The following is a 54505-nucleotide window of genomic DNA, read 5'->3' on the forward strand; positions in this document are numbered from 1 at the left end:
TGAGCCTGCTCGGCGCCGGCTACACGCGAACTGTTGAGGTCATGGCCGCCCTTCTTGAGCCCTTGAGCACCGCAGAAGCAGCCGATATTTGGTCGGCCACAGCGGTCCGCGTCTATTCTCGATAACATTTCCACAAACATCCGATGTTTTAGTGTAAAAAGTTCCAATTTGTGTCCCACATAACATATAGTGATGTTGGTTTAGTGGCGTCGGTAATGAAGTTCTGAGTCAAAGAACGCTGACGTGGCGGTATTTATATGCAATTCACTTGATTTTTGTGTGGGGCAATCGATCCCATCAAGAGGTCTGATGTCGGATCCTAGTAACGAGGCTTGAGAGGGCAGTATGAGCAACCATCTTCTTCGCATGAGCGGGGTGAACAAGAGTTTCCCTGGTGTCAAGGCATTGTCAGAGATGCAGTTGGATCTGGGCTACAACGAGGTTCTGGCCCTGGTCGGCGAGAACGGTGCAGGCAAGTCCACACTCATGAAGTTGCTCTCCGGAATCTATGTTCCAGACTCGGGCAAGTTTGAAATTGACGGCGAAGAAGTCGTCATTGCGGGCACCAAACATGCGCAGGAACTAGGCATCAGCATCATCCATCAGGAATTCAACCTGATGCAGGACCTCACGGTGGCCCAAAACATTTACATTGGTCGTGAGCCGCGGGTGGCTGGTCTCTTCCTGAGCGAACGCCGCTTGAACCGCAAGGCCCAATTCCTGTTCGATAAAATCAACATTGACCTGGACCCGAAGGCTCGCGTTGGGGATCTGACAGTTGCCAAGCAACAAATGGTGGAAATCGCCAAGGCCCTCTCCTACAAGTCACGCATTCTGATCATGGATGAGCCCACTGCAGCCTTGAACGACGCCGAAGTGGCCACCTTGCATGAGCTGATCCGAAACTTCACCAACGAAAAAACCGGTGTCATCTACATCTCCCACCGAATGGATGAGCTCAAGGCCATCTCCAACCGCATCAGCGTCATCCGCGACGGCGAGTACATCGATACGGTCGATACCGCTGAAACCACTATGGCCGAGGTCATCAACTTGATGGTCGGCCGTGAAATTTCTGGCAACCAGCGTCCGGAAGCAATCTCCCACGCCAACGACGTCGTCTTGAAGGTGACGGGCCTTTGCACCAAGGACCTTCTGGAAAATGTCAGCTTTGAGCTGCACAAGGGTGAAATCCTGGGCTTCGCCGGACTCATGGGCGCAGGCCGGACCGAAGTGGCCCGCGCCCTTGTGGGTGCCGACAGAATCAGTTCAGGAACCATTGAGCTCAACGGCAACCCGGTGACCATTGGGAACCCGGCCGTCGCCGCCAACCTGGGCCTTGGCTACCTCTCTGAAGACCGCAAACATCTTGGATTGATGCTTGAACGCGACGTCAAGGACAACATTGCGCTGAGCTCGCTGAAGATGTTCTCCCGCATGGGCGTGCTGGACAATCGCGCCATGAAAGCCACGGCCACCGAATATATTGACAAGCTGCGCATCAAGACGCCCTCCAGCGCTCAAGCCGCCAAGAATCTCTCCGGTGGCAACCAGCAAAAAATCGCCATTGCCAAATGGCTTGTGAAGGACTGCGACATCCTCATCTTCGATGAGCCCACACGAGGTATTGACGTCGGCGCCAAGGAGGAGATCTACGCACTCCTGAACGATCTGGCGGCACAAGGAAAGTCCATCATCATGATCTCCTCGGAACTGCCCGAAGTCCTGCGGCTTTCCCACCGGATCGCCGTGATGTGCGAGGGGCGGCTCACTGGCTTCCTTTCCAATGCCGAAGCCAACCAGGTGAACATCATGGCCTTGGCCACGCAAAATGTTGAAGATGCCACCGCCAGCAACCCTGCCAGCGCGCAGCGCTAAACCAAGACAAGAAAGTAAAGGCTAAGACATGACCTTGGTAAAGGAAACTGCGCAAGCTAGCAAGATTGCCAGTGACAAGAAATCAGAAATGGCAACCCGGATACGGGCCAGCTTCCAGCAGTTACTGGCATTTGCCAGTTTGTTGGCGCTGGTGGTGTTCTTCTCCGTGGCCAGCGAGAACTTCTATCAAGCAGGAAACCTCTCCAACATCCTGCTCTCCACAGTGGTTACGGGTCTATTGGCACTCGGTACCACGTTTGTCATCATCACCGGTGGCATCGACCTCTCCATCGGCACGGGCATGACGCTCTGCTCGGTCATGACGGCGTGGTTCATGACTCAGCTGGGGTTTCCCATGATCCTGGGTGTGCTGGCAGGTGTGGCCTTCGGCGCCCTCATCGGCAGCGTCAACGGGTTCTTTGTCGCGGTACTAAAAATCCCGTCCTTCATTGCCACCCTGGCCATGATGATGGTGGCCGCAGGATTGGCCTTGGTCATCTCCGGCACCAAGCCCATCTATACCAATGAGGTCGCGGGCTTCCAGAAGATCTTTGCCCTGGGCAAGTCGATCCCAGGCCTAGTCATCCCCAATGCCGTGTTCATCTTGTTCGCGGCCGCCATCATTGCCGGCCTGATCCTGTCAAAGACAGTCCTTGGCCGCTACACGTACTCAATTGGCAGCAACGAGCAGGCCACGGCACTCTCCGGTGTGAACGTGACCAAGTGGACCGTGCTGATCTACACCCTGGCGGGATCCTTCACGGGCCTGGCCGGCGTCATCGCCACTGCGCGTTTGAACTCAGCCCAGCCCGCAGGTGGCATGGGCTTGGAACTCCAGGCGATCGCCGCCGTCGTGATTGGTGGAACATCCCTCCAAGGCGGCAAGGGTTCAATCATTGGCACAGTGATCGGTGCGCTGATCATGTCCGTGCTCACTAACGGTCTGACGCTGATGTCTATCCCGCAGGAATGGCAGCAAGTGGCCGTGGGAGTGGTCATCATCCTCGCCGTTTACCTGGACATGATGCGCCGCAAAAAGACCGCCAAATAGACTTTTCCCGCTTTCCCAGCAATGCAAAATCGATTCATCCATAAAGTTCTCACAAAGGAGTAAGAAAATCATGCAAAGAAGAAAATTTCTCTCGCTTGCCTCTATCGCGGCATTGTCCCTGAGCGTTGCCGCGTGCGACACCCAGGCAGCGACACCCGGTGCCGGCAGCAGTGACGGCAAGAAACCCTACATCGCGATCGTTTCAAAGGGCTTCCAGCACCAGTTCTGGCAGTCCGTGAAGCAGGGTGCAGAGAACGCGGCCAAGGAATTCAACGTCGATATATCCTTCGAGGGCCCGGATAAGGAAACCAACGTTTCCCAGCAGATGGATCAGCTGAACAACGCCATGGCCAAGAATCCCCAGGCCCTGGCCCTCGCGGCCCTTGACTCGAAGGCCGCCGAAGGTGTGCTGCAGGACGCCAAGAGCAAGAACATCCCTGTTATTGCCTTTGACTCCGGTGTCGACTCCGATATCCCGTTGGCAACCGCCTCCACGGACAACAAGGCTGCCGCCGCGGAAGCTGCAAAGCATATGGCCGAGCTGCTGGGCAAGAAGGGTGACATCGCCATCATCGGCCACTCCCAGACGGCCACATCAGGTACCGACCGTCGCGACGGCTTCGTTGACTACTTGAAGACCAACGCCCCGGACATCAAAATCGTTGACATCCAGTACGCCGATGGCGACCAGGCCAAGTCCACCGACGCTGCCAAGGCCATCATGACCGCCTACCCGAACCTGGCCGGCATGTACGGCACCAACGAAGGTGCCGCAATCGGCGTCGTCAACGCTGTCAAGGAAGCCGGCAAGTCCGGCAAGCTGGTAATCGTTGGCTTCGACTCCGGCAAGGCCCAGATGGACGCCATCAAGGACGGGCTGATGGCAGGCGCTGTCACCCAGAACCCCGTTGGCATTGGCTACGAGACCGTGAAGGCAGCCGTTGCCGCCATCAAGGGCGAAAAGGTTGAGAAGGTCATCGACACCGGCTTCTACTGGTATGACAAGACCAACATTGCCGATCCCAAGATCGCGGCGAACCTCTACGAGTAGATCCTTCGCACCAGGCCCGCAGAAAACGGCGAAAATTCACGGTTTTGACGTGTTATTCACCGTTTCCTGCGGGCCAATTCGTTTTAACGTCCGACGGCGGGCCCTCTGGTTCTGGCGAAGGCCCGCCTGTTAGGAAAGCCTAGAGGGCTTGGCGCAGCCAGTGCTCGACGCCGCTGATGTGGACTGTCAGGAGGGCCTTGGCCAATTCGGCGTCACCGCGTGCCAAGGCGTCGACAATGCCGATGTGCTCGGTCAAGGTGCGGTCAACGGCGGCGTCTTGGGTGATGCCACGCCAAACGCGTGCGCGAACAGTGTTGCTGTTCAATCCGTCCAGGACGCTGGTCAGGTAGGAATTGTTCGCAGCGGTGGCGATCAGGCTATGGAAGAGGAGGTCGTGTTCGACGAGGGCTTCCACGCCGGTGTCAGCGCTGATGCCCGCAACGCTGGCCCGTAGCGCAGCGATTTGCTCGGCAGTAATCCGCCCGGCGGCCATAGCCGCTGCAGCGGGTTCTAGTATCCGGCGAACCTCAAAGATTTCAAGGATCGACTTGTCCTGGTGCAGATCCACAATGAAGGTCAAGGCCTCGGCGAGCAGTTTGGGTTCCAGGCTGGTGACGTACGTGCCGTCCCCGCGGCGGACATCCAGAACACGAATGATTTCCAGGGCCTTGACGGCTTCACGCAGCGAACTGCGGGACAACCCCAGTTTTTCGCTGAGTTCCTTCTCCGGCGGGAGCCGGTCGCCGGCTGCGAGCTCGCCGGAGATGATCATGTCCTTGATCTTGGTGATTGCTTCGTCGGTAACGGCCATGAAGCAATTCTATTGGTCGGATGTTTGTTTTCGCCGCAAACCCGCTCCGCCAGGGGCGGCGCAAAGCACACAAAAAAGCACCCCTGAATCAATCAGGGGTGCTTTTTCTCTGCGGAGACGGGGAGATTTGAACTCCCGGTGGAGTTGTGCCCCACACTTCATTAGCAGTGAAGCCCATTCGGCCGCTCTGGCACGTCTCCAGCACTGGCTAAGGTAGAAGCCCCTAACCAGCATCCCAAACTTTACCCAGTAGAACCGGCCAAAGCAAAACGAGGGCAAGGGGTCGGCCAAATTGGCGCCGAGATGACCGCGGCGTCAGAGCCCGCCGGTGAGTGCACGCCACAGGAATTCGTGCGATGCCGTGTGCAGCCGGGCCGCCTGGGCGTTATTGCCAGCGCCGGCATGGCCGCCCTCCAACGCCTCGTGGAACCACACTGGAATTCCCAGGGACTCCATCCGGGCAGCCATCTTCCGGGCCTGCACGGGCCCCACCCGGTCATCGGAGGTGGCGGTCCAAATGAACGTTGCCGGATACTGAACACCGGCCCGCAGCAGGTGGTACGGCGAGAACGTCTTGATGAACTCCCAATCTGCGGGCACGTCCGGGTCGCCGTATTCGGCAATCCACGACGCCCCGGCGGAGAGTTTGGTGTACCGGCGCATATCCAGCAAAGGCACCCCGCAGGAGATAGCCCCAAACAACTCCGGGTAGTGGGTGAGCATGTTGCCCACCAGCAGCCCACCATTGCTGCCGCCGGCGCACCCGAGCCTGGAGGGTGAGGCCACTCCACGGGCGGTCAGGTCGGCGGCCACGGCGGCAAAGTCCTGGTAGGCGCGGTGACGGTTTTCGCGCAGCGCTGCAGTGTGCCAGTCTGGCCCGTACTCGCCGCCGCCGCGGATGTTCGCGACAACATAGACGCCGCCGCGGGTCACCGAATCGACCACCTCGCGCCTTTCCAACCAGGTCCTGCCCACGGTTCCGCTGTAGGCGGGTGTTCGGGAGACCTCAAATCCGCCGTAGCCGCTGAGCAGGGTGGGGTTGCCGCCGTCGAGCACCAGATCCTTGGGGCCCACCTGGAAGTAGGGCACCCGGGTGCCATCTAGGGAGGTAGCGAAGTGTTGCTCAACCGCATAGTCGCCCTCGTTGAAGAACGACGGCGCCTCCCGAACCAACTCCGCAGGCGCACCGCCGTCGGAAGTCAGGGTGCCCCGGTAGAGTGTGGCCGGGGTAAGGAATCCAGTGGCGAGGAGCCAATAGTCGTTGCCGGTTTCAAGGTCCTGGTCGTCCACGGCATAGGCGTCCACGGAGTGAAGTGGCGGGCAGGCATCGAGCCCGGTGGCGGCCCAGCCCTGCTCCGGGTCCAGCACCAGAATGGTGGAGGAAACGTCCTCGAGCAGATTCAGAAGCAGGAAGTCCTTGGTCCAGCTCCACGACTGTAGGGACTGGGTGTGACTCGGCGCGAAGACGGTACGCAGCTCCCGGCTGCCGGCAAGAAAGGCGTCCAGCTCGATCACCAGCAAGGTGCCCGCGCCGTGCGTCGCGCCGGCCACTGTCCACTCTGTACGGGGGCGCAGGAGCAGCCATTGGCGGTGCAGGGAAACATTCATGTCATCGGGGACGTCAATGTGCACCCATTCCGTGCCAACGCGCAGGTAGCTGCGGCTGTTGAAGAAATCCAGCACGTCATACGCCACGTCCCGCTCGAAGCCGGGCGTGCTGCTGTGGGACACGCCGCCGCTGAGATGATCCAACGGCACCGAAAACAGTGGCTCCTTGGCGGCAAGGTCGCTAAAGGATTCGCCACGGCGCAACACGCGCGCCGCAGCCGGGTAGGAGGACGCCGTCATGGATCCCTCCCCGGTGTCCGTCCCGACGTACAGGGTGTCGGCGTCGAGCCAGCTCAGACGGGTCTTCGCCGTCGGAAGTTCAAAGCCGGCCTCCACAAAGTCCAGGGAGTCCAGATCGAATTCCCGGTAGGCCACGGCGTCGCCGCCGTCGGGGGAGAACGCCACCATGGCATGCCTGTACTGCTCTCCCGGGGCCGGGCGCAAGAAAGTGGCACCCGCCCACAGCCAGTCGACGCCTCCACTGGCGCACAGGGCATCAACGTCAAGCAAAACCTGCCAGGCGGGTGCGCCGGAAACATAACTTTCCCACGTGGTGCGCCGCCAGATGCCGCGGGGATTGGCCTCATCACGCCAAAAGTTGTAATACCAATCCCCGCGCTTGGACACCATGGGAATCCGGTCCTTGGAATCGAGCACCTCAAGCACCGACGCCTCAAGCGCCGAGTAGGCCGGGTTCACCAAGGCGGCATCGGTGCGGGCATTGCGCTCGCGGACCCACGCCATGGCGGCGTCGCCGTGAATGTCCTCCAGCCACAGGTTTTCATCGGCGGGCTGCTCGGCAAGGGTGGGGGCGGTATCTGTCATAGCCCCATCCTAGGCATCGCACCGGGCAGGGGAATCGCGCCCGCCGGGCCCGCGGCGTTCTTACGGTCCAGGCTGGCGGGGCGCTCGGTTAAGCTGAGGGGGTGGAATCAACGGGCAGCCAGAGCGTAGTCATTGTGGGGGCGGGGCCCCGTGGGACTTCCGTCATGGAACGCCTCTTGGCCCAATATGCCAGCCTGCCAGCCGCAGGAACCCGGCGTGCGCTGAACATCCACCTGGTGGATCCTTTCCCGCCGGGTCCGGGCCATGTGTGGCGCACTGACCAGTCCCGGCTGTTTCTGATGAACACGCAGGCGTTCTTTCCAACACTGGTTCCCGACCAAGGCGTCACGGCCCAGCCGCTAGCCGGGTGCAGCTTCAACGAATGGCGCCATACCCAACGCACGGATCCCGACGCGACGCTTAGTGTGGGGGACCGGACGGAACTTGCCGCGCTCGCAGCCACCGACTTTCCCAGCCGAGCCCTCTACGGGCGCTACCTGAGCTGGTGCTTTGCCCAGCTCACCAGCAACCTGCCCGACGGCGTCACTGTCACCCACCACGCCACCGTTGCCCAACGTGTGGCGAGGGACTACGGCAACGGCGGGTTCGACGTCGTCCTGCAAAACGGTGATCGGCTCCACACGGACAGCGTGGTGCTGGCGTTGGGCCATGTGGATGCCAAATTGAGCCCGGCTCAACGAGAGCTGCGCGATGAAGCCCGCACCCTTGGCCTGTCCTATTTCCCGCCCGCGGTGCCCAATGACGTTGACTGGGACCAGCTGCCCGCAGGCGTTACCATCCTGGTGCGGGGCATGGGGCTGAACTTTTTTGATGTTCTGGGGCAGTTGACGGAAGGTCGTGGCGGGCGTTTCGAGCGGACCGGACATGGTGCCGGTCAAGCGCTGGCGTACCTGCCATCCGGCACGGAACCGGTCATTGTGGGGGCCTCGCGCCGCGGCACCCCGTACCGGGCCAAGGCCGAGCTGGCCAGCTACTACCCGTCCAGCGTGGAGCTGCGGTTCCTCAACGAGGACGCAGTGACGGCCATGGGCGCCACAGCAGGTTTTGACCACGACATTTGGCCGTTGCTGCACAGGGACACGCTCTGGGCGTACTACTCCACCTTGGCGCGCAGCCGGGCTGATGCGGTTCCCGCGGGGTTTCTGGGCGAGCTGGATGAGTTGCTGCATTCCGGGCTCGACGGCGACGGGCTCGACTGGTCTGAGCGTCTCGCCTCGCTGGTGGGCGCCCACATTGCGCCCGGTGACCGGCTGGACCTGCCGGGGTTGGCCAAGCCGTTGTCCCGTTCGCCCATCCGGTCCGGGCAGACCCACCGTTTTTCCTCGCAAGCCCACCTTGACGCGGCAGTCTTGGAGTATTTGAGCGATGACGCTGCGGGTTCCTTCCGTGGTGAAGCGGATCCGGTCAAGATGGCCATTGGGGCGTTGAATGCCGGCCGGGCCGTCATCAAGTCCCTTGTGGCGGACAGCGGGATCACGCAGGAGTCGTGGCTGGGCGAGTTGCGCGGCTGGTTTGAATCGTTCGTGGAGGGGCTGGCCAGCGGCCCGCCAGCGCTGCGCATGGAGCAGCTGGCCGCCTTGGTGCGGGCAGGTGTGGTGCACTTTGCCGGGCCGGACCCCATCTTCCGGATCGCCCACGGGGTGTTTTCGGTGAGCTCCCCGTGGGTGGACGCCCAGCCGTGGGAATCCCGCCACCTGGTGGAGGCACTGGCACCGGCCAACAGGGTGGCGGGCAGTGACTCCGTGCTCCTGAACAACCTGCTGGCCGACGGCCTGGCCAGGCCTCGTGTCATGCTCGCAGCCGACGGCGAAGCGGTGGTGACCAGCGGCATGGACGTTTCCACATCCCCCTACCAGCCCGTGGATGGTGCCGGGGCTCGGGTTCCGGGCCTGTACGTTCTGGGCCTGCAACTCTCCTCTGCACAGTGGGGCACAGCCATCGCCGCTCAGGCAAACGCCGAGTACCGCAGCGGCTACCGCACCGTCCTTGACGCTGACGCGATAGCCGCAGCCATCCTGGGCAGCTAACCGGGCCACAAAAAAGGGAAGCAGCCTCGTGATGAGACTGCTTCCCTTGTCAGCGCGGAAGGTGCGAGATTCGAACTCGCGGTACGGGGTTACCGCACACTGGTTTTCAAGACCAGCTCCATCGGCCGCTCGGACAACCTTCCTTACACTAGTAGTGTTTCATAAGCAGGGCGGTGCCACCAAAGTGAGCGGTTCCGGTGAGAGAAGATTTGCGCCCGTCGAGGCGTTGAAAATGTATGTGGAGAGTGTCATGAAGGCAATTGTTGCCCCGCAAGCGGGCGGCCCGGAGGTTTTGACCCTGGCCGACGTTCCAGCACCCGTTCCGGGAGCAGGCGAGGTGCTCATTGATGTGGTTGCCGCCGGAATCAACCGGGCTGACGTCCAGCAGCGCCGCGGTTTTTACCCGCCACCGCCGGGCGCGTCAGAGATTTTGGGCTTGGAAGTTTCAGGACGTATTGCCGGGTTCGGCCCAGGGGTGACCAAGCCGTTCACGGTGGGCCAGAAGGTGGTGGCACTGCTGACAGGTGGCGGATACGCCCAGCAGGTGGCCGTTCCCGCGGGCCAGGTCCTGCCCCTGCCTGACGGAATTGATATTGTTACCGCCGCGTCATTGCCCGAGGTCACTGCCACGGTCTACTCCAACTTGTTCATGACCGCGTTGTTGCAACCTGGTGAAACGGTACTCATCCATGGTGGGACCGGCGGCATCGGCGTCATGGCGGTGCAGATGGCCAAAGCCGCCGGCGCCTTCGTCATTGCCACGGCCGGCAGTGACGAAAAAGTAGCCACGCTGACCAGCTACCTGGGCGCGGACGTTGCCATTAACTACCGCACGCAGGACTTTGTGAAAGTTGTCCAAGATCACACCGAGGGGCGGGGTGCGAACGTGATCCTCGACGTCGTCGGTGCCAAGTACCTCCAGCAAAACGTGGCTGCGCTTGCCATGTACGGACGCTTGGTGGTTATTGGCTTGCAGGGCGGGGCCACTGCGGAGCTGAACCTTGGCACCCTGCTGGCCAAGCGGGCCGCGGTCATCGGCACCACCTTGCGTGGGCGTCCGGTGGTGGAAAAATCCGCGATCATGGACGGTGTCCGCGACCATGTCTGGCCGCTGCTGGCCAACGGCACTCTTAAAACGGTGGTGGACAAGACATTCCCGTTGTCCCAGGCTCCGGCCGCCCACGCGTACTTCGACTCCGGGGCACATATGGGCAAGGTTCTGCTGACGCTCTAAGGCGGATACAAGAAACCCGGCGCGGGAATGGGGGCACGTGAGAGACTGGCCCTATGACTGAGAAGGCGCACACCCCGGCCAACGGTTTGGCTGCTGAGGGGAAGTTAATGGACGACGTCGAACCCACCCTTGGGGGCGAAGCACTAGGTGCGCCGGGCGCCGGTGCGGAGGACGGTCCGCCCAAGGCTCCTACCAGTGTGGCCGACATGGTTGACCAGCCGGCCAAGGTGATGCGCATTGGCACCATGGTTAAACAGCTCCTTGACGAGGTCAAGAGCGCGCCTCTTGACGATGCCGCCAGAGCTCGCCTTGCAGAAATTCATGAGCGCTCCATCGCCGAACTAGAAGACGGGCTGGCTCCGGAGCTCGTGGAGGAACTCCACCGGCTGAGCCTGCCCTTCACCGAGAGCAGCACGCCCTCCGACGCCGAACTTCGTATTGCCCAGGCCCAGTTGGTGGGCTGGCTCGAGGGCCTCTTCCACGGTATCCAGACGGCGCTAGCGGCCCAGGCCATGGCGAACCAGCAGCTTGCTGCCAGGCTTGCCATGCACCAGCTCCCGCCCGGCACGATGATTGCACCTGGCGTGGTGGTGGGTGAAAATGGGGAGCCGCGCAGGGCCTCCTTTGGGGAGCCGGGAGTGCCCGGGGGCGGCCACGCGCAGGGCCAGCCCGAATCCGGTAGCCCCGGCCAGTACCTCTGAGCCGGAATCTCAACGATGCTCAAGGGACTTTTTGGCGCCAACCGCCAGGGGCGACGCGACGACGCCGAAATTGGCAAGGGTGTGTGGCGTCGCGCCCACGACCGCTTTCGGCGCGGCCTGGACAGGTTCCACCAGATGCTCGAAGGCGTTGAGGAGGACACCCTGGCATCAGGAACAAGGACACAAGCTGCCGAGAACTATGCACGGCTGGTGCCCATTGCCAACGGTTTGGCCGAGCTGTTGCCGGAAGTTCGCAGGATTGCCGCCGCGGCACAGTCGCTGGCGCCCAGTGACGGCATGGAAATCCCTTTCGGAACTGGCGGCTACCTCAATGACATCCACCGGGAACTATCGCGGGCCGGGAATGCTTTGGCCACCGCGGCCGAGTCCGTGGCCATGGTGCGCCTTGGCGCGGGGGATCTGGCCGCCGTCGAACGCAGGGCCGCAACAGTCCACGAACACGTCGGCCGGGCCGGGGAACTTTTACGCAGGGATCGCCTCGACGGGTAGTAGGGCTTCACGGGTGCCCGTCTCGAAAAGTGAGTGCTACCTCACCTTGCATTGGCAGTTAGGGCACCCTTGGCTGTAATATGATTACGAACAATAAATGTTCGCTAATTATTTCTTTGCCGAAAGGCCCCCCGTTGAAGACTTGGTTCAATAAGTCCGCGCTCAGCAAGACCGCCATCACAGCGCTTGCCGGCATTTCCATATTCACCCTGGCTGCGTGCAGCGGCGGCACCACGCCGGCCGCCTCCGACGGCGCCTCCGGATCCGCCGCGGATGCCATCACCGTCTACAACGCCCAGCATGAGACGCTCACCCAGGCCTGGGTTGACGCGTTCACCAAGGAGACCGGCATTAAGGTCACCCTGCGCAACGGTGACGATTCCGAACTTAGCAACCAGATTGTCCAAGAAGGCGCAAAGTCGCCTGCCGACGTTTTCCTTACCGAGAACTCGCCCGCAATGACGCAGGTTGAAAACGCTGGCCTGTTCGCCACCACCAGCGCCAAGGTTCAGGAGCAGGTTCCGGCGGAATACCGCCCCTCCACCAACAAGTGGGCCGGCATCGCCGCCCGCAGCACCGTCTTTGCTTACAACAAGACCAAGCTGACCGAAGCACAGTTGCCCAAGTCCATCATGGACTTGGCCGATCCGGCCTGGAAGGGCCGCTGGGCGGCTTCCCCCTCCGGCGCCGACTTCCAAGCCATCGTCTCGGCCATGCTTGAGCTCAAGGGCGAGGATGCGACCCTGTCCTGGTTGAAATCCATGAAGGAGAACTCCAAGGCTTACAAAGGCAACAGCACGGCCATGAAGGCTGTCAATGCCGGCGAGGTTGATGGCGCCATCATCTACCACTACTACTGGTTCGGTGACCAGGCCAAGACGGGCGAGAACTCCAACAACGTGGCCCTGCACTACTTCAAGAATCAGGATCCGGGCGCATTTGTCTCCATCTCCGGTGGCGGCGTGCTGGCTTCGAGCAAGCACCAGGAAAACGCGCAAAAGTTCCTGGAGTTCATCACTGGCAAGGCCGGGCAGACTGTCCTGCAAACGGGCACGTCTTTTGAATACCCGGTTGCCTCGGACGTTGCCGCCAACGCGAAGCTGACCCCGCTCTCGGAGTTGCAGGCTCCGAAGATTGACCCGGCCAAGCTGAATTCGGCCAAGGTCACCGATCTGATGACGCAGGCCGGTCTACTCTAGTACTGATGTCACAAGCAAAAAGTACGACGACGGTTCAGCCGTCGCGAGCACGATTCTCACGTATTGCTAGGGGCCGGGGCACACGCTCCGGCCCCTGGGCCGTCGTCGTCCTTTGTATCCTGATCGCCATTTTTTCCCTGCTGCCGCTGGGCTATGTGGCCGTCATGACCGCCGACGCCGGGTGGGACACCATTGTGAAGTTGGTGTTCCGTCCGCGCGTGGGCGAATTGTTGTTTAACACCCTGGCGCTGGTGGTAATCACCGTCCCCATCTGTGTGGTGCTGGGCATTGCCGGGGCCTGGTTGGTGGAGCGAACCCGGCTGCGCGGGCACAAGGTGTGGGCTGTGCTGCTCGCGGCGCCCCTGGCCATTCCAGCCTTTGTGAACAGCTACGCGTGGGTTAGCGCCATCCCGTCTCTGGGAGGGGTGTTTGGCGGGGTTCTGATCTCGGTGTTGTCGTACTTCCCGTTGGTGTACATTCCCGTGGCGGCCGTGCTGAGCCGCATGGATCCGGCTCTTGAGCAGTCGGGATCCTCGCTGGGGTTGGGGCCGTGGCGGGTGTTCTTCCGGGTGGTGCTGCCGCAGCTGCGGCTGGCTGCCGCCGGCGGTGCACTGCTGGTTTCGCTGCACTTGCTGGCCGAATACGGCGCGTTTGCCATGATCCAATTCGACACCTTCACCACCGCCATCTATGACCAGTTCCGCTCCACCTTCAACGGTGCCGCGGCGAACATGCTGGCCAGCGTGCTGGTCCTGCTGTGCCTGCTCCTGTTGCTGGGCGAGTCCAAGACCCGCGGCAGCGCCCGGTACGCCCGGGTGGGGGCCGGGGCGCAATCAAACCCCACCCGTCTTGCGCTGGGCGGTTTCCAGGCCCCGGCGCAGCTTGGCCTGGCGGCGTTGACCGTGCTGGCCCTGGGTGTCCCGCTGTTCCACGTGGGGCGCTGGCTGGTGGCCGGCGGCGCCGAGGTGTGGACTCGCGACGCCCTGATTAGTTCCCTCCTGCAGACGCTCGGCTACGGTTTGGCGGGCGCCCTGGTCACCACCATCTTGGCGTTCCCGCTGGCCTATTTGGTCATCCGGCACCCGGGCCCGGTGGGCAAAATCCTCGAGGGAGCCAACTACATTTCCAGTTCCATGCCGGGCATTGTGGTCGCCCTGGCGCTGGTGACCATCACCATCCATTACGTGCCCGGGGTCTACCAAACCGCCGTCGTCCTAGTGGCCGCTTACGCACTGCTGTTCATGCCGCGCGCGTTGGTGAACCTGCGGGCGGGACTGGCCCAGGCACCCAAGGAACTCGATGATGCAGCCCAAGCGTTGGGCAAACCCCCGCTCGTCGCATTCCTGAAGGTCACACTGCGGCTCACGGCACCTGCGGCGGCCGGCGGGGCGGCGCTCGTGTTTTTGGGCATCGTGAACGAGCTGACAGCAACACTGCTGCTGGCACCCAACGGCACCCAAACCCTGGCCACCGAGTTCTGGGCACTCAGCAGCGAGATCGACTACACCGGGGCAGCACCGTATGCGTTGTTGATGATCCTGCTCTCGGCACCCATGACGTACTTGCTTTTTGCACAATCCAAGAAAGTAGCCGGACAGTGACAACATCTCCCACGGCGGGCCAGAGTTCAGCGCCCAAGCCTGCGTTCACGCACGACGCCGGGCACGCCACCGAGCATTTGCAGGTCGCCGGGGTGCGCAAATCGTTTGGCGGCACCCAGGTTCTCAAGGGCGTGGATCTGACGGTTGCCCAGGGTCGCACCACCGCCATTGTGGGGGCCTCAGGCTCCGGAAAGACAACCCTGTTGCGGGTGATCGCCGGCTTCGAAGCACCCGATTCCGGCAGTGTTTCCCTGGGCGGGGTTGACGTGGCCGGGCCCAAGACCTGGGTTCCCGCGCACAAACGCAGCGTGGGCTATGTGGCCCAGGACGGTGCGTTGTTCCCGCACCTCAGCGTTGGGGCGAACATCGAGTTTGGGCTGCGGGAACGGGGCCGGGCGGCGGCATCCCGGGTGGGAGAGCTGTTGGAGATGGTGTCCATGGATCCCTCCTATGCCAAGCGGCGGCCCTCCCAGCTATCCGGCGGGCAGCAGCAGCGTGTGGCGTTGGCACGGGCACTGGCCCGGCAACCGGAGCTGATGCTGCTGGATGAACCGTTCAGCGCCTTGGACGCCGGATTGCGGGTGGCCACGCGCCGGGCCGTGGCCAAAACGTTGAGCGAGGCCGGGGTGACCACCATTTTAGTGACCCACGACCAGGCCGAGGCGCTCAGCTTTGCCGACCAGGTTGCCGTCATGCGTGACGGTGCACTGGCCCAGATTGGCAGCCCGTTCGTGGTGTACACGCGGCCCGCCGACAGGGCCACGGCGGAGTTCCTGGGCGACGCCGTGATCCTGGAGGCTTGGATGGAAGGATCGCTGGCGCTGTGCTCGCTCGGCGGCATTCCCGTACGCCGCCCCCCAGCCCAGGGCAGGGTGCACCTCATGCTGCGCCCGGAACAGATCCGCATCAGCGAGGGTGGAAACATTCGCGGACGCGTGGTGGACACCGACTACTTCGGCCCAGAGACCACCGTAAGGATTGCGCTGGCACCCATTGCCGTGGACCCCTCCAAGCCGGTGGACCCCCACCAGCCGGTGGGCGGCGAGGTGATCAGCATCCGGCACTGGAACGCGATGCTTGCCCGGCCCGGCACCGATCTTTCACTCAAGGTGGTGGGGGAGGGCGTCGTCTTCCCTTGGGAAGGCTAACCCCGGTGGCTACCGGCGCCGGTGCTTAATTTCCGAGTAGGTGGTGAGGCTGAGCAACAGTGCCGCGGCAACGCCAAGCGCTGCGGCCGCGGGCATCACCGAACTCAGCGGAATAAGAGCAAGGGACACTGCCACGGCAGGCAGAGACCACGGTGCCACCAACTTCAGCGCTTGGCCATAGCGTAGTGACACCAGCGCGTTCGTGGCATAGAACAGTGCCAACCCCACGCCCAGAGATATTCCGGCGCCCAGAGGCAGCGGCTCGTAGGGTGCCGGGATGGCCGTGGCGATCCCGGCGGCGATCGAGGTGACACCCAGAACCAGCAAAAAGGGCAGGAAAAGTGTTGTTTGGAGGATCCCGGCAAAGTCGGCCCTCGATTGCAGCCGTTCCAGCCCCGCCGACACAGTCCCCGTGCCGTATTGAAAGAATGCCCAGCCCAGGAACGAGACAACAAGGAAACCGAGCGCCCCGGCCAGCCCTGCGCCGGGATCCCAATCCGCCGAGACTTCGCTGACGATTGTGAAGATTGATTCGCCCAGGACGATCACGACGAAAAGTCCCAGCCTCTCCGAGGCGTGTTCAATGTTGACGTCGGCGGCCGCACGGTCTGCCCAGAGGCGGCCACCGATTGTCACCATGCCAACCTCTATGGCGATGGAGAACGCCCAGAGGATGACGGCGATGTGCAGCGGCATGAATGCCGCCACAAACCACAGCACGGCAGTTCCGCCGTTGTAGACCCAGATCCGCCACGGCGTCTCGGGTGACTTTTGGCGGTGCTGGTACAGCCACAGCAGCAACAGGATCACGCGCATGGCGGCATTGCCCAGCGAAAATGCCCAGGCCCGGTCTCCGAAAGCACCCGGCGCGGCGGCAGCCATGATTCCGGCCGCAGCCATGGCCGCCAGCATGGCAGCCCCTAGAGCCCGCGCGGACAGCCCGGGCAGAAGGTTGATGACCGAGACGATGTTGACCCAGGCCCACCAGGCCGGGAAAAAGAGCAGCACGAAGGTGCCAAATTCGCTGAACCCGGGGTTCCCGTGGATGCCGTGGGCCAGTTGCCCCACGAAAACCACAAAGACCAGGTCGAAGAACAGTTCCATCCAGTGGACCCGGCCGGCTTCTCGGGCGGCTACGTGAGATGCTCGCGGCCCGCCAGGCAGTTTCTCGCTCATGGGCCCATGCTAGGGGCAAGCTGAGAAAAAGGCGCCCGCAAATCAGGATTTTCCCGGTCCGTGTTCCCGCTCGGAAGTCGGGCGGGGACACGGACCGGATTTGGCCCGGTCTAGGCGGAGACGCTGGTGAGGTTGGGCGCCTGGGTGGGTTCGTCGTCGAGCATGGCAGGCAGGTGAACGGCTTCCTCATCGCGGTGCCGGCCAAGAATGGCCAGCGTAATGCCCGCCGCCGACCAAACCACCAGAACCAGCCAGTGGATTCCTACGGAGGCGTTCGGGAAATAGGACAGGTCCCGCAGCAGCGTTCCTGTGGCACCGGGCACGAACCACTGGCCGATCTGACCCCAGGCGCCGGGGAGGAACTCCTGGGGTGAGGTCAGGGAGGAGATCGGGTTGCCGATGAACATGGTCAGCACGGCACCGATCGGGATGCCCGGCTTGCCCAGCAGGGACTCGAGCCCCACGATGGTGATCGCAATGGCGAACAGGCCCAGCCCCATGGCCAGGGCGTTGAGCAGGTACGGCCCGGAGAGAATACTGAACCAGCCTTGCAAGATGCCGACCAGGCCCAGCCCTCCAGCCACGCCGTAGACGGCGGCGGCCGCCAAGCGGCGCCGGAAGCCTGTCACCACCAAGGAAATCAGCACACCGCCGATCATTCCCCCCATGGCCAGCGGCAGGCCCAGCAGGGCCAACCCGGTCCCGCGGGGATCCTTCGGGTTCAGCGGCGCTAGGTCAGTAACAGTCACCTTGGGCGCCGCGACGGGTTGCATGGCCGCAGTCACCGCGGACAAATCACCGGAGGCAAGGGCTGCCTGGAGATGGGCTGTTTGGGTGGCGGCCGCCTGTTGTGCCAGACCCTGGGAGATGGTGGCGGCTGCCTGGTTCATGATCTGGACAACCACTGGGCTGGCCGCTGAAGCCGTGAGTACCTCGATCCCGGATCCATCCTCGGCAATCACAAATGCGCCATAGGCGTCCCGGGTCTCGACGGCGTCGACGGCGGCTTCCCGGCCGTCGGCGGGGCTGATGGTGAAGGCCCCCGCCTTGTCGAGCTGGGCGTTCAGGGCGGTTGCTGCGGGGCCGCTTCCGGAGACGACGACCGGCAAGTTGTGCACGCTGGAGGTCACCGTGGGCCAGAGGAAGGCCAAAAGTACAACGGCGACAACGGCTGCGGCTCCCACGGCCGTTGCAAGTGTCAGGCCCCAGCGGGTGTGGGGCGGAGTGTTGGTGGACATGGAGACTCCTGGAAATGGTTTGCAAGAAAACGAATGTTCGTTCTTTATTAAGCCACCGTGGGAAGCCCTGTGTCAAGAACGATCATTCTCTTTTGGTGGTAATGTGCCTGACATGCCCCGCGTGAGTGACGAACATAGACAACTGATGACCCTGCGAATCGAGCAGGCAGCCTTGGAGTGCGCCCAGCGCAAGGGGCTGGCCGTGATGTCGATGGCGGACATCATTAGCGAATCGGGGCTATCCGCCGGGGCGATCTATGGCTACTACAAAGGTAAGGACGAGATCCTTGCCGCACTGGCAACACGCCTGGTGGGTGGAAGGGTGGCGAAACTGGATGAACTCGCGGCCCGTTCCCCCGTTCCACACCCGGCCGAGGGCTTGCTGGAATTCATGGGTTCGGTCTCCGGCCCGTTGCGCGATGGCAGTCTGGTGGTCCAGATTTGGGGGATGTCTTCACATTCGGAGTCCATTGGCGCCATTGCCCGCGATTCTTACGGACAGCTACAAGAGCATCTGGCTGCGTATCTGGCGGCCTGGTACGGGGAAACCCGTGGCTTGGCAGGCGAAGAGGGGACGCAGGCGGCAGTGGCCATCTTGCCGGCGGTCCTTGCGCTTATGCAGGGGTGGCTGTTCAAGGTTCCCATGGCGGGGACCCGGGACGACAATGCCTACCTGGATTCCGTGAGGGCCCTGCTGCGAAATCTCTAGGCCGCCTTCGGCCTCAGCGCGCGGCGTGAGTTAAACAAAAGAACCCCGAGTTATCGGGGTTCTTTGGGGCCTCCAAACAGAATCGAACTGTTGACCTTCTCATTACAACGTCATCACTTTAGATCATCACCGCCGGAACTTGGCGGTGGCACGATGAGTCTCAACGTCCAAATTGGCGAGCATGAAAAGCTGGAATCAACCTACGCTATGTTTGCCGTCCGCGACATGCAGCAGGGGAACACCTTCAGCGCGAACCATGGCATGGAGCAAGCCGCCATGCACCGCCATCTTGCCTATGAGCTACAGGACACTTCAGACATTGCATGGGCCGCATACTTGGCGTGGGCCGACGAAAAGCGCGCCGCGTGATCCGGCTGGGGCTGCTGCACGACATGGCCAACGCCCACGCCCGGAACTGCGCCCAGGAAGTCTTGTCCGGCAACCATGCGAAGGCGGGGCGCTTCGCAACAATGTATGCGGAGACGGTCACCGAGATAGAGAAACTTGAAGGCGCAGCTACCGTAAGCAAATGAACACACTTTCACTCCTCACCGAATGGCAAGCATGGCAACGAGCCGGGGGACTCAGCGAACGAACCATAGCGGAGCGAACAGGCACCCTGAACCACATGGCCGTGTTCTTAGACAAGGATTTGAGCGAGCTCGCCGCCGCCGGAATCATCACCTTTCTCGGGCGCAAGGGGATTGGGCCAGCCAGCCGGGCCACCTATCACGCGAGCATTCGGGCGTTCTGTGCGTGGGCCGTTGAAGCGGAGCATTTCACCGTCAACCCGGCCACGAAAACGCCGTCGCCTAAGCGTCCTAGGAACCTGCCCCGGCCCGTCGCTGCGGCACAACTCGGGGCCATCCTGAAAGCGGCCACCAGGAACCGAACCCGGATGATGGTCCTCCTTGCGGCGCTGGCAGGGTTGAGAGTGCATGAGGTAGCCAAGATTCAGGGCCAGGACATTGACATGGACAACGGCACACTGACGGTCACCGGCAAGGGCGGCGGAACACAGGTGATGCCGCTGCACCCGCTCTTGATCGACATGGCGCGAGGATTCCCGCGTGAAGGCTACTGGTTCACCACGTACAACGGGAACAAGGAGCGGGATTCGGGGCCGGTCCTGCCGTCGGCGGTCGGAACAGCCATCAGCCGGGCCATGGGGCGTGCTGGGGTCCACGGAACACCACACCAGCTACGCCACTGGTACGGGACCGCGCTACTGGAACAGGGCGTGGACCTGCGAACCGTTCAGGAGCTTATGCGGCACCAGTCCATCGCCTCCACGCAGATTTACACCAAAGTCAGCGACGTGCGCCGCCGCGCAGCAATTAACCTACTCGTGCTACCAGAGGCTGCTTGATTCTGGGCAGCAGAGAGCCGGGCCAGTGGTAACCCCACGGCCCGGCTTTTCTGTTTACGGGCGGACCACGAACACGGCGGCTAGTACGCCGGTGCCGATGGCTCCCATGACGAGCCGTCCGGCCCATTGCTGCCACGACTCTAGCCGCGTCACATCGGCGGCAAGGGCACCTGTCACGGCGGTGCGCAGGGCCACTTGTGCGGTGATCTTGGCCTCGATGCCCTTCTCAATGTTGCGCACGTCCTGCCAGGTGGGCCGGTCGTCCATTTTCTTGGATAGGTCACTGATTTGCCCGGTGATGCCTTCCAGCTTGGACACCACCACGGCCAGTGTCACTTCTTCAGTTTCAACGGGAGGGGTCATCGTCCTTCTTCTCGTGTCGTCCACCAGTGGTCTTCTTGGTGGTGTTGGCGAATGCCAGCCCGTTGCCCAGAACAGCGGCGGTCAGGGCCAGCCAGAGCGGCAGTGATTCGGCGGTAACAAGCCCGTAGAACAGGGCCAGCGCTCCTAGGGCGGCTACGATCCCGTACACGTAGCGGCGTTGCGTCTCACTCACAGGTGGGGGAGTCCTTCCAAGGTGTTTTCGGCGGCGTTGGCCCAGACAAAGTAGCCGGAGCGGGTGAGGTACCACGCGTTGTCACCGGTCCCGTAGGGGTCTTGTCCGGTGACGAACCCGCGCACGGCCAAGGTGGCACCTTGGGCGAGACCTTCGGGGTATTCCGGCGCGAGCGGTGCCGTAGCGTCGGGTGCGGTGCGGACCCACGCCACCGCGTTGGTCACGGTGCGACTGGCCAGCGAATCGGCCGGCGGGGCAGGCGTAGGTTGGCCGGTCACAATGTCCTGGCCGCGCAGGAACCCCAGTAAGCCGTCATAGCTGAGGGTTACTTCCTGGAAGGGGCCGGGGTTCTGGGACATGAATTGTCCGGTGCCGTTGCCGTTGTCGGAGAGGAACAGGGCCACATGGCCGTAGCCACGCCCGGCGGCGGGATCGTAGTTGACGTAGGCGCCATAGCTACCGGACCAGATACCCCAGGAACCATAGATGCCACCGTTCGTGGGTGCTTTGTCGTAGCTGTCCCAGTTCAGTGTCCAGAGGTCGCACGCGCCCACTGCGGAATAGGGCTCACCTTTGACGGTATCGGTGTTGGCGAGCCAGAACGCGGCCAAGCACTGGCCCCAAGCAATGGTGCGATTGCGTTGGTTGTCGATGAACTGCTTGATGGAAATAGGCATTGAATTTCTTCTTTCAGGTTAGGTTTTGCTGAACGGCGAACCAGGTCAGACGGACGCCAGTTTGTGTCGAGCCACCACGGTTATCACCGGCAATGTTCGCGCTGTTGACAGTGATTGTTGAGACACCGCAGGACGGAATAATTTGGCCGGTACTAGCGGTGACAAACACCAACGGTGGTGAAGTGAAAAGCCCAGGCGGAAATGTGATGGTCTGGATCGTCCAGCTACCACCGCCAACGTCAACCGGACCAGTGATGCCGGAGCAGGAGGGGCGGAAGCCTAGCTTGATGAGGGCATCGCGCAAGGCTGTAGTGTGGGCCGGGACGTTGGCGACGGCTTCGCCCGATACCATGACGGGGATTGTGTCCTTGAAGGGCATTACTCGGTTCCTTCGGTGTCGTCGGCGGTATGGGTGCCGGTGGTGAAGGTGGGGCGTTCCCGTCCCGCGTAGCCGTTGCTGAAGTCCGGCGGGTCGGCCAGCACTTCAAAGTGGAGATGATCACTCCCCGCGGTACCGGTGTGCCCCACTGCACCGATGACTTCCCCGGCTTCCACAGGTTGGCCCTCGGTGACGTTGACGGCGGATAGGTGGGCGTATCCGGTGAAGTGGGTGCCGTGGCTGATCAAGACGGCCACACCGGCGTGGTGGGTGAGCCAGGGATGGTGCTGGGACCATCCAGCGTGCACGATGGTGCCCGGCGCGGCAGCAGCGACGGGCGTGCCCTCGGGGGCGGTGTAGTCGATGCCGTTGTGGCCAAGCTGGCCTAGGCTGCGGTACAGGGCGCGGTTGGTGCCGAAGTCCTGCAAAACGGGGGCGTCGATGGGTGGGCGTAGCGTGTCCATGGTTTTCCTTTAGTAGTCGGCGGCTTTGCTGACGGTTCCCAGTTGAAGGAACGTCAGGTTTGTGAATTTGGTGAAGGGCATGTTGTTGTAGGGCGGTCGTGAGAGGTCGTAGAACGTGACCGTCACTGGTGCGATGAGATCGGCAGGTTCCAAGTCCAAGGAGAGTTTGGTTTCCTTGCCGAAGGTCATGGATGCGCCGTTGATCCGGTGGTACGGGCCGATCAGAGCCGGGGCGTCAGGGACGTGGACAAGACGGCGGAACCCGGTCATGGCGTTGAAGATTGACCACGACGGCAACGTTTCTGGCAGTCGGGCCACCACTACGTTGGCGCTATCAGCGAGCCGGTAGACCGGGTTCGCTTGTGCTGTCACCATGCGCTGTGCTTGCTGCCACGCCTTACCACTAGCGGACGGAAGATCAGTGTCCAGGGTTCGGGCCATGGGGCCGTAGTTGCTGATGGACGCGGTGTTGCTGATCGTCGCCGCCGCGTCCTCAGACCCGCCCTCGGTCGCCACCCTGTAGTTGAACTTGACCGTGTTCGATAGCCCGGTGATGGACGTGGACAGCGGACCCTTGCGGATACTTCCCGCTGGAATCTTCACCAAAGACGGATCTTCAACGATGGCTAGGGTGCCGCTGACGACTTCAAGGGAAAGGGTGGTGCGCGGTGGTGTGGCAGTGGTGATCAAGGTTTCGTACTGGGGAGACGCCATGGCAACGGTGCCGATGGAGGTAGCGATACGCTGAAACACCGACAACGCGGACTGGTTATCAATGTCCCGGTAGGCCAGCATGGTCTGATCTGAGGGGTTGGTTTGGAACGTCATCACGTTGGCTGGAACCAGTTGGCTTAGTCGCCCAATTCGCTGTTCGGCGTCCTGTGCTGGCCACGGCTCATCACCGATCATGAGCCGCCCGGCAGATGCCGTAATGTCCGATGCCTGAAAGCTCACCCAGCGGCCCGCCTGTCGGGTTTCGGTTTCCTTCTCAGTGAGCAGGTTCACGGTGTCTAGGTAGACGGTCCCCCCGGTCGGTGGGGCAGTCAGTCGCACGATGAACCGTGCCTTGACAGCGGTGGCTGGGGCTAGCCTTGGTTCCGTGTAGATCGGGAACCATGGCTGGTCGTTGACAGCCACACGGTGGTTGGGCACGTAGTCAGTGCTTATTGATGTTCCGGCAGCGTTGAACCACTCCACTTCTAGGTTGGGTTGGGAAAAGTCGTCGTTGGCGTGGGCGGTGAACACATAGGCTTTTCCAGCCACCACCGGGGCGCGTGGTGTCCGGATAATTGCAGCAGTGCCACCAATTGCACCGGGTTCCGAGGGGGCCTTGAGGCCCACACGGTGCGGGGATGCGGTGAGTAGGCCCGTCGCGGGAACGGGGCGGGCGGTGCCGGTAGTGAACTCCCACCCGGCCAGGGTGGTGAGGTTCCGGGAATTGGGAAAGCGGGGTCCGTAGGTGGCCCCGTCTACGTCTTCGATGGTGAGTCCGTCGATGCGGCCACGGAACACGGGGGCGTAGCCGGGCCAGCCGGACACCATATAGGACACGCGGTCATTCAAGGTGGGGTGAAAAGCGGCGTAATCCAGGGGGATGAAAATCTTCCCGGCCATGGTGGTGGGGCTCGGCTGGTCGCTGCACGTGTCGGCACCGTATTTGACAACGGTGGGACTGAATGCGGTGGGTACTTGGAACGCGCCGGGCACGCCACTGTTGTAGGCGAACCCGGAAACAGCCAGGCGGTGTTCGGTGATGGCTACCATAGCTCGGCACCGTTCAGGACGACGCCGTTGCGGCGTAGTTCTTCCTTCAGTAGTTTGAGGATCGTTTTGGCAGTCCCGTCGCCGTCGATCGCCCCATTCACAGTGAGGTCGATGTTCACGACAGTGGGTGATGCTGCGCCGCCTGAAGGGGCGAACGCGGCAGGGCGAAGCATGAACCCGGTAGCGCCGCCGGGGAAGTCCGGTCCACCTGTGGGGCCACGCAGGTAGGAGGTGGTGGCACCGCCTAGGCCGCTGGCGTTGGACCGGGCGTTGTTAGTGGCACCGAACAAGGAGCCAACCCAGTTGATGGCGTCCTTGACCCAACCGATCACTCCCCGGATTGCTCCGGTGATCGTGTCCATGGCCCCGGTTGCCAGCCGTGCGGCAGTCTGGAACGCGCCGGACAGTCCGTCACGGACAAAGCCGACAACGTTGTCGATGGTTCCGCGCACTGTGCCGAAGATTCCGGCCACCGTGTTCTGAAAACCGATGATGAATCCCACCACGAAATTGATGGTGTTTCGCCATGCGTCGGTGAAGAAATTCACGACGGCGTTCACGACAAACCGGATCGCTATGGTGACATTGGAGATTACTTGCAGCCACCCTTGAATGTAGGCGGTGACGATCAGCACGGCGAGGTTCCAAGCGTCCTTGAAGAATGTGACCACGTTGCCTACAACGTCCATGACGATGCCGAAGGCGACAGTGAAAACTGCTGTCACCGTGGACCAGTTCTCAACCAGCCACTGAATCAGCAGGCCGAACGGGCCAATCAGGATGGAGAGCAACAGGCCCCAGTTATCCTTAGCCCAGTTGACGACATTGGCAATGACTTCACCGATGAACTTGAACGCGCCGTCTACGAAGTCCTTGAACCAGCCGATGTTGTTGTAGGCGAGGATCACCCCGGCAACTAGAGCGGCAATGGCCAGAACAACGAGCATGACCGGGTTGGCCGACATAGCCGCATTGAAAGCCCACTGTGCGGCGGTGGCTACGCCTAGTGCCACCTTCTGTGCCACCATGGCCACGCCGCTGGCAACCATGGCGACTTTTTCCCGCGCCATCGAAGCTAGGGATGTCTGCATGGCCACGGTGCGGGCACCGGTGGCTACAGCCAGTTGGTTTTCCTGCCGGATCGCGACAAGCCGTAGGACGTTGTTCGCGGTCGTCAAGGGGACGGCCAGCACTTGCATGGCGTTGATGCGTTCCCCGGCGACGGCGGCGGCGCTCGATGCTACTTTCCATGCCACGAATCCGGCCACGATCAGCGGCATGAACTGAATGATGGTGTCCACGTGATCGGCCAGGAAGGACAGCCCGGCAGTAAGCACGTTCAGGGACAGTCCACCCAGCTTGACTAGCGCACCGGTGATATTTGGCAGTTGTTCCATGAACGCTTGGAACGCGGGAACGAGCGCTTGCACGGAACTGCCAATGGATCCTAGCGAGGTTCCAGCAGCACCACCGGCGGTGCCCAGCGATGCAATGAACGCGTCGAATGAAGAGAAGTCCAGCATGGCGAAAACGCCTTGGACGACGCGGGCGGCGTTGGCCACGCGCTCCATGAAACCGGGGAAACCAGAACTGGTCACGTCGCCGTCGTTGGCTTTCCATGCGGCAGCGAACGCCCGGAACCCGCCAATGATTTCGTCGAAGAATGCCAGGGTGTTTTTGGCGAAGTCGGCAATAATTGGCCCGGCCTTCGCCTGGAAGGTTACGGCGAACGCGTCACCGACTGGCTTGAGGCGTTCACCCAGCCCGTCCAGAATCAAGGTGATCTGGTTGAACACGTCTTTGAACAGGGGGAAGAATCCGCCGGCAAGGATCAGGCCGAAGCGGGACAGGGCGGCTTTCATGTTGTTGAACGCGCCCACGGTGGTGTCACCGGTCTTCAGCGCAGCACCGCCCATGCCCTTTTCCATGGCGTCTTGGAACTCGGCAAAACCGATCTTGCCTTTGGTGACGAGTGCCTGAATTTCCGGCACGGTCTTGCCCATGGATTTGGCCAGCAGATCGAACGCGGGAACGCCACGGTCTTGTAGCTGGTTGATGACTTCGGTAGTGACCTTTCCACCGGCGGCCACCTTGTTGAAGATGCTGCCCATTTCGTCCATGCCGGTCCCGGCGATGGTGGCAGTGTCAGCAACGATCTTCAGGGTCCGGGTCAGGTCTTGGCCCGGCTTGACGCCAGCGGCCACCACGTTAGCGGCAACCTTCGCCGCGTCACCCAGCCCGTAGGCTGTACCCTTCACTGAGGCTAGGGCCGAATCCATGACAGCCGTCACGGACGCTGTATCGTGCCCCAGTCCCTTCAGCTTGGCTTGGGCACCTTCAATGGCTAGAGCGCGCTCAATGCCGCCCTTGACCGCCAGCGTGGCGACGGTGAGGGCGAGTCCGCCCACCACACCGACAGCACCAGCGGCCACCTTCGCCACGCCACCAATGAGTGAAGTCACCTTCGACAGCGGGGAGCTTGTGGTTTTCAGGCTCCCCTCAAGGTTCCCTGTTGCCTTCGCTACGTCGTTAAGGCCGCGCTCAGCGTCTTTACCGTCAGCGACGATGCGGACTGACAGAACGGCGGATTTCGACATAGCGGGTCAGCTCTCCTTCTGAAGGACGGTGTAATAGGTGGCGATGACTTCGGAGTCTTCTTTGAGCAGTTCCCGGAACGGGATGTGCGTAGCTATGGAGATTTGAACTAGGAGTTCGCTACGGCTTCCAGGGGGAAAGGGTCGGCGCTCACGGCACCGGCGGCGGCTTCCTCGACGCTGATTTCCTTGCCCGTTTCATCCACGGGGAAACACTTCACGGCGCGCTGGCTCATGAACTCCTCAAAGTCCATTTCGATGACGCGGGAGCGCTTGGCGAGTGCGTGATGGGCCATGAAGTTCAGCCAGATCATGGGTGCTTCCTCGGTGGTGGGAAGGTTCTTGCGGGAACGGGTCAGTTCCCAGGCGCACCAGTCGCGGTTGTCGGTCTGGACGGTGTATTCCGTCAGGTCTTCCTTGCCAGGGATTTCCAGCAGGACGACGACGGTGGGTGTGGGGAGCTTAGTCACGATGAGTGCCTTTCAGATGCCGGTGCGGCAGGGGATGGGTTACGGGAGGGTGATGGGGGCGATGACCGGGACACCGATCAGGTCAAAGCTGAAGTCGGATGTCGGCTTGGTCTTTACGTCCCCGCCAATGTCGATGGCTTCCACGGTCAGAACACCGGTGATCTGCTTGCCCTGGGAGGAATTGGGGATGTAGAGGAAGGGCTGTTCCGTGCCACGTTTGGTGAACAGGTATTCCGTGGTGGATTTGGTTGCCCCGAAGTCCTGCAACAGGGTGCCGTCGAGCTTGAAAGACTCCTTGCGGTCGCCGGGGGCCTGTCCGCCGTCGAGTACGTCGATGGGGTCGCCCTTGTCCACGGAGGGGACGAGCTTGATGGAGGTAACCTGTCCTGAGAAAACTGTCAGGTCGGCGGTGTCACCGATGGTGAACTTGCCCGGCCCCATGGTGATGACGTTGGTAGTCATGTCATGCTCCTTCGATTGTGTGTAGGTATTCGTCTACGTAGTCCTCGTAGACGGGAATCCAGCGGCCTTCACTGTCTTGTGCGCCGTCGGATAGGAATGGTTGCGGGATGATGTTCCGGCCCGGCCAGCCCCAGTGAATCGGTGGTGCGTACGGGACGGTGGAGTTACCCGCCCGAATAATTGCGGCAGTACGTGAACCGGATGCCCGGATGGTGCGTTGGAGCCTTCCGGAGCGGACAGGGGCCAGTGCGGCGGACGCCCTGGCGGCAATGTCTGCCGCGTCCCGGTTGGGTGTGGTGAAGTCGGTCAGCCCTTTGCCAGCGCTGCGCATGGTGGCCTGTAGCTGCCTGGCGCCCTTGACCTCGATCCCAGTCATGGGGTCAACTGAAGGGTTTCGTTGAGCGTGAGAATGTAGGCCGGGTAAGCGTTGGATCGGGTTTGGAAGTTGGCCGGTTCCGCTGTGCCCAAGGGCATGTAGGCCAGTTCCATCGCGTCGATTACGTCATCCGTTCGCCGCCACGACTCGATACGGTTATCCTTTGGCCCGGAGACCACGTACACGTCCCACACCGCGTCCATGATGGTGAAGGTTGAGAATGTGAGCTTGGGCGGCTGGACCACCACCACCGGACCGTGGAACAGGGCCGCTTCCACGTCTTGAGAGTCCAATGTGACCAGAACGTTTTTCAGCCCGGCGGCGGCTATGGCGGCCTCGATCAGGGCTTGGATTTCAAGCGCCCGATCCACCCGGCTCATCCGATCCCCGGTTCTAGGAACGGGTCGAGAATGAACTTGGCGGCCTTCATTGGGTCGTTACGGGCACGCTGCGGAGTCATTTCCGGACTGTCCATGGCGGGCGTGCCGTTCTGTGTGGCGCGGCGTTTGTACAGTTCCGCCCCCACTTCCAGCACGGCACGGCGCTTGGTTAGCGGCGGGACTCTGGAACCCTTGCATCGTTCATCCACGAGTTCTTGGGCCTCGGCGTCGCACTCCGCGATGAAAGTAGTGTCACGGGCGTCCGCGCCTATGTAGTCCTTCAATGTCGTGGTGGGAGTGATTGGCTCGGCCATGGCTGGCTACGCGCCCAGTTTCACGGGGAGAATTGCGTCCGGGAACGGATCGGTGACCGCGTTCTGTCCCCACACCGCGACAACCTTTGTTAGGGTCTTGATGTCTTCCTCCTGGAGACGAGCAGGTGCGCCGGGGGACTCCAACGTCTTCAACGCGGTGGGATCGTAGAATGCGAACTTGCCCTTGCTCTTGGTGTCCAGCAGGGAGAAGCGGAGTCCGGCAAGGGAGCCGTCCACCTGGGACAGGTTCATTTCGCCCACCATGTTCACGCCGGTTCCGTAGACGTTCATCAGGCGACGGTCTCCGTCGCGCAGACGCAACAGGCGCTTGAACACGTCCACGGACACGTTCGCACCCGTCAGGACATGGCCGCGATTCTCGTAGATCACGGCTGCGTCCACGATCAGGTCAAGGTAGTCGTCCGTGTCTGCCGCTGCTGCCAAGTTCAAGAACGCGTCGGGCTCAGCGCTGGCCAGTTGCGCGGCAATGAGTGCCAGATAGGCGTCCTTGACAACCTTCTCGGAGTTGCTGGCGTACTTCTGCAACAGGGCAAGCATGGTGTCTTCAGCCACGGAGATCGTCGCGTTCTTCAGCGACTGGTAAGACATGTCAGTCCATGCGCCCACTGTCTCCTTGGGGGCCGTGTCGGTCTTCAGCGCGATCTTGCCGCCGTAGGTCAGTTCATCGCCTTCAGCGGCCTGTTTGCCGACTTTCGTAGTGTCGGACTTCAGACGGGCAAACTCGACGTTGCTGCCCTCATCAGGCAGTACACCGGTACCAAACTGGTTGAACATGCGGCGGCGGGCCGCAACGAACTTGACGTACTTGCCAACCCAAGAGTCCTTGACCACTGTGTCGGCCAGGGTGCCACCAGCAAATGCGCGGTGGAACTCAATGGCGGCCTCGTCGCCGTTGGCAATGGCGCGGGTGAACTCACCAAAGTTGCGGAATTCTGGAACGGTGGGGCCGGTTGTGGTGTTGGTGCCGATCACGGCAAGCTGGCGTTCCACAACTTCCAAGCCTTGGGAGAGCGGGGAAAGCGCCTGATCAAGTTCGGCGCGGGTCAGGACATCGGTTTCCATGGGTTTGTTGCCTTTCATTGGGGGAGCGCTGCGGAATTCGGAGATCTTTGCGGACTGGTATGCGGGGAACGTGACAAGGGAAAATTCCTTGGCCTGGACGCGTGTATGAACAATGACCTCGCGGTCCTGATCGTCCTTTTCCACCCGGTATTCGTCCATGCGGAAACCGATGGAGAATGAGTCAATCGCGCCGTCTTGAACAAGGGTCCAGGCGTCCCGGCCCTGCACGGTATCGGAGACTTTCACCGTTATTTCGAAACCTTCGGTGGTTTCACGGGTGGCAATGACTTTTCCGATGGGCTCGCGGTGCTGCCAGATCAGAACGTAGGAACCGTCAGCGGCCACGCTTCCGGGGTCGAACTTTTCTCTGTAGCCCCAGCCGCTGTCGTAGATTTCCCCGTAAGGGACACCTATGCCGGTGATTTCCCGTTTTTCGGTGTTCACGGCCCGGAACTGGAACGAGCGAGTGATCAGCCCGTTTTCGTTAGCGTGAAGGTCGGTTTCCATCAGGCGTTGGTCTCCTTGGGGGTGGGGGCGGTGGTGGGGGCGCTGGCGGCGATGTCGGCCTTTTGCTCCTCGGTAAGTGGTGCCTTGTTTTCTTCGGCACGCACTTCATCGCGGGTCTTCCACTTCCCGGTGAGCGCCAAGTTGTGGGCCTCGTACCGCGTCTTGGTGTCGGTACGGAGCAGTGCGTCAATGTTGAACCGGACCGTCTGACCGCGCGGGACCAGCGTTGACCAAGCTGCTTCGATTTCGCGGATGTACTTCATGAGGGTGAAGCGGACGTACCCGATCCAGTCCTGTTCCACGTTGGAATAGGTTTGTGAGCCGCCTTGGACGGCGGCCAGCATGATCGAGCCAGGGATGCCAAACAGGCGCGCCATCTGTGTGGTGCTGAACTGCTGGGATTCCAAGAACTGGACATCGGCGGGCTTCAGCAGCATGGGATCGTATTTCAGTCCTGCGCCCATGACGCGGATGGTGCGTTTCTTCTTACCGTCAGCGGGGGCGAAGTCGCCTTCACGATTGAAGGCGTCGCGGTAGCGCGCGGCCTTCTCGCCATTGATGTCCTGATCACTGGTCAGAATGCCAGTGGGTTCGTCGTTCTCGGTGAACCAGTTGCTGGCGTAGTCGCGCAACTCGATGTTTCCGCCAAGCTCTACACGGCATGCCTGGATGGGGCCAAGGCCACGGGTGCGGTTGGTAATGCGCAAGTACTTCAGATGCCGGATCGCCCAGGATTGGTACTCCACGCCACGCCACCAGTAGGACACGGTGCCGCGAGTTGGGTGCGGCTCGATGTAGACCTCTGCCGGGGTGAGTATCTGGATGTCTGCCACGTCGCCGGTAGGACCAGCGGGCCGGTTCAGGAGCCAGAATGCTTCGCCGGACAGTGCCAGTGACATCACGGTTTCTTCAATGAACGCGCCCCGGTCCAGAGACAGCGACGGGGTGGTGATCAGTGACGTTGGAGTCACGGTCTGTCCATTGCGTTCCAGCTTCACGGAGAGCTGGGCGAGACTCGTACCCAAGACTTGGGCGGCGCGGAAAACGGTAGAGAGCGTCAGCGCCTTTTCAGCCGTGACCGTGGCCAGTGTTGGTCCGGAAAACGGGGAAGTGATTCCACTCGATGACGGCGCAGCGGGTTCGTCTGAACGTAAGCCCAGGAACGTGGCGACTCTGTGAGTGAAGGACATGACGAGAACTAAACCCGGAGCCGAACAACGGCGGCAAAGGCCGCTGTTGCTCGGTTCCGCTCAATACTGCTCGGTTCCGCTCGGTTCTAGTAAATCTGGTCTACGTCGGCGGCGTCCGGGTGACCGTAAGCCCAGATTCCGACAGCGGACGCGATGACTTCACACACCGGTCCTGTGGACTTATCCCGGTCGATTCTTTCCGTTCCGGTCGTCACTTTTGTGACCACGTGGGCCACGGCGTTGGAGAATGACGTGGTGTTATCCGGCTTGAAAACTTTGTCGTCCCTTGCGGACGTCAGCCACGCTTCACAGGCCGTGCCAAAGTCGCGCATGCCGGTTGTGAAAACCTCTATCTTGGGGATGTTTTCATTCGGCGGATTGACCAGCAGGTCGGTGATTCGACGTGTGGGTCCACCATCATCAGCAGCCACCGCGCGGGGTTTCCACGTCCGATTGATGCGGCGAACGTACTCCACCAACCAGATCGAGCCGGGCGCAGAATGCAACACACGCGAGCAGGGAAAACCGCCGGCGTCGCGCCAGCTTGCCATGACGGCGGAACGGGCATTGCCGGGCGCCACTTCGTAGCTGATCACCACATCTTGACGGGACGGCACACCGTCCGGGGCAATGGAATAGAGCGCTTTCCAGTCTTCAACCGGAATGATGGGATTCTCAGCCATGGTCAGCACGTTCATGTACCCGCGCATGCGCTCGGCGTGGGTCATGCCCTCGCCGTACATGTCGGCGGTCAGAGTCGCCACGGTCTGAGTGTTGCCTAGGGCAGGGTGGAACGTCCACCATGTCGCAGGTTCGTCCGGGTCCAACCCATCCGGCATGGACCATTCAAAATAGGCCAGACCAGGCTCTTTCCCGGCGCGGCCCAGGGCTACCCATTTGTTCATGAAAACACTGGCAAGGGTGCCGCGCGTGGACAACATCCAGATTTGGGCATCGTTCTTGATCGTGGACATTGACGGGATAACGCCGCCTAGCATGGCGTCCCCGAGTTCCTCGGTGTACTTCCAAATTTCGTCGTAGTCCACCCAATGCGGCGTCTCGCCGTGGATCGCGGCGGGGCCGGGCGCGAACCGGGTCAGAGTTGAGCCATTGGCCCGGCAGGTCAGTCCCTCGGAGCCTTGGGAAAGATGCTTTTGGAACAGGTGGTCGATCGGGGATTTCTTTAGAATCTTGTGCAGATCCTTCATGCGCTTACCGGCGTCCTTGCCGGTCTGCGCGGTGCTGTAGCTGGTAATCTCTGGCCGTGTCATCATGCGATGCAGACGCAGCGGACCGGTGAGCGTGGTTTTTCCAGACTGGCGGGGCACCGTAATTAGAACCTTGGAATATTTGTAGTGCCGGTGGCCAAGGTGTAGATCGTCTTCGGACTCGCCCGGCCCAACGATCTGATATTCCGTGGCGATGTCCGCGACAAGCCGCTGCCAGGGCATCAGCGTTATTCCCATGAGCCGGGCAACTTTGGCGACTTCCCTGCCCTCGGTCAGATAGCTGTGGTCACGGTCGGGCGCATGCCTAGGTGGTGGCGAGTGCCTGAAATTGCGGCGGCGGGCAACCCTTGGGCGGGCTGTGCCCGTCATGGCTCCAACTCGGCAGGGTCTTCGTCCATCACATACGCCAGGACATCGGCCAGTTCGTCAGCACCGGCAACGGTCGGCTGTGGCAACATCTCAAAGATTTCTTTCATGGCTCGCAACAGGTTGGCTTGCCCGCTGGCGGCGTCACGGCTGGTCATCCGGTCAACCTTGCGGGCCGTGATCAGTGCCAGGGCCACCGGCCCGGAATCACCTACTGTGATCCACCCTTTTTCGGTGCGTTCCTTGACCGTCGCCATGGTCGCTTTCTCAAGGAATCCTTTTCCCGCTGGGTCGGTGGTGAACTCCTCGAAAATGGGCAGCATCCGTTCGGATTCTTCAAATTCAGGTTCGTTTTCAGTGTCATTTTCGGGGAACATTCGTGGCTCCTTTCGGTCGGATTTTTTGCTTTTTTTTGGGGAAGTCGGGGGGGATATATCCAGCTAGGCGCGGGGTGGATCACCAGCTACAAATCAGAAAAACCGGCCTGATCAGTCATGGCCTTCCAAGCGTTCTTCTGATGCTCTTCACACGGCTCAGACTCCGTTGGCATCCCACACTCAGAGCAGACGAAGCCACCCGGTGGACATGCAGCGGACCACTCATCAAGTGCATCCTCACGAGCGCGAGACCAGCGTGTGGTCATGTCGCCACTGATGGGCGTTGGCAAGTCGTGACGCCGCTCCTTCAGCGCAAGGTCAGCCACGGTGTCCCATGGAGTTGCTTCACTTACCATCGACTCGTTCAGTGCGTACTTGTCTTCACGGCGGCTCATGGTCAGTCCTTCTTGGTTCGGTTGATCATGTATGTGGTGGTCTTGGTGAATCTCTGGCCGTCCTCACGGACTATCTCCGTGACGGACACTGAAGCGCTGCCCATGTTGATACCGGTGATAGTGGCAGGATCAAAGCCCAGTGCCTCACACGCTGCATGAATGCGAGCCACTGGCATGGTCTTGATCATGCGGTTCATCTTCGTTGCTGGTGCCATGGTGTTCATTCCTTCGTGAAGTAGTGTTCGCCGTTCTCAATGAGTGCGGTTTCTTGGTCTAGTACCCGGTTGCCTAGGGAGTAGTTGCAGCGCTTGTGTGCTGGCTTGTTGGTCGCTAACTCGGTGATGCCGCCCTTAGAGCGAGGGATGACGTGTTGTAGCGATTCCTGCCCGTCACGGATGGGTAGGCCACAGATGCAGCACACCCACCCGTAGGTCTGCAACGCCGTGTCCAGAAGGGCACGACGTTGCGGACCAGACAGGCTGAGATAGTCATCAGCCATCGGTTGGGGCCGCGTTTTGGCGTGTGGCTTCCACCAGACTGGTTTTAACGAGATCGAGCGCTTCCTTGCGGCTGAATCCGGCGCGAACGTAGCTCATCATGAGTTCGTGGAGTGCAATTCCGGCCATGTTCATGTCATCCATTGCTTGCTTCTTTCGTCGTGGTGCGCGTGTTGGATTCCAGCCATTCGGAGACTTGGCGGGGGTTGTAGCGAATATTGCGGCGGAATTTGCTGAACGCTGGCCCGGTCCCGTCGCACCGCATGACGGAAAGCTCTTGCGTGGAGACATTCAGGAACAAGGCCAGTTCCTCGGGCGTCCATAGTGTTGGCATTACCGGCGGGCTCCGTTCACGAGCAGGACTAGGAACAGGACAACGAGTCCCCAGACGCCAACGGCCAGCAGGGTCACTACAGCGGTCAGCACGTTCCCCACCTTTTAGCGTCACCTTCGAGGCCCCACAGACGGAGGACTTCGGCTACCGTTGCGGACGTGTCTAGGACACCATGGATGTGGATGGTTGGCCCTACGCTGGGATTGTTCGATTCAACCAACGTAGGAGATTTAGAATGGCTAACTTTTTGCACGTCGCTGGAAACACTTTTGAGCTCGCTGCACATTACACATGGAGCGACTTGGACGAGAGCATGAAGAAATTCCACGCTAATGGTGATCGTTTCCCCCGTGCGCAGTTCACTACTGTTGACGGCGGTGTAGTCCAGTTCCGCTTGACGGATGAGACGCCCTATGCCTTCAGCACTGACACCAAAGCCCACCAAGTCAGGTAGGGAAAGCGTTCCGGCGCTGGCGTCCCACGGGTGCAAATGCCCGTGGCACGCCATGCCGTCCGGCGAACTGTGCTCAAGAATCGTCCAGACTTGGTGATGCGTGAATGTGATGGTCATTTGGCTTCCTCTTTGGCTTGTTCGCGCTTGTATGTCTGGACAAAATGGGCGGCGTGATCGCGCAGGGCGCTCATGTAATCCGCCCACCGTTCGGCTCGTGCGAAAGCTGCTGACATCGGGTCATCTTCGGCTGCTTTGAATGCTGCTGCGGTCTCGTAGACGCGTTCCGCGAGCGTGGTCCTAGTCATGCGTTCACAAGCGACGCGTAGAGCGGCGATGGTTTCAGGTGACGCGCCATCGTTACGGCGGTGTCGCGGGGCAGTGGTCATTTTGCTCTTCCTGGGTGATGGGCGGGGCACCAAAAGAACTTTTGGCCGATGTATCGGCGCTTGGTCACTGTGGTGCATCCGTCGTGGGCGCAATTGATGATTGGTGAGTTCAAGCCTGCGGCGGTGCAGGTCTGGCAGTATCGGCTTGCGTGGTTGTGGCGTGGTTGGCCACAGGCAAAGCAAGCGGTGGAGCGAGCCGGACGAATGTATGGATTTGGTGCGTCGACAGCGGGAGCCGGGCGCGGCGGTACTGCCGTCGTTGGCTGCTTTTTGGCTTTGAGGCCTAGTGGCAGTTCCGGGGTGGGGAATTGGATCACTTGTCCCATGGCGTCTCTCCTTTGCAGGTGGTGCAGGTGTAGGACTGCTGGCCAGCTACTTGGCGGCGTGCAACGCGGCCACAGCCTTGGCAGTTGATCATGTCGTTGTCCATTCCTCGGCTGGTGCAGGGGCGGCAGTATTTCCCAGAACCGAAGTGGACTTGTCCACATGACCAGCACGTTTGGTCTTCCGCTGGTGAGCCGAGTTCTAAGGACGGATTCCCCGGATGGTTCCTAAGGATGGTTCGGGTGACGCCTACGTCACCGGGTGGGGTGACGCCTACGTCACCGGGTGGGGTGACACGAGCGTCACCGGGTGGGGTGACGCCCACGTCACCGGGTGTCACGAGCGTCACCGGGGCAAAAAGTGCGTTATCCACAGGCTTGATGCGGTGGTTTCGGCTGCGGTCACAGCCCTCGGGGCACTCCACAAGAATCTCGTAGCGGTTAGGTCGCTTGTGGTCAGGCGTTACGCGAGTGCCACCGGCTGACGTGTAAACGATGATCTCGCCTGTAGCTCGAAGCTTCTCAATGGACCGCTGAACGGAACGATCAGAGACGTTTGCGTAGCGTGCCAACGTAGGAACGCTGGGCCATGCGCCGCCGTCACCGTCATGGTTAGCGATGCCAACCAGCACGAGCTTGTCTGTGCCGGACGCCTGGGAGTGGTGCAGGACGACGGCCAGTGACTCAACGCTCATTCGAAACCGCCTAGAGTCGTCTCCATGGAGTTTAGAGATATTGCGCCGTGGTGCGCCGTCATGGTGAGTTTTATAGCTCTGGTTATTACTGGGCGGCGTGAAGCCATGAAAGGCAGTGCGGACATACGGACAATGTTCAACGACGGAGAAGTCACGTTGGAGAACCATGGCCCACTGACAGCTATGGCTATTGGCATAAGTGTGGTGACGAGTACGGGTGCTGCACCGCTGATGCACGTAGGTGACTTGGCGGTGGGGCAAACTCGCGTGGTGCCGGTCAAGATAGACCAGCCCAAAGGGACGTTGTATTTGCAATGGTCGATTGGAGGTTCACGGAATCGTGTGAAGAAGTACCGGATTCGTGAAGGCCGCACGAGTGGTGACGGTTATCCGACCTTGCTTGAGCCCAGTCTTGCTTTATCGCCTGGACCTCGGCGGCGGTCAATACATCGCGCATACCTGAAGAATCGCGTGAAACAGTTTTTCTACTAGGATTTCGCAGCCATGAAACGCACCACGTCCACAGGCTCACTCCGCTGACCCGCCGGTGACAAGGGCGTCGATTTGTCGACACGTGTAGCGGCGGTATCCGCTGGGTAGGCGCAGCGGCTTCACTTTTCCTTGTACGGCGTATCGGTCCAGCGTCTTGGTGCTAATGCCGATACGGGCCGCAGCTTCGGCGTGAGTCAGCAACTCCTCACCTGTCAGGACTTCTCGTTTTGTCATAAACCGCAGATTATGACGTTTTGGCACAATGGTCAAATGGGGACAACTATCCATGGTTAGTTGTCGTTACTTGACATAGCATGTCTATATGTCATTTATTCCAGCAATGCCAGCATTTGAGCAGAGCACCGATTACAAAATTGGAGCGCGCATACACACTTTGATGTGGCACGCGAAGGTTACTCAGGTGGAAATGGCGCGCCGTTTACAGATCACGCAAGGGGCCATTAGCCGCAAGTTGCGAGGTGAGCGAGCCTTTAGCTCGGATGAACTCTTGGCTGTTTCCAAGATGTTCAACGTGCCTATCGGCGTGCTTTTCGGGGAAAAAGAGAAAGCCCCGGCGGATACGCCGGGGCTTTCAAGTGGGGGCCTCCATCCAGAATTGAACTGGAGACCTTCTCATTACGAGTGAGACGCTCTACCAACTGAGCTATGGAGGCCTGTGATCCTCGAACAACCCTTGTGGAGTTATTCGCCGAACACAAGAAACCACTCTAATATGCCTGCCCCCGATGCACAAAATCGGGGGCAGGCATCGGGGTCAGCAGGTGGTACCGGCGGCCGGCACCGTGTCATTGACAAAGTAGTCGTCAACCGTCTTGGTAATGCACGCGTTGGAGCGGCCGTACGCGGTGTGGCCTTCGCCCTTCCAGGTGACAAGTACGCCAGAGTCCAGTTGCTTGGCCAGTGACTGCGCCCACTGGTACGGGGTCGCCGGGTCTCCGGTGGTGCCGATGACCAGGATGGGCCCGGCTCCGGCTGCGGAAATCTCGGTGGGCTTGCCGGTGGCCGGGAACGGCCAAAACTTACAGCTCAACCCTGAGTAGGCCAGCAGCTTCCCAAACGTGGGGGAGGCCTTTTCCAAGGCTGCGGCGTCCTCGCGCATATGAGCCGTATTGGAATTCATGGCGTAGTCAAGACAGTTGATGGCGGTGAACGCCGCGGCGGTGTTGGACTGGTATTTTCCGTCGGAATCACGATCGGCGGAGAAGTCTGCCAACGCCAACATCCCGGAGGCGTCACCTTCGAACGCCAGCTTCAGTGCGCCGGCCAGAGGGGCCCACAGATCGGTGGAGTACATGGTGTAAGCCAAGGCATTGGTGAACTCTTCCCCTGTGACAACCCGCCGGGACGGGGTTTGCTGGGGTGTTTTCGTATACACGTCGTTCAGGTCGCGGATTTGGGCGAGCGCCGTGTCAACAGTGCCGGAAACCGGGCAGTCCTTAGTGCCCAGGCAGGCCGCAGCCCAGGCCCGCAAGGCATTTTCAAATCCCACGGCCTGGCCCATGGAAATCTGGTCAATGGTCAGAGTGGGATCCAACGCCCCATCCAGGGAGAACTTTCCCACCCGCCCGGGGAACAGCCCGGCATAGGTGGCCCCTAGTTTGGTGCCGTAGGAGAACCCCATGTAGTTCAGCTTGGCGTCGCCCACCACGGCCCGCAGAATATCCATGTCCCGGGCAGAGCTGACTGTGTCCACATGGGCCAGTACCGGGCCGGTGTTCTTGACGCAGAGGTCGGTTTCGGTCTTGGTGGCCGCCTCTGCCTTCTGCAATCCGGCGTCGGTGTCCATGTCAAAGGACTCCTGCCGGGACGCGTCCATTTGCGCGTCGTCCAGGCATTTGACCGGTTCCGAGCGCTGAACGCCGCGCGGGTCGAAGCCCACAATGTCGTAGGCGCTGCGGAGCTTGTCCGAGAAGTACGACTTTGCCCCGTTCTTGGCCATGTCCACCCCTGAGGCACCTGGCCCGCCGGGGTTGATGAGCATGGCGCCCAGACGCTTGCCGGAGGCAGGCAGTCGGATCACCGACAGTTTGATGGAGGTGCCTTTGGGCTTCTCGTAGTCCATGGGCACCTCCACTTCGGCGCACTGAAAGCCGCCGTTGCAGGAGGTCCAGGTGACTGCCTGCGCGTAGTAATCGTTGAGGTCAGGCGGGACCTGGCCGATGGTTGAGGCCTCCGCGCTTGACTTGACGGTGGTATCGGGGGCCGGCGCCGTCGTCGTGCAGGCGCTCAGCAACAGCGCGCCCACAGTTGCCGCGGCGGTGGCCAGGAGCAGGCGGTGACGCCGTCGAACAATTCCGGCAGGCATAAGGGATTCCTTCACAGGTTAGAGCAGGCTGACGGCCATGGCTTCAAGGGCCAGTAGCGGGGAAACATTGGTGGTGGTCAGGCGGCGGCGCACATCGTTGATGGCGTCCATGCGCCCCAGGGTGATCTCGGATCGGGAGCGGCTGGCAAACTCTCCCAGGGCATCGCGCAGGGAGTCATTGACAAGCTCTACGGTGTCCTCGGAACGTTCGACGGCGGGCGTGCCGTGTGCGGCCAGCTGGAGTACCAGCACGTCCCTGTAGAAAGAGAGAAGATCGGTCAGGGCCCGGTCCAGCTGATCGGTCACGGAGCGTTTGGAGCGCCGCTTCTGGTCTTCCTCCAGCGCCCGCACCTGCGCGCGCATGGGAGGAGGCAGGACGCCGGTTTCCGGTGCACCAAGAGACCGCAGCAGATTGGCCTTCTCCGAAATGTCGCGTTCCTCGTTGGAGGACACCGCCTCCGCCTGAGCCAGTTCCAGAAGTGAACCGGCAGCCAGGACCGCCGTGGTGACGTCGCGCAAAGTTAGCGGAAGCCTGACGATGGCCTCGCGGCGTTCCCTGGCTCCGGCGTCGGAGGCCAGGCGGCGGGCAATACCGATATGGCTTTGAGCGGCACGGGCGGCATGCAGCGCCAAGGCGGGGTCGATGCCGTCGCGCCGCACCAGCAAGGCGGCCACGTCAGCTACGGGGGGCAGCCGCAGGGTCAAGGTCCGGCAGCGCGATCTGATGGTGACCAAAACGTCGGCCGGGCTGGGGGCGCACAGGATCCAGATGGTGCGCGGCGGCGGTTCCTCGATGGCCTTGAGTAAAACGTTGGTGGTGCGCTCGGCCATGCGGTCGGCATCGCCAACGATGATCACCCTCCACCGGGAGGACGACGGGCTGTCGTGGGCCTTGCGGACAAGTTCGCGTGCCTCGTCGATGGCGATGGTCGTTTTTTCCGTCGCAATGACCGTCACATCGGCGTTGGTCCCGGCCAGCGTGGTGTGGCAGGCCTTGCAGATGCCGCAGCCGCGCTCCGCCAATTGCTCGCGTTCACAGACCAGCGCGGCGGCAAAGGCCAGGGCCGCGTTGGAGCGGCCGGAACCGGGCGGGCCGGTGATCAGCCAGGCATGCGTGGGCGTTCCGGACTGTGCGGCACGGCGCAGCTGTTCCACAACGGGGCCTTGCCCCTGCAGGTCCACCCAGACGCTCATGGGGTGCCCCGGGTGTTGGCGAGCAGCGTTTGAACGGCAGTATTGATGGCGGACGCCAGTTCCGCGATGGGCAGGCCGGCGTGCAGCACCAGATAACGTTCCGGGTGGGCGGCAGCCAGGTCCAAAAATGCATGGCGGATGTCGGCATGGAAATCATCGGGCTCCGATTCGAGCCTGTCCTCGGCGGCGGCGCCGGCAGTGCGCCGGTTGCGCCCGTCCAAGGGAGTGACGTCAAGGAGAACCGTCAAATCCGGCCACAGGTTTTCGGTGGCCCATTCGTTGATTTGCTGGACTTCCGAGGTGCCCAGCCCGCGCCCTGCGCCCTGGTAGGCGATGGAGGAGTCAATGTAGCGGTCGCTGATGACAATTTCACCCCGGGCCACCGCCGGGGCAATGACCTGGACCGTATGGGCAGCACGGGCGGCGGCAAAGATCAGGGCCTCGCAGCGGGCGTCAATCTCGCCCTGACCGTGATCCAACACCAGGGATCGTAGTTTCTCGCCCACGGGTGTGCCGCCCGGTTCCCGGGTGCGGACCACACTATGACCAGCGTCGGTGAGGGACTGGGTTAACAGGGCGGCCTGGGTGGATTTTCCGGCCCCGTCCCCGCCTTCGAAGGCGATGAACAGGCCAGGCTTGGCGGCAGAGGGAAAAGTCACGTCCCTAGCCTACCGGCCGGAGCTGACAGCTTCCCCGAGTTGTCCACAGCCCGGAGTCATGAAGTAACCCCGGTGTGGGCCCGAGCACTAGTCTTAGTAGCCATGACGTACGAACCTTCTTCCCACCCCGACCAGCTGAGCCCGGAAACCATTGTGGTGGCCGCTGGGCGCCCGGCCCGAGACCACGACGCAGCGGTCAATCCGCCCATCGTCTTGTCCTCCACCTATGTGGGTGTGGGCCAGGTCGTTGACGGGGACAGGGCCTATGGACGGTACTCGAACCCGACCTGGGACCCGTTGGAAGAAGCTTTGTCGGAGCTTGAAGGGGCCACTTTGCCGGGTCTGATCTTCAGCTCCGGCATGGCCGCGGTGTCCGCCGCGCTTTCCCTGATTCCCGTCGGCGGTGTGCTTGTCATGCCCCGGCATTCCTACCAGGGCGCGCTGGTCATGGCGCAGGAACAGGCCGCCAAGGGCTTGTTCGTGCTGCGCACAGTGGACATCGCCAACAACGACGAGGTTCTCGCCGCGCTTACCGGCTCGGGCGAGAAAGCCGCGGACATGCTGTGGTTGGAGAGCCCCACCAACCCCATGCTGGAGATCGCGGACCTTCATGTTCTGTGCCGCTCGGCCCAGGCCGTGGGCGCTGTGGTGGTCACCGACAACACCTTCTGCACGCCATTGGTGCAGAGGCCGTTGGACCTAGGTTCCGACGTCGTTCTGCACTCGGTCACCAAGTATTTGGCCGGGCACTCTGATGTCATCCTGGGGGCGTTGGTCACCTCAAACCCGCAGTTGCGCAAGGACCTCCAGCACTACCGCTCCATCCATGGGGCCATCGCCGGCCCGTTCGAGGCCTGGCTGGCCCTGCGTGGGTTGCGGACCCTTGCCTTGCGGGTGGAACGCTCGCAAGCTTCCGCGCTGGAGCTGGCCCGCCGGCTTGAACTGCACGACGGCGTTGACCGGGTCCTGTTCCCAGGCCTGGATTCCGATCCGGGCCATGAGCGGGCAAAAGCACAGATGCTCGGCTTCGGTTCCATCATCTGCATCGAGGTGGCTGGGGGCGAAGATGCGGCCGACGCCGTCGTGCAGGCGCTGCGTTTGTGGACACCGGCCACCTCGCTGGGCGGTGTGGAGTCGCTCATCGAACGACGGCGTCGCCACGCGAACGAGCCGGACACTGTTCCACTGAACTTGTTGCGTCTGAGTGTGGGCATCGAAAACCTTGCAGACCTGTGGAATGACCTGGCGCAGGCGCTGAAAAAAGCGGTGCCCGCGTCACAGTAATACGCACGTGTTGAATGTCCTGGCCACGCGCTACGCTTGAGGTGTGAGCACTCTTATAAACGCAGCATCGTTCCTGATTCTTGTGGGCCTCGGGGTGGTTGCTCTAGGCATCCAAGTGATGGCCCTCAGCGACTGCCTGCGCACGCCCACCTCGGATTTTCAGCGCGTCTATAAGAGGACCAAATTGTTCTGGGGCGCACTCACAGGTGCGTCGGCGTTCTTTGGTTTCATTTTCCTCATCGGTCCGGTGACGAGCTCGCTGGCCTACGGCATGCTCATCCCTCCGGGCATCGGCTTTAACTTGTTGCTGAACCTGGCGGCCGTCACGGCGGCCAGCGTGTACCTTGCCGATGTCCGACCGGCACTAGCAGAGGTCCGCGGACGAGGAAAAGGCAACCAAAACCGCGGCTCATCCTGGTAGCTGCCAACACCGGGCTTGCTTAGTTCGGATCCACCGCTGACCACGCCACGCTGAGCTCACCCAAACGCCAACGTGATGGTGCCCTGACCACGGGCCAGCCGGCGTCGTACATTTTTTGGCACATGAGCAACCAGCGCTGGCGGTTCCCGAAGGACGCCATGGCAGCGCCCTCAAGCCAATACTGGTCAAGCGCCTGTAAAAAGTTGTGAATTTTCTGCCCCGGCACATTGTGATGGATCAACGCCTTGGGCAGGCGTTCGGCAACGTCGCTGGGCAGCTCAAACGCACCAAACCGCATCGAGATGGTCAACGAGATTGGCCCGTTCCTCTCCAGCGCCACCCACGTACTGCGCCGGCCAATCTCATCGCAGGTGCCGTCGACAAAGATCCCGTTCGGCGAGAGCCTGGCGCACACGGTGGCCCAGATCAACGCGACATCCGCCTCGTCGTACTGGCGCAGTACGTTGAACGCCCGGACCATGGTGGGATTGCCGGGAACCGGGAGTTCGAAGCCGCCCACGGCAAAATTCAGGCCAGCGTGCTCCAATGGCTTGGCGATGCGGACCCGCTCGGGCTCGATCTCAATGCCCGTGACATGGGCGTCGGGACAGACGGCGTGGATCCGCGAATAGAGTTCCACGGCCGTCGTGGGGGAGCCGCCATAGCCAAGGTCCACCACCAGCGGGTTCCCGCCGGCGGCCTGGTCCATGCGCAGCCGCCAGGCCTCAGGGCCCGCCAGCCAGCGGTCCACCCTGCGCAACCGGTTGGGGTTGGTGGTGCCGCGGGTGACATTGCCAAACGGTTTGTTTCGCTGGCGAACACTTCGGCTTGCGGGGTCGGCGGAGGCAGCTTTCACCCTCTGCGCACGTTGAACCACGGCTTAAGCGTAAGTGCCGGTGGGCTAACCGCACCACGTTCGTGGTCGCCGTCACGCCGGGCGTTCCTTCACCGTATGCGCTGAACTCGTCAGCCAGCGGTGCGCATAGCGAAAGTGACGCCGTACGCGAACAGGCTTCCGCCACCCCAATGGCGTGCAAACGCCACTTCGGCGTAGCATTTTCGCGCCCAGCTGGCCCCGGCCGCTAGTATGAAACCATGACTTATAAGCTGATTTTGCTCCGTCACGGTCACAGTGAGTGGAACGCCAAGAACCTGTTCACCGGCTGGGTGGACGTTGACCTCAACGACCAGGGTCGCACCGAGGCTGCGCGCGGCGGTGAGCTGCTGGTTGAGAACAATATCCTCCCGGACGTGCTCTACACCTCGCGCCTGAAGCGTGCCATCAACACGGCCAACATTGCCCTTGATAAGGCAGACCGCGGCTGGATCGACGTCAAGCGCGACTGGCGCCTGAACGAACGCCACTACGGTGCGTTGCAGGGCAAGGACAAGGCACAGACCCTGGCCGAATACGGCGAAGAGCAGTTCATGGAATGGCGCCGCAGCTACGACACCCCGCCGCCGCCCCTGGATGACGACAGCGAATTCTCCCAGGCACACGATCCCCGCTACGCAGATTTGGGCGACGCCCTGCCGCGCACGGAGTGCCTGAAGGACGTGCTCGTGCGCCTGCTCCCGTACTGGGAATCGGACATCAAGGAAGACCTCAAGGCCGGCAAGACTGTCCTGGTCACCGCCCACGGCAACTCGCTGCGCGCCCTGGTCAAGCACCTTGACGGCATCTCGGACGAGGCCATCGCATCCCTGAACATCCCCACTGGAATCCCGCTGGTCTACGAACTCGACGAGAACTTCGCCCCCATCACCGCCGGCGGCACCTACCTGGACCCCGAGGCCGCAGCCGCCTCCATCCAGGCAGTCGCCAACCAGGGCAAAAAGTAACACGCACTTAAAGTACGACGCCGGCCGGTCACCTTCGGGTGGCCGGCCGGACGTGTTTGAGGTCCGGTAAATCAAAAGCGCGCCCGTTCCCCGGTTTCGCTACACGTAGACCGGTAGCGACAAGGGGGAACGGGCGCGCTGACCAAATGCGCTACTGGCGGATTAGACGGCCAGGAAGTCCTCGGGCTGCCATTCGCCGGTGACAAGGTAGGACACCTTGCGGGCCACGGAAACCCCGTGGTCGCCGAAACGCTCGAAGTAGCGGCTGGCCAGGGTGACATCCACGGTGGTTGCTGCCGTTTCTTGCCATTCCGGGGCAGCCATCGTCTGGAAAACGGTGCGGTGGAGCTTGCTGATTTGCGCCTTCGCGGCCGTGATGTCCGAAACCAGTTCCAGATCGCGGGAGTCCAGCAGCTCGGTGACCTTTTCAGAGATGAGAATGTCCAGCTGTGCCAACTCGGCAAACGTTGCCGTCAGGGATGCGGGGATCACATGGTTCGGGAAGCGCAGCCGGGTGAGCTGGGAAATGTGGCGGGCCAAATCTCCCATGCGTTCCAAGGAAGCGCTCATCCGCAAGGACCCTACGATCATGCGCAGATCGCTTGCCACCGGACCCTGCAACGCCAAAACGTCAATGGCGCGCTCGTCCAGATCGTTTTGTAGAAAGTCGATGCGGGCGTCGGCGGCGATAACTTCTTGGGCCGTTTGCAGATTTGCCGTGGCAAAAGCTTGGGTGGACTTTTCGATGGCCTCGTTCACGAGGGAGGAGATCTCAATTAGACCCTCCCCGATTTGGTGAAGTTCGGCCTGAAAAACTTTGCGCACGCGTGTTTCCTTTCATGGATTGCCCCAGTCATGGCGGGCTCGATCATCTACTAGCCTGCCAGTTGCACATGAACGCGACGGCACCACTAAGTGAACGTTAGTTGAACGGTAGGCAGCATGAGCCTGCTTTGAGGTAAACACCGCACATCTGCGCATAGTCTTGTGGGGTGAACCCTTTGCTCATTGGAGTTGCCGCAGGGCTGATTGGTTTGGCCTTGGGCGTTTTTGGCATGCTCGCCTTCAGTGCCAGTGAGCGCGCCCGGCGTCTGACCGTGGACATTCGCGAGCCTGCCCTTCCGGATGGCTCCGCCGAGGTGCTGTCGGTTGTCGGCAAGGCCTTCATTGTCATTGACATCCTCGACGGCGTGGTCCGGGCTAGTCCTGGCGCGTATGCCTTTGGCTTGGTGCGAGGTCATACCGTGGTGCACCAGGAACTGCTGGAACTGGCCCATAGGGTGCGCCGCGACGGCGTCATCGAAGAACGCGAACTGTTGCTGCCGCGTGTGGTGCTGCCGGGGAAGAGTCCCAGTACTGACCCGCAGGCGGGTGCCCCCGCACTTGGCACGGTGGCTGGCGGAACTCCATCGCAGGGCGCCTTGGTACTCCAGGTCAGGGTGGCTCCGTTGGGCGAGGAATATATCCTGCTGCTGGCCGATGACAGGACTGAGATTGCGCGGACCGAGGCCGTAAGGAACGATTTTGTGGCCAACGTTTCGCATGAGCTAAAAACTCCCGTGGGCGCCATTTCCTTGCTGGCGGAGGCGCTGGAATCGGCACCCGAGGACGAGGTTACGGTGCGCCGTTTCGCCAAACGCATGATCACCGAATCCGCCCGCCTGGCAGCCCTGGTCCAGGACATCATCGAGCTTTCCCGCCTCCAGAGTAAGGACGTGGCCCAAGCCGCCACCGAGGTGGATATGAACGCCGTCATCGCCGAGGCCGTCGACAGAACCCGGCTGCCGGCCCAAAGCAAGAACATCACGCTGGTGGTGGGCGACCACGTGCCCGCCACGGTCTACGGCGATCAGGCGCAGCTGGTGACGGCGCTGCGGAACTTGATCGACAACGCCGTCCGCTATTCCCCGGAAAACACGCAGGTCGGGATCGGGCTGGCGGTGTCCGACGGCGTCGTCTCCGTCAGTATCTCCGATCAGGGTGACGGGATGAGCCCGGAGGACCAGGACCGGGTGTTTGAGCGTTTCTACCGGGTGGATGCCGCCCGTTCACGGCACACCGGCGGCACCGGCCTGGGCCTGAGCATCGTCAAGCACATCGTGGGCAACCATGGCGGGGAGGTCTCGCTGTGGTCGGCACCCAAGACCGGTTCAACTTTCACAGTGCGGCTGCCGCAACTAACTTTTCACACGGACGACGACGACCGGAGCCTTCGCACCGTCCGTCACCCAAGCTGACCCCACGCAACACCTAAAGGAGCACAACGAGCTTGAGCAGAATTTTGATAGTTGAAGACGAAGAGTCCATCAGCGACCCCTTGTCATTCCTGCTGGCCAAGGAAGGGTACGAGGTGGAGGTTGCTGACAACGGTCTGGACGCCCTGGTGGCCTTCGAGCGCAGCGGGGCCGATCTGGTGCTGCTGGATCTGCAGTTGCCGGGCATGAGCGGTACCGAAGTCTGCAAGCAATTGCGCCTGCGCTCCAACGTGCCGGTCATCATGCTCACCGCCAAGGACTCGGAGATCGACAAGGTGGTGGGCCTGGAACTGGGTGCCGATGACTATGTCACCAAACCGTATTCATCCCGGGAATTGATCGCCCGCATCCGCGCGGTGATGCGCCGCCAGGGTGAGCCCGAGGAGCTTGTGAGTTCCACGGTTCATGCCGGCCCCGTCCGCATGGACGTGGAACGGCACGTGGTGAGCGTGCACGGCGAAGCCATCACCTTGCCGTTGAAGGAATTTGAGCTTTTGGAAATGCTGTTGCGCAACGCCGGGCGGGTTCTGACCCGGGGGCAGCTGATCGACAGGGTGTGGGGCTCGGACTATGTGGGGGACACCAAAACCCTTGACGTGCACGTCAAGCGGATTCGCAGCAAGATTGAGCCGGATCCGGCAGCGCCGAGGTTCCTGGTGACCGTGCGCGGGCTTGGCTACAAGTTCGAACCGTAAGCAGCAGGCCCACGGAACGGGTAGTAAAAGGGCGGGGCGCCCCATCTCTGAAGGAGATGGGGCGCCCCGCCCTTTTACTGTGGCCGGAGCCACGGATGCTTACGGTGTGGGGGTCGCCGAGGAGGTCGGCGTCGAGACATCGATGGGCAGAATCGACTGGGTGGGAGCCGGAGTGGGCACCAGAGTCTTGTATTCGGCCAGCGTTCCGTCCAGGACGGGGACGTTCAATGAACCGGTTTCGGTGCCGCCGCCGGACTGGCGCAGGTTAAGGGTCTCCAGTGCGCCGGGGGGTGAGGCGATGGTGCTCAGAATTGCCTTATCACCCTTGCCGTTCAGGACTACGGGGTTGCCGCCAGCCTTGACCGTAACCTCGGTCTGGGATCCCTGGGCGCCACTGATGGTCAGGGTGATGTCAGTGGTGGTGTCGTTGTAGAACGTGCCAAGCAGGCGACCGGGCGCGTCCACGCCACTGGAGATGATCAGTACATTGCGCAACTTCAGGCTGCCCATGTCGAGCTTGACGCCGTCGGAGGGGGAGACCTCCATGGTGGTGCTCTGCGGGTTGATGGCACTGCAACCGGTAAACGCCAAGGCGCCGATTCCAATAGCGGCGATCAGGCTCAAGCGCTGTACTCGTTTGGCTCCGGGGATGCCGGCAACGTTTCTCACGTCAGTAACTCCTCATGGAAATGTTCAAGATAATCTGGCACCAGCTTATCTGCAAATACGGTAAACGCATGCTTTCATCGTGGCAAGCGGTGTCAAACATCATTGATTGGGTTCCGTCACTGCACTTGCGTGCCGTTTAGTCAAGACCTGCCGTATTCACCATTTGCTGGAGCAATTGCGCGGACAGCGTATCGCCGCGGACCCCTGACCTGCGGAAACACAAGGGAGTAGCGGCGCTGACGTGGTAAACTAGAAACATTGGAAAGGGAGAATCCACATGCTTTTTGAGGTCGGCGAGACAGTAGTTTACCCACACCACGGTGCGGCAAAGATCGAAGAGATCAAGATGCGCACCATTCGGGGTGAAGAGAAAATGTATCTCAAGCTCAAGGTTGCGCAGGGTGATTTGACCATTGAAGTGCCCGCAGAGAACGTGGACCTTGTTGGGGTTCGCGACGTTGTGGGTAAGGAAGGCCTGGAGCACGTATTTGAAGTGCTTCGTGCCGAATTTACGGAGGAGCCCACCAACTGGTCTCGCCGGTACAAGGCCAATTTGGAAAAGCTGGCTTCCGGAGACGTCATCAAGGTTGCAGAAGTTGTGCGTGACTTGTGGCGTCGCGACCATGACCGTGGCTTGTCAGCAGGCGAGAAGCGGATGCTGGCCAAAGCCCGTCAAATCCTGATTTCCGAGCTTGCCTTGGCGGAAAAAACGGATGAAGACAAGGCCGCTGAAGTCCTCGACGAGGTTTTGGCTTCCTAGTCCCGGACTTGTTCGGTAGGAAAAATTTTGCTTCTAAAGAACCCTGGCATCCTCTGATGCCGGGGTTTTTTGTGCGACGGCGTTAGTGTGTAGTCATGACTGAGGTTGCAGAAGGACAATGTGCCGTCGTGATTGTCGCGGCGGGTTCGGGGCAGCGGCTGGGGCACGGCGTGCCCAAGGCTCGGGTTCCCCTAGGGGACGAACCCATGTTGGCGCACGCCGTCAGGGGTGTGGTCAAGGCCGGCATAGCCGCGCAGATTTGCATCGCCATTCCCGCAGGCGACGCCGAACTTGAGCGCATCTGCGCGCGGCTGGCCGCAGAGTCGGCGTCGGCCGGGGTGCTCAACTTCTCCGTGGTGGAAGGCGGCGCCGACCGTTCCGCGTCCGTGCGTGCCGCCCTTGAGGTACTCGGCCACGGCATCACCACGGTTTTGATTCACGATGCCGCCCGCCCACTGGCACCTGCCGGTGTTTTTGACCGTGTGACGGCGGCGCTGCGGGACGGCGCCAAGGCTGTCATCCCGGCCCTTGCTGTGGTTGACACCATCAAGACGGTTGTCCCGGCGTCGCTTCCGTCCACCGGAGCCGGCGTGGAGAAGGTGTCTGGCACTCCTGCCCGCAATCAGCTGCGTGCTGTGCAAACACCGCAGGGATTCGATGTCGCCACGCTGCGCCGCGCCCACGAATATGCGCTGACACTTGATGACGCCACGGCTGCTGCGATCACCGACGACGCCATGCTGGTTGAGGCCATCGGCGAGGACGTCTATGTGGTTCAGGGCTCCACGCACAGCCTGAAAATCACCTCACCCACCGATTTGCTGCTGGCCGAGGCCATGTTGCAGGGCCCGTTGCGCCCCCGCTGGGTTGAGGGGTAGCCCCGTGAACCACACGTGGGGGAACTTGCCGCGAACCGGCATCGGCATCGACATTCACGCCTTCGCCGCTGACGGAGATGCCGCGCCTCTCTGGCTGGCCGGCCTTCTTTGGGAGGGTGAACGCGGGCTATCCGGCCATTCCGACGGCGATGCCGTTGCCCACGCCGCCGCCGACGCCCTGTTTTCTGCGGCTGGGGTGGGGGATTTGGGTACCCACTTTGGCACCGATCGGCCGGAATACCAGGGTGCCAGCGGTGTGAGGCTTCTGTCGGAGGCCGCCCGCATTGTCCGGGCCGCAGGTTTTGAAATAGGCAACGTTGCCGTGCAATTTGTGGGCAACCGTCCCAAGTTCAGTCCGCGCCGCCAAGAAGCCGAGGCGGTCCTTAGCGCGGCGGCTGGCGCTCCAGTGTCGGTCAGCGCCACCACCTCCGATGCCCTGGGATTCCCGGGGCGCGGGGAAGGCATCACGGCCGTGGCCACGGCACTGGTCGTCCAGGTTGCGGCTCCAGCCATTGTTGAGTCCTCCGACGGCGTCAATGAGCACCCTAGCCACTGAAGGGATAATCTAGAGCCGTGACCCTGCGCTTTTATGATTCCGCCTCCGCCCATGTCCGCAACTTTGCCCCGCTCCAAGAGGGCAAGGTGTCGCTGTACTACTGCGGTGCCACGGTGCAGGGCGAGCCGCACATTGGCCACGTCCGCTCAGCACTGGCATTTGACCAGCTGACCCGCTGGCTGCAGGTCAGCGGATACGAGGTCACGGTGATCCGCAACGTCACCGACATCGACGACAAGATCCTTGTCAAGGCCGCGGAAAACGATGAGCCATGGTGGGCGTTGGCCTACCGTTTTGAGCGGGCCTTCGCGGACGCCTATGACGCCCTGGGCATCCTGAAGCCCAGCTATGAACCACGCGCCACCGGCCATATCCCGGAAATGCACGCACTTATCGCCGCCTTGATCGAGCGCGGGCACGCCTACCCGGCCCTGGATGACTCGGGCGACGTGTATTTCGATGTCCGCTCCTGGAAAAAGTATGGCTCTTTGACCCGGCAGAACATCGACGACATGCAAGGTGCCCCCGACGCCGACCCGCGGGGCAAGAAAGACCCCCGCGACTTTGCGCTGTGGAAGGGTTACAAGGAAGGCGAACCGGAAACGGCCAAGTGGGAATCCCCCTGGGGTGCCGGGCGTCCCGGCTGGCACCTTGAATGCTCGGCCATGGTCACCAAATACCTGGGCACCGAATTCGACATCCACGGCGGCGGCCTGGACCTGCGCTTCCCGCACCATGAAAACGAGATGGCCCAGTCACAGGCTGCCGGCCACGGTTTCGCCAATTTCTGGATGCACAACGGCATGGTCACCTACGAGGGCGAAAAAATGTCCAAGTCGATCGGCAACACCATCAACCCGCGCGAAATGTTGGAACTGGCCCGCCCCATCGTTGTCCGCTACTACCTGGGACAGGCCCACTACCGCTCCGTGCTGGACTACCGGCCGGGGTCGCTTGCGGAAGCGGCGTCCGCCGTCGAACGTATTGAGACGTTTATGCAAGCGGCCATGGTGCGCCTTGCACCCGGCGCCGACGGCGGTGTGGTGGGCAAGCTGCCCGAGGCATTCCGGACCGCCATGGACGATGACCTGAATATTCCTGCCGCCCTCGCCGTCCTGCACGACGCCGTGCGTGCGGGCAATACGGCGCTGGCCGCCAAGGACGACGCCGAAACCATGACTGCGCTGGAGGCTGCGGTCGGAATGACCTCGGCACTGGGCATCAACCCGTTGGATGCGGCCTGGGCTGCCCCGGCTGGCTCGGGCAAGGAGAGCGCGGCCTTGGACATGCTGGTCAAGGCCAGGCTGGCCGCCCGCACCCAGGCACGGGCCGAGAAGAACTGGGCCGAATCGGATGCCATCCGAGACAACCTGGCAGCAGCCGGCGTCGAGATCGCCGATTCCTCAGACGGCTCCACCTGGTCGTTGCGACGCTAACGATCGGCTAAGGGTTCGGTGTTTTTTGTAGGCGGCGTCAAGGAGAGCCTAAGGCCGCCCGCGGCCGTGGCTCGGGAAGCCGCCGGAAAAATGCCGACCCCTTAGCCCCTATGAACTACGTGAGACTGCGCACGTTTACCCCCGGCTCTCCCCAAATGGGTGTGCAGGCCGTAAGCTAATAGCTACGGGTGTCTACTTTCCCGTTATCTTGTGTGCCTAAAATGCGCGCACTGACACGTTAGTTTGACGACTTCGCGGCCATAGAAACTTCAGGCGCCGCACCAATCGTAAGGGTTTTACCATGGCCAATAGTTCACGCTCCGGGGCAGTACGCAAGCTCAAGAAGGGCCCCAGCGTCGGCACGGGTGGCCATGGCCGGAAGGCACTTGAGGGCAAGGGCCCCACTCCGAAGGCTTCCGAGCGGACCTACCATAAGGCGTTCAAGAATAAGGAACTGGCCGAGCGTTCGGCCGCCAAGCACGGAGATTCGCCCCGCGGCGGCGCTACGGGTCGTCCCCGCAGCGGCCCTAAGGGTCGTGCCACCGAAGAACTGGTCACCGGCCGCAACTCGGTGGTTGAGGCGTTGCGGGCTGGGATTCCCGCCAAGGTTCTCTACGTGGCCGTCCGCGTTGACATGGACGAGCGCGTCCGCGAGTCCATCAAGCTGGCCGCCGAACGCGGCATCCCCCTGCTCGAGGCGCAGAAGCCTGAGCTTGACCGCCTGACCGAGGACGCCATCCACCAGGGCCTGGTCCTGCAGATTCCCCCGTACGAATACGAGGACGCCGTTGATATGGCCTCCGAGGTCATGGCGAAGTGGAAAAAGGGCCACATCGCCAACGCCCCGCTCATCGTGGCCCTGGACGGTATCACCGACACCCGTAACCTCGGCGCCATTATCCGTAGCGTTTCCGCGTTCTCCGGCCACGCCGTGGTCATCCCCGAGCGCCGCAGCGCGGGCGTGACGGCTGCTGCCTGGAAGACCAGCGCCGGCGCAGCAGTGCGCGTGCCCGTTGCCAAGGCGCCCAACCTGAACAGGGCTATTGGCGCGTTCCAGAAGATGGGCTACTTCGTGCTGGGGCTCGACGGCGACGGCGACGTTTCGTTGCCCGATCTGGGCCTGGCTAAGGATCCAATCTGCATCGTGGTCGGCTCCGAAGGCAAGGGCCTCTCCCGTCTGGTCCGCGAAAACTGCGACCAGATCGTCTCCATCCCGATCAACTCGGCCATGGAATCCTTGAACGCATCCATGGCCGTTGGCATCAGCTTGTACGAGGTCTCCAAGCAGCGCGCCACCCAGGGCTAACCATGCCCTCCACTGTCGTAGAGTCTGCTGGCGCGCTGGGGACGGCCTTGTCGCGTCGTTTCCCTCTGGGTGTCAGCAAGTTGCCTCGTGAGCACGGGGCGGATACCGCCAATGTGGCGGTGTACGCCCCTGCCAAGGGCCATGTGGTGCTGTGTTACCAGGCACCCGGCGAACAGTGGAAGGCAATGTTGTTGCCGGATGTGACCGACGGCGTCCATCACGGCCTGGTTACCGGCATGCCGGTGGGCAGCCACTACGGTTTCTTCACCGATTTTGACTCAACGTCAACCGAGGTGCCGGTGGTGGACCCCGAATCGGTGCAGCTGCTGCTTGACCCGCACGGTCACTACATCGACGAGCGCAAATCCGACGACGGCACCGTGAAGTACACTTCCGTGCGCATGGAGTCCGGCTTTGACTGGGGCACCGTCAAACGGCCCAAGACGCCTTGGCGCAACACCGTGATCTACGAGGCCCATGTGCGCGGCCAAACCATGCTGCACCCGGAGATCCCCGCCGAAATCCGTGGCACCTACGCCGGCATGGCGCATCCGGTGATGATCAAACACCTGCTCGAGCTGGGCGTGACCGCCGTCGAGCTGTTGCCCCTTCACTTTCACATCGACGAGCCGCACCTGCACGGCACCGGGATGCGCAACTACTGGGGCTATAACACCCTGGGCTTTTTCGCTCCCCAGGTTGACTACGCCAGCGCCGAGGCGCAGGCCAGGGGGCCGCAGGCCGTGCAGGACGAGCTCAAGGGCATGATCAAGCTGCTGCACATGGCCGGGATCGAAGTGATCCTTGACGTGGTCTACAACCACACAGCAGAAGGTGGCCAGGGCGGTCCGGCGCTGAGCTGGCGCGGGCTGGCCGAGGAACAGTACTACCGCATGAGGGACGGCAACTATGTCGACACCACCGGGTGCGGCAACACGCTGAACTTTGGCAATCCCCACGTCATCAAGATGGCCATGGACTCGCTGCGGTACTGGGTGGAGGAATTCCACATCGACGGATTCCGCTTTGACCTGGCCGTTTCCTTGGCCCGCAACGGCGTCCACGAATTCAACCGCGAGCACCCGTTCCTGCTCGCAGCCTCAACCGACGGCCTGCTGGCCTCCACCAAGCTCATTTCAGAGCCATGGGATGTGGGCTACGGCGGCTGGCAGACAGGGAACTTTCCCACCGGCTGGTCAGACTGGAACGACTCGTTCAGGGACCAGGTTCGCGGGGTGTGGCTCAGCGACAGGGCAGCACAATTTGAGGGCCACCACCACGACAGCCTAGGCAAGTTGGGGGA

The 54505-nt window shown here is 61.8% G+C and carries 62 protein-coding genes and 3 tRNA genes (2 of these 65 only partly in view); 27 read left to right on the forward strand and 38 right to left on the reverse strand.

Translation table 11 applies throughout. The features are described from left to right. From CXQ94_RS05805 to CXQ94_RS05820, 4 genes are all read left to right on the forward strand, one after another. Positions 1 to 125, forward strand: partial view of an amidohydrolase gene (locus CXQ94_RS05805; RefSeq protein ID WP_104087239.1) — the 3' portion only. It extends 745 nt beyond the left edge of the window; the window shows 125 of its 870 coding nt (coding positions 746-870); its start codon lies beyond the left edge, outside the window; its stop codon occupies positions 123 to 125. Positions 126 to 345: 220 nt separating this feature from the next. Beyond that, positions 346 to 1878 (forward strand): sugar ABC transporter ATP-binding protein, encoded by a 1533-nt coding sequence (locus CXQ94_RS05810; RefSeq protein WP_104087240.1) that lies wholly within the window; start codon positions 346 to 348, stop codon positions 1876 to 1878. A 28-nt stretch (positions 1879 to 1906) separates the two neighbouring features. Then, positions 1907 to 2929 carry an ABC transporter permease gene (locus CXQ94_RS05815; RefSeq protein ID WP_104087241.1) on the forward strand — a complete coding sequence of 341 codons (1023 nt, stop codon included), beginning with the start codon at positions 1907 to 1909 and terminating at the stop codon, positions 2927 to 2929. Between the two features lie 70 nt (positions 2930 to 2999). Then, the gene (locus CXQ94_RS05820) at positions 3000 to 3980 is read left to right on the forward strand and encodes an ABC transporter substrate-binding protein (RefSeq protein ID WP_104087242.1); all 981 of its coding nucleotides are present in this window, start codon (positions 3000 to 3002) and stop codon (positions 3978 to 3980) included. Between the two features lie 139 nt (positions 3981 to 4119). Here CXQ94_RS05820 and CXQ94_RS05825 read toward each other — a convergent pair whose 3' ends face one another. The 3 genes from CXQ94_RS05825 to CXQ94_RS05835 all read right to left on the reverse strand — a co-directional run bounded on the left by CXQ94_RS05825 (position 4120) and on the right by CXQ94_RS05835 (position 7224). After that, complete coding sequence (locus CXQ94_RS05825; protein WP_104087243.1) at positions 4120 to 4791, reverse strand: FadR/GntR family transcriptional regulator; 672 nt, start codon at positions 4789 to 4791, stop codon at positions 4120 to 4122. A 112-nt stretch (positions 4792 to 4903) separates the two neighbouring features. Beyond that, positions 4904 to 4991, reverse strand: a tRNA-Ser gene (locus CXQ94_RS05830). Positions 4992 to 5106: 115 nt separating this feature from the next. Next, on the reverse strand, positions 5107 to 7224 hold the full coding sequence (locus tag CXQ94_RS05835) for a prolyl oligopeptidase family protein (RefSeq protein ID WP_104087244.1): 2118 nt from the start codon (positions 7222 to 7224) through the stop codon (positions 5107 to 5109). 101 nt (positions 7225 to 7325) lie between these two features. Here CXQ94_RS05835 and CXQ94_RS05840 point away from each other — a divergent pair, with 101 nt between their 5' ends. Beyond that, a complete protein-coding gene (locus tag CXQ94_RS05840; RefSeq protein ID WP_104087245.1) occupies positions 7326 to 9272 on the forward strand; it encodes an FAD/NAD(P)-binding domain-containing protein in 1947 nt (648 codons plus the stop codon). A gap of 55 nt (positions 9273 to 9327) precedes the next feature. Here CXQ94_RS05840 and CXQ94_RS05845 read toward each other — a convergent pair. Beyond that, a tRNA-Ser gene (locus CXQ94_RS05845) sits at positions 9328 to 9415 on the reverse strand. Positions 9416 to 9522: 107 nt separating this feature from the next. Here CXQ94_RS05845 and CXQ94_RS05850 point away from each other — a divergent pair. The 6 genes from CXQ94_RS05850 (at position 9523) to CXQ94_RS05875 (ending at position 15665) form a co-directional block, all read left to right on the forward strand. Next, positions 9523 to 10506 carry an NAD(P)H-quinone oxidoreductase gene (locus CXQ94_RS05850; protein ID WP_104087246.1) on the forward strand — a complete coding sequence of 328 codons (984 nt, stop codon included), beginning with the start codon at positions 9523 to 9525 and terminating at the stop codon, positions 10504 to 10506. A gap of 53 nt (positions 10507 to 10559) precedes the next feature. Beyond that, positions 10560 to 11207 carry a bacterial proteasome activator family protein gene (locus tag CXQ94_RS05855; RefSeq protein ID WP_104087247.1) on the forward strand — a complete coding sequence of 216 codons (648 nt, stop codon included), beginning with the start codon at positions 10560 to 10562 and terminating at the stop codon, positions 11205 to 11207. Between the two features lie 15 nt (positions 11208 to 11222). Then, a complete protein-coding gene (locus CXQ94_RS05860; RefSeq protein ID WP_104087248.1) occupies positions 11223 to 11717 on the forward strand; it encodes a hypothetical protein in 495 nt (164 codons plus the stop codon). A 134-nt stretch (positions 11718 to 11851) separates the two neighbouring features. Then, positions 11852 to 12916 (forward strand): iron ABC transporter substrate-binding protein, encoded by a 1065-nt coding sequence (locus CXQ94_RS05865; RefSeq protein WP_258066778.1) that lies wholly within the window; start codon positions 11852 to 11854, stop codon positions 12914 to 12916. A gap of 5 nt (positions 12917 to 12921) precedes the next feature. Then, entirely contained in the window at positions 12922 to 14517 is a 1596-nt protein-coding gene (locus CXQ94_RS05870) for an iron ABC transporter permease (protein ID WP_104087250.1), read from the forward strand. Between the two features lie 77 nt (positions 14518 to 14594). Beyond that, complete coding sequence (locus tag CXQ94_RS05875) at positions 14595 to 15665, forward strand: ABC transporter ATP-binding protein (protein ID WP_258066790.1); 1071 nt, start codon at positions 14595 to 14597, stop codon at positions 15663 to 15665. 9 nt (positions 15666 to 15674) lie between these two features. Here CXQ94_RS05875 and CXQ94_RS05880 read toward each other — a convergent pair whose 3' ends face one another. Both CXQ94_RS05880 and CXQ94_RS05885 read right to left on the reverse strand, forming a co-directional pair. Then, the gene (locus CXQ94_RS05880) at positions 15675 to 16841 is read right to left on the reverse strand and encodes a low temperature requirement protein A (RefSeq protein ID WP_104087252.1); all 1167 of its coding nucleotides are present in this window, start codon (positions 16839 to 16841) and stop codon (positions 15675 to 15677) included. Positions 16842 to 16951: 110 nt separating this feature from the next. Then, the gene (locus CXQ94_RS05885; RefSeq protein ID WP_181034087.1) at positions 16952 to 18079 is read right to left on the reverse strand and encodes an ABC transporter permease; all 1128 of its coding nucleotides are present in this window, start codon (positions 18077 to 18079) and stop codon (positions 16952 to 16954) included. 145 nt (positions 18080 to 18224) lie between these two features. On the opposite strand from CXQ94_RS05885, the gene CXQ94_RS22480 reads away from it, so the two are divergent. The 3 genes from CXQ94_RS22480 to CXQ94_RS05900 all read left to right on the forward strand — a co-directional run bounded on the left by CXQ94_RS22480 (position 18225) and on the right by CXQ94_RS05900 (position 20157). Then, positions 18225 to 18788, forward strand: a complete 564-nt coding sequence (locus tag CXQ94_RS22480) for a TetR/AcrR family transcriptional regulator (protein WP_181034088.1) — start codon at positions 18225 to 18227, stop codon at positions 18786 to 18788. A gap of 153 nt (positions 18789 to 18941) precedes the next feature. Then, a complete protein-coding gene (locus tag CXQ94_RS05895; RefSeq protein ID WP_104087255.1) occupies positions 18942 to 19157 on the forward strand; it encodes a hypothetical protein in 216 nt (71 codons plus the stop codon). Positions 19158 to 19317: 160 nt separating this feature from the next. Next, positions 19318 to 20157, forward strand: a complete 840-nt coding sequence (locus tag CXQ94_RS05900) for a tyrosine-type recombinase/integrase (RefSeq protein ID WP_104087256.1) — start codon at positions 19318 to 19320, stop codon at positions 20155 to 20157. Positions 20158 to 20211: 54 nt separating this feature from the next. Here CXQ94_RS05900 and CXQ94_RS05905 read toward each other — a convergent pair whose 3' ends face one another. From CXQ94_RS05905 to CXQ94_RS22490, 24 genes are all read right to left on the reverse strand, one after another. Further along, positions 20212 to 20520, reverse strand: a complete 309-nt coding sequence (locus CXQ94_RS05905) for a hypothetical protein (RefSeq protein ID WP_104087257.1) — start codon at positions 20518 to 20520, stop codon at positions 20212 to 20214. Further along, positions 20504 to 20713: a hypothetical protein gene (locus CXQ94_RS05910; protein WP_219816985.1), complete on the reverse strand. Its 210-nt coding sequence runs from the start codon at positions 20711 to 20713 to the stop codon at positions 20504 to 20506. Before CXQ94_RS05910 ends, CXQ94_RS05905 begins: the two co-directional genes overlap by 17 nt. Continuing rightward, on the reverse strand, positions 20710 to 21390 hold the full coding sequence (locus tag CXQ94_RS05915; RefSeq protein ID WP_104087258.1) for a hypothetical protein: 681 nt from the start codon (positions 21388 to 21390) through the stop codon (positions 20710 to 20712). The genes CXQ94_RS05910 and CXQ94_RS05915 overlap by 4 nt, the downstream gene beginning before the upstream one ends. 13 nt (positions 21391 to 21403) lie before the next feature. Next, entirely contained in the window at positions 21404 to 21769 is a 366-nt protein-coding gene (locus tag CXQ94_RS05920; protein WP_104087259.1) for a hypothetical protein, read from the reverse strand. Next, positions 21769 to 22233 carry a murein hydrolase activator EnvC gene (locus CXQ94_RS05925; RefSeq protein WP_104087260.1) on the reverse strand — a complete coding sequence of 155 codons (465 nt, stop codon included), beginning with the start codon at positions 22231 to 22233 and terminating at the stop codon, positions 21769 to 21771. The genes CXQ94_RS05920 and CXQ94_RS05925 overlap by 1 nt, the downstream gene beginning before the upstream one ends. A 9-nt stretch (positions 22234 to 22242) precedes the next feature. After that, positions 22243 to 23997, reverse strand: a complete 1755-nt coding sequence (locus CXQ94_RS05930; RefSeq protein ID WP_104087261.1) for a hypothetical protein — start codon at positions 23995 to 23997, stop codon at positions 22243 to 22245. Beyond that, on the reverse strand, positions 23991 to 26594 hold the full coding sequence (locus tag CXQ94_RS05935; RefSeq protein ID WP_104087262.1) for a tape measure protein: 2604 nt from the start codon (positions 26592 to 26594) through the stop codon (positions 23991 to 23993). Before CXQ94_RS05935 ends, CXQ94_RS05930 begins: the two co-directional genes overlap by 7 nt. Positions 26595 to 26701: 107 nt before the next feature. Beyond that, positions 26702 to 27061 carry a hypothetical protein gene (locus CXQ94_RS05940; RefSeq protein ID WP_104087263.1) on the reverse strand — a complete coding sequence of 120 codons (360 nt, stop codon included), beginning with the start codon at positions 27059 to 27061 and terminating at the stop codon, positions 26702 to 26704. A 39-nt stretch (positions 27062 to 27100) separates the two neighbouring features. Next, positions 27101 to 27523: a hypothetical protein gene (locus CXQ94_RS05945; RefSeq protein WP_104087264.1), complete on the reverse strand. Its 423-nt coding sequence runs from the start codon at positions 27521 to 27523 to the stop codon at positions 27101 to 27103. A gap of 1 nt (position 27524) precedes the next feature. Then, on the reverse strand, positions 27525 to 27899 hold the full coding sequence (locus CXQ94_RS05950; RefSeq protein ID WP_104087265.1) for a hypothetical protein: 375 nt from the start codon (positions 27897 to 27899) through the stop codon (positions 27525 to 27527). After that, positions 27896 to 28279, reverse strand: a complete 384-nt coding sequence (locus CXQ94_RS05955) for a hypothetical protein (protein WP_104087266.1) — start codon at positions 28277 to 28279, stop codon at positions 27896 to 27898. The genes CXQ94_RS05950 and CXQ94_RS05955 overlap by 4 nt, the downstream gene beginning before the upstream one ends. After that, positions 28276 to 28593: a hypothetical protein gene (locus tag CXQ94_RS05960; RefSeq protein ID WP_104087267.1), complete on the reverse strand. Its 318-nt coding sequence runs from the start codon at positions 28591 to 28593 to the stop codon at positions 28276 to 28278. The genes CXQ94_RS05955 and CXQ94_RS05960 overlap by 4 nt, the downstream gene beginning before the upstream one ends. Before the next feature lie 6 nt (positions 28594 to 28599). Beyond that, the gene (locus CXQ94_RS05965; RefSeq protein ID WP_104087268.1) at positions 28600 to 30183 is read right to left on the reverse strand and encodes an HK97 family phage prohead protease; all 1584 of its coding nucleotides are present in this window, start codon (positions 30181 to 30183) and stop codon (positions 28600 to 28602) included. Continuing rightward, the gene (locus tag CXQ94_RS05970; protein WP_104087269.1) at positions 30183 to 31373 is read right to left on the reverse strand and encodes a phage portal protein; all 1191 of its coding nucleotides are present in this window, start codon (positions 31371 to 31373) and stop codon (positions 30183 to 30185) included. Before CXQ94_RS05970 ends, CXQ94_RS05965 begins: the two co-directional genes overlap by 1 nt. An 86-nt stretch (positions 31374 to 31459) precedes the next feature. Further along, on the reverse strand, positions 31460 to 32971 hold the full coding sequence (locus CXQ94_RS05975) for a terminase large subunit (protein WP_146070239.1): 1512 nt from the start codon (positions 32969 to 32971) through the stop codon (positions 31460 to 31462). Beyond that, positions 32968 to 33345: a hypothetical protein gene (locus CXQ94_RS05980; RefSeq protein ID WP_104087271.1), complete on the reverse strand. Its 378-nt coding sequence runs from the start codon at positions 33343 to 33345 to the stop codon at positions 32968 to 32970. Before CXQ94_RS05980 ends, CXQ94_RS05975 begins: the two co-directional genes overlap by 4 nt. Before the next feature lie 86 nt (positions 33346 to 33431). Further along, positions 33432 to 33740 carry a hypothetical protein gene (locus tag CXQ94_RS05985; RefSeq protein WP_104087272.1) on the reverse strand — a complete coding sequence of 103 codons (309 nt, stop codon included), beginning with the start codon at positions 33738 to 33740 and terminating at the stop codon, positions 33432 to 33434. A gap of 2 nt (positions 33741 to 33742) precedes the next feature. Continuing rightward, complete coding sequence (locus CXQ94_RS05990) at positions 33743 to 33955, reverse strand: hypothetical protein (RefSeq protein WP_146070240.1); 213 nt, start codon at positions 33953 to 33955, stop codon at positions 33743 to 33745. Between the two features lie 5 nt (positions 33956 to 33960). Then, a complete protein-coding gene (locus CXQ94_RS05995) occupies positions 33961 to 34239 on the reverse strand; it encodes an HNH endonuclease (RefSeq protein WP_104087274.1) in 279 nt (92 codons plus the stop codon). After that, positions 34232 to 34381 (reverse strand): hypothetical protein, encoded by a 150-nt coding sequence (locus tag CXQ94_RS22485; protein WP_181034089.1) that lies wholly within the window; start codon positions 34379 to 34381, stop codon positions 34232 to 34234. The genes CXQ94_RS05995 and CXQ94_RS22485 overlap by 8 nt, the downstream gene beginning before the upstream one ends. Beyond that, entirely contained in the window at positions 34374 to 34571 is a 198-nt protein-coding gene (locus tag CXQ94_RS06000) for a helix-turn-helix domain-containing protein (RefSeq protein WP_104087275.1), read from the reverse strand. Before CXQ94_RS06000 ends, CXQ94_RS22485 begins: the two co-directional genes overlap by 8 nt. 85 nt (positions 34572 to 34656) lie before the next feature. After that, the gene (locus CXQ94_RS22150) at positions 34657 to 35142 is read right to left on the reverse strand and encodes a hypothetical protein (protein ID WP_146070241.1); all 486 of its coding nucleotides are present in this window, start codon (positions 35140 to 35142) and stop codon (positions 34657 to 34659) included. Then, entirely contained in the window at positions 35139 to 35411 is a 273-nt protein-coding gene (locus CXQ94_RS06010) for a hypothetical protein (protein ID WP_104087277.1), read from the reverse strand. Before CXQ94_RS06010 ends, CXQ94_RS22150 begins: the two co-directional genes overlap by 4 nt. A gap of 313 nt (positions 35412 to 35724) precedes the next feature. After that, entirely contained in the window at positions 35725 to 36429 is a 705-nt protein-coding gene (locus CXQ94_RS22490; protein ID WP_181034091.1) for a helix-turn-helix domain-containing protein, read from the reverse strand. 24 nt (positions 36430 to 36453) lie between these two features. Between CXQ94_RS22490 and CXQ94_RS22495 the strand changes: the two genes are divergently transcribed. Next, positions 36454 to 36921 carry a hypothetical protein gene (locus CXQ94_RS22495; protein WP_181034092.1) on the forward strand — a complete coding sequence of 156 codons (468 nt, stop codon included), beginning with the start codon at positions 36454 to 36456 and terminating at the stop codon, positions 36919 to 36921. Between the two features lie 36 nt (positions 36922 to 36957). Here the strand turns inward: CXQ94_RS22495 and CXQ94_RS06035 are convergent, their stop codons facing one another. Further along, positions 36958 to 37155, reverse strand: a complete 198-nt coding sequence (locus tag CXQ94_RS06035) for a MerR family DNA-binding transcriptional regulator (protein ID WP_181034093.1) — start codon at positions 37153 to 37155, stop codon at positions 36958 to 36960. 163 nt (positions 37156 to 37318) lie between these two features. Here CXQ94_RS06035 and CXQ94_RS23295 point away from each other — a divergent pair, with 163 nt between their 5' ends. Beyond that, positions 37319 to 37567 (forward strand): helix-turn-helix domain-containing protein, encoded by a 249-nt coding sequence (locus tag CXQ94_RS23295; protein WP_368665578.1) that lies wholly within the window; start codon positions 37319 to 37321, stop codon positions 37565 to 37567. On the opposite strand, the gene CXQ94_RS06045 is transcribed toward CXQ94_RS23295, so the two are convergent. The 4 genes from CXQ94_RS06045 to tmk all read right to left on the reverse strand — a co-directional run bounded on the left by CXQ94_RS06045 (position 37523) and on the right by tmk (position 41100). Continuing rightward, positions 37523 to 37595, reverse strand: a tRNA-Thr gene (locus tag CXQ94_RS06045). The genes CXQ94_RS23295 and CXQ94_RS06045 overlap by 45 nt on opposite strands. A gap of 101 nt (positions 37596 to 37696) precedes the next feature. Further along, positions 37697 to 39247: an alpha/beta hydrolase gene (locus tag CXQ94_RS06050; protein ID WP_104087282.1), complete on the reverse strand. Its 1551-nt coding sequence runs from the start codon at positions 39245 to 39247 to the stop codon at positions 37697 to 37699. 18 nt (positions 39248 to 39265) lie between these two features. Continuing rightward, the gene (locus CXQ94_RS06055) at positions 39266 to 40441 is read right to left on the reverse strand and encodes a DNA polymerase III subunit delta' (protein WP_104087283.1); all 1176 of its coding nucleotides are present in this window, start codon (positions 40439 to 40441) and stop codon (positions 39266 to 39268) included. Continuing rightward, positions 40438 to 41100 (reverse strand): dTMP kinase, encoded by a 663-nt coding sequence (gene tmk / locus CXQ94_RS06060; protein ID WP_104087284.1) that lies wholly within the window; start codon positions 41098 to 41100, stop codon positions 40438 to 40440. The genes CXQ94_RS06055 and tmk overlap by 4 nt, the downstream gene beginning before the upstream one ends. Before the next feature lie 102 nt (positions 41101 to 41202). Here tmk and CXQ94_RS06065 point away from each other — a divergent pair, with 102 nt between their 5' ends. Beyond that, a complete protein-coding gene (locus CXQ94_RS06065; protein ID WP_104087285.1) occupies positions 41203 to 42384 on the forward strand; it encodes a PLP-dependent aspartate aminotransferase family protein in 1182 nt (393 codons plus the stop codon). 43 nt (positions 42385 to 42427) lie between these two features. Continuing rightward, positions 42428 to 42805 carry a DUF2516 family protein gene (locus tag CXQ94_RS06070; RefSeq protein WP_104087286.1) on the forward strand — a complete coding sequence of 126 codons (378 nt, stop codon included), beginning with the start codon at positions 42428 to 42430 and terminating at the stop codon, positions 42803 to 42805. 19 nt (positions 42806 to 42824) lie between these two features. Here the strand turns inward: CXQ94_RS06070 and CXQ94_RS06075 are convergent, their stop codons facing one another. Next, entirely contained in the window at positions 42825 to 43661 is an 837-nt protein-coding gene (locus tag CXQ94_RS06075) for a class I SAM-dependent methyltransferase (protein WP_104087287.1), read from the reverse strand. Positions 43662 to 43900: 239 nt separating this feature from the next. On the opposite strand from CXQ94_RS06075, the gene CXQ94_RS06080 reads away from it, so the two are divergent. Next, positions 43901 to 44647, forward strand: coding sequence for a phosphoglyceromutase (locus CXQ94_RS06080; protein WP_104087288.1), 747 nt, complete (start codon positions 43901 to 43903; stop codon positions 44645 to 44647). A gap of 162 nt (positions 44648 to 44809) precedes the next feature. Here the strand turns inward: CXQ94_RS06080 and phoU are convergent, their stop codons facing one another. Next, complete coding sequence (phoU, locus tag CXQ94_RS06085) at positions 44810 to 45472, reverse strand: phosphate signaling complex protein PhoU (protein WP_104087289.1); 663 nt, start codon at positions 45470 to 45472, stop codon at positions 44810 to 44812. A gap of 176 nt (positions 45473 to 45648) precedes the next feature. Between phoU and CXQ94_RS06090 the strand changes: the two genes are divergently transcribed. After that, complete coding sequence (locus tag CXQ94_RS06090; RefSeq protein ID WP_104087364.1) at positions 45649 to 46884, forward strand: cell wall metabolism sensor histidine kinase WalK; 1236 nt, start codon at positions 45649 to 45651, stop codon at positions 46882 to 46884. 32 nt (positions 46885 to 46916) lie between these two features. Further along, positions 46917 to 47597, forward strand: coding sequence for a response regulator transcription factor (locus CXQ94_RS06095; RefSeq protein WP_104087290.1), 681 nt, complete (start codon positions 46917 to 46919; stop codon positions 47595 to 47597). A gap of 99 nt (positions 47598 to 47696) precedes the next feature. Here CXQ94_RS06095 and CXQ94_RS06100 read toward each other — a convergent pair whose 3' ends face one another. Continuing rightward, positions 47697 to 48266, reverse strand: a complete 570-nt coding sequence (locus CXQ94_RS06100) for a hypothetical protein (RefSeq protein WP_258066780.1) — start codon at positions 48264 to 48266, stop codon at positions 47697 to 47699. Between the two features lie 277 nt (positions 48267 to 48543). Between CXQ94_RS06100 and CXQ94_RS06105 the strand changes: the two genes are divergently transcribed. The 6 genes from CXQ94_RS06105 to glgX form a co-directional block, all read left to right on the forward strand. Next, positions 48544 to 49026: a CarD family transcriptional regulator gene (locus CXQ94_RS06105; protein WP_054009598.1), complete on the forward strand. Its 483-nt coding sequence runs from the start codon at positions 48544 to 48546 to the stop codon at positions 49024 to 49026. Between the two features lie 95 nt (positions 49027 to 49121). After that, positions 49122 to 49904, forward strand: coding sequence for a 2-C-methyl-D-erythritol 4-phosphate cytidylyltransferase (gene ispD, locus CXQ94_RS06110; RefSeq protein WP_104087291.1), 783 nt, complete (start codon positions 49122 to 49124; stop codon positions 49902 to 49904). 4 nt (positions 49905 to 49908) lie between these two features. Then, a complete protein-coding gene (gene ispF / locus CXQ94_RS06115) occupies positions 49909 to 50460 on the forward strand; it encodes a 2-C-methyl-D-erythritol 2,4-cyclodiphosphate synthase (protein ID WP_104087292.1) in 552 nt (183 codons plus the stop codon). A gap of 17 nt (positions 50461 to 50477) precedes the next feature. Next, entirely contained in the window at positions 50478 to 51896 is a 1419-nt protein-coding gene (gene cysS, locus CXQ94_RS06120) for a cysteine--tRNA ligase (protein WP_104087293.1), read from the forward strand. 301 nt (positions 51897 to 52197) lie between these two features. Beyond that, positions 52198 to 53202, forward strand: a complete 1005-nt coding sequence (gene rlmB / locus CXQ94_RS06125) for a 23S rRNA (guanosine(2251)-2'-O)-methyltransferase RlmB (RefSeq protein WP_104087294.1) — start codon at positions 52198 to 52200, stop codon at positions 53200 to 53202. Between the two features lie 2 nt (positions 53203 to 53204). Beyond that, positions 53205 to 54505, forward strand: the 5' portion of a protein-coding gene (glgX, locus tag CXQ94_RS06130; protein ID WP_104087295.1) for a glycogen debranching protein GlgX. It continues 853 nt past the right edge of the window; 1301 of the gene's 2154 nt are visible here — the first part of the coding sequence; it begins with the start codon at positions 53205 to 53207; its stop codon lies beyond the right edge, outside the window.

The organism is Arthrobacter sp. GMC3 (genome assembly GCF_002929305.1).
Taxonomy (GTDB): Bacteria; Actinomycetota; Actinomycetes; order Actinomycetales; family Micrococcaceae; genus Specibacter.

Bases quoted from the DNA above. Each gene is read 5' to 3' on its own strand.
- CXQ94_RS05920 (WP_104087259.1), bottom strand. From the start codon at position 21,769: ATGCCCTTCAAGGACACAATCCCCGTCATGGTATCGGGCGAAGCCGTC.
- CXQ94_RS05900 (WP_104087256.1), top strand. From the start codon at position 19,318: ATGAACACACTTTCACTCCTCACCGAATGGCAAGCATGGCAACGAGCC.
- CXQ94_RS05850 (WP_104087246.1), top strand. From the start codon at position 9,523: ATGAAGGCAATTGTTGCCCCGCAAGCGGGCGGCCCGGAGGTTTTGACC.
- CXQ94_RS05970 (WP_104087269.1), bottom strand. From the start codon at position 31,373: ATGTCCTTCACTCACAGAGTCGCCACGTTCCTGGGCTTACGTTCAGAC.
- CXQ94_RS05835 (WP_104087244.1), bottom strand. From the start codon at position 7,224: ATGACAGATACCGCCCCCACCCTTGCCGAGCAGCCCGCCGATGAAAAC.
- rlmB (WP_104087294.1), top strand. From the start codon at position 52,198: ATGGCCAATAGTTCACGCTCCGGGGCAGTACGCAAGCTCAAGAAGGGC.
- CXQ94_RS06080 (WP_104087288.1), top strand. From the start codon at position 43,901: ATGACTTATAAGCTGATTTTGCTCCGTCACGGTCACAGTGAGTGGAAC.
- CXQ94_RS06055 (WP_104087283.1), bottom strand. From the start codon at position 40,441: ATGAGCGTCTGGGTGGACCTGCAGGGGCAAGGCCCCGTTGTGGAACAG.
- CXQ94_RS05960 (WP_104087267.1), bottom strand. From the start codon at position 28,593: ATGGCCGAGCCAATCACTCCCACCACGACATTGAAGGACTACATAGGC.
- CXQ94_RS05905 (WP_104087257.1), bottom strand. From the start codon at position 20,520: ATGACCCCTCCCGTTGAAACTGAAGAAGTGACACTGGCCGTGGTGGTG.
- CXQ94_RS06010 (WP_104087277.1), bottom strand. From the start codon at position 35,411: ATGACCACTGCCCCGCGACACCGCCGTAACGATGGCGCGTCACCTGAA.
- CXQ94_RS05955 (WP_104087266.1), bottom strand. From the start codon at position 28,279: ATGAGCCGGGTGGATCGGGCGCTTGAAATCCAAGCCCTGATCGAGGCC.
- CXQ94_RS22495 (WP_181034092.1), top strand. From the start codon at position 36,454: ATGGAGTTTAGAGATATTGCGCCGTGGTGCGCCGTCATGGTGAGTTTT.
- ispD (WP_104087291.1), top strand. From the start codon at position 49,122: ATGACTGAGGTTGCAGAAGGACAATGTGCCGTCGTGATTGTCGCGGCG.
- CXQ94_RS05815 (WP_104087241.1), top strand. From the start codon at position 1,907: ATGACCTTGGTAAAGGAAACTGCGCAAGCTAGCAAGATTGCCAGTGAC.
- CXQ94_RS05935 (WP_104087262.1), bottom strand. From the start codon at position 26,594: ATGTCGAAATCCGCCGTTCTGTCAGTCCGCATCGTCGCTGACGGTAAA.
- CXQ94_RS05925 (WP_104087260.1), bottom strand. From the start codon at position 22,233: ATGGACACGCTACGCCCACCCATCGACGCCCCCGTTTTGCAGGACTTC.
- CXQ94_RS22150 (WP_146070241.1), bottom strand. From the start codon at position 35,142: ATGACCATCACATTCACGCATCACCAAGTCTGGACGATTCTTGAGCAC.
- CXQ94_RS05825 (WP_104087243.1), bottom strand. From the start codon at position 4,791: ATGGCCGTTACCGACGAAGCAATCACCAAGATCAAGGACATGATCATC.
- CXQ94_RS05885 (WP_181034087.1), bottom strand. From the start codon at position 18,079: ATGTCCACCAACACTCCGCCCCACACCCGCTGGGGCCTGACACTTGCA.
- CXQ94_RS05975 (WP_146070239.1), bottom strand. From the start codon at position 32,971: ATGACGGGCACAGCCCGCCCAAGGGTTGCCCGCCGCCGCAATTTCAGG.
- CXQ94_RS05855 (WP_104087247.1), top strand. From the start codon at position 10,560: ATGACTGAGAAGGCGCACACCCCGGCCAACGGTTTGGCTGCTGAGGGG.
- CXQ94_RS05980 (WP_104087271.1), bottom strand. From the start codon at position 33,345: ATGTTCCCCGAAAATGACACTGAAAACGAACCTGAATTTGAAGAATCC.
- CXQ94_RS22480 (WP_181034088.1), top strand. From the start codon at position 18,225: ATGACCCTGCGAATCGAGCAGGCAGCCTTGGAGTGCGCCCAGCGCAAG.
- CXQ94_RS05895 (WP_104087255.1), top strand. From the start codon at position 18,942: ATGAGTCTCAACGTCCAAATTGGCGAGCATGAAAAGCTGGAATCAACC.
- CXQ94_RS05930 (WP_104087261.1), bottom strand. From the start codon at position 23,997: ATGGTAGCCATCACCGAACACCGCCTGGCTGTTTCCGGGTTCGCCTAC.
- CXQ94_RS22490 (WP_181034091.1), bottom strand. From the start codon at position 36,429: ATGAGCGTTGAGTCACTGGCCGTCGTCCTGCACCACTCCCAGGCGTCC.
- CXQ94_RS05945 (WP_104087264.1), bottom strand. From the start codon at position 27,523: ATGACTACCAACGTCATCACCATGGGGCCGGGCAAGTTCACCATCGGT.
- CXQ94_RS05990 (WP_146070240.1), bottom strand. From the start codon at position 33,955: ATGGCACCAGCAACGAAGATGAACCGCATGATCAAGACCATGCCAGTG.
- CXQ94_RS05995 (WP_104087274.1), bottom strand. From the start codon at position 34,239: ATGGCTGATGACTATCTCAGCCTGTCTGGTCCGCAACGTCGTGCCCTT.
- CXQ94_RS06065 (WP_104087285.1), top strand. From the start codon at position 41,203: ATGACGTACGAACCTTCTTCCCACCCCGACCAGCTGAGCCCGGAAACC.
- CXQ94_RS06000 (WP_104087275.1), bottom strand. From the start codon at position 34,571: ATGCCAACACTATGGACGCCCGAGGAACTGGCCTTGTTCCTGAATGTC.
- CXQ94_RS05870 (WP_104087250.1), top strand. From the start codon at position 12,922: ATGTCACAAGCAAAAAGTACGACGACGGTTCAGCCGTCGCGAGCACGA.
- CXQ94_RS05950 (WP_104087265.1), bottom strand. From the start codon at position 27,899: ATGACTGGGATCGAGGTCAAGGGCGCCAGGCAGCTACAGGCCACCATG.
- CXQ94_RS05985 (WP_104087272.1), bottom strand. From the start codon at position 33,740: ATGAGCCGCCGTGAAGACAAGTACGCACTGAACGAGTCGATGGTAAGT.
- CXQ94_RS05860 (WP_104087248.1), top strand. From the start codon at position 11,223: ATGCTCAAGGGACTTTTTGGCGCCAACCGCCAGGGGCGACGCGACGAC.
- CXQ94_RS05810 (WP_104087240.1), top strand. From the start codon at position 346: ATGAGCAACCATCTTCTTCGCATGAGCGGGGTGAACAAGAGTTTCCCT.
- CXQ94_RS05915 (WP_104087258.1), bottom strand. From the start codon at position 21,390: ATGCCTATTTCCATCAAGCAGTTCATCGACAACCAACGCAATCGCACC.
- CXQ94_RS05880 (WP_104087252.1), bottom strand. From the start codon at position 16,841: ATGAGCGAGAAACTGCCTGGCGGGCCGCGAGCATCTCACGTAGCCGCC.
- CXQ94_RS22485 (WP_181034089.1), bottom strand. From the start codon at position 34,381: ATGGATGACATGAACATGGCCGGAATTGCACTCCACGAACTCATGATG.
- CXQ94_RS06105 (WP_054009598.1), top strand. From the start codon at position 48,544: ATGCTTTTTGAGGTCGGCGAGACAGTAGTTTACCCACACCACGGTGCG.
- CXQ94_RS06050 (WP_104087282.1), bottom strand. From the start codon at position 39,247: ATGCCTGCCGGAATTGTTCGACGGCGTCACCGCCTGCTCCTGGCCACC.
- CXQ94_RS06035 (WP_181034093.1), bottom strand. From the start codon at position 37,155: ATGACAAAACGAGAAGTCCTGACAGGTGAGGAGTTGCTGACTCACGCC.
- CXQ94_RS23295 (WP_368665578.1), top strand. From the start codon at position 37,319: ATGTGGCACGCGAAGGTTACTCAGGTGGAAATGGCGCGCCGTTTACAG.
- CXQ94_RS05820 (WP_104087242.1), top strand. From the start codon at position 3,000: ATGCAAAGAAGAAAATTTCTCTCGCTTGCCTCTATCGCGGCATTGTCC.
- CXQ94_RS05965 (WP_104087268.1), bottom strand. From the start codon at position 30,183: ATGGAAACCGACCTTCACGCTAACGAAAACGGGCTGATCACTCGCTCG.